The 54,970-nt window shown below is 32.6% G+C and carries 69 protein-coding genes, 9 tRNA genes, 3 rRNA genes and 6 pseudogenes (2 of these 87 cut by a window edge); 63 read left to right on the top strand and 24 right to left on the bottom strand.

The window, feature by feature from the left end; translation table 11 throughout:
• On the top strand, positions 1-1,150 hold the 3' portion of the coding sequence (locus B8869_RS05695) for a recombinase family protein (RefSeq protein ID WP_234989762.1). 476 nt of this gene lie to the left of the window's left edge; 1,150 of the gene's 1,626 nt are visible here — the last part of the coding sequence; its start codon lies off the left edge, out of view; the stop codon is at positions 1,148-1,150.
• A 558-nt stretch (positions 1,151-1,708) separates the two neighbouring features.
• Positions 1,709-2,059 (top strand): hypothetical protein, encoded by a 351-nt coding sequence (locus B8869_RS05685; protein WP_084230705.1) that lies wholly within the window; start codon positions 1,709-1,711, stop codon positions 2,057-2,059.
• A 367-nt stretch (positions 2,060-2,426) separates the two neighbouring features.
• Here B8869_RS05685 and B8869_RS12045 read toward each other — a convergent pair.
• From B8869_RS12045 to B8869_RS05675, 3 genes and pseudogenes are all read right to left on the bottom strand, one after another.
• Positions 2,427-2,483 (bottom strand): annotated as a pseudogene (locus tag B8869_RS12045) (hypothetical protein); the annotation flags it as partial.
• A 139-nt stretch (positions 2,484-2,622) separates the two neighbouring features.
• Positions 2,623-2,757 (bottom strand): hypothetical protein, encoded by a 135-nt coding sequence (locus tag B8869_RS12220; RefSeq protein WP_268802059.1) that lies wholly within the window; start codon positions 2,755-2,757, stop codon positions 2,623-2,625.
• Between the two features lie 306 nt (positions 2,758-3,063).
• Positions 3,064-3,657 (bottom strand): Crp/Fnr family transcriptional regulator, encoded by a 594-nt coding sequence (locus B8869_RS05675; RefSeq protein WP_084230704.1) that lies wholly within the window; start codon positions 3,655-3,657, stop codon positions 3,064-3,066.
• A 96-nt stretch (positions 3,658-3,753) separates the two neighbouring features.
• Between B8869_RS05675 and B8869_RS05670 the strand changes: the two genes are divergently transcribed.
• The 9 genes and pseudogenes from B8869_RS05670 to B8869_RS12465 form a co-directional block, all read left to right on the top strand.
• Positions 3,754-4,512 carry a class I SAM-dependent methyltransferase gene (locus B8869_RS05670; RefSeq protein ID WP_084230703.1) on the top strand — a complete coding sequence of 253 codons (759 nt, stop codon included), beginning with the start codon at positions 3,754-3,756 and terminating at the stop codon, positions 4,510-4,512.
• Positions 4,513-5,682 (top strand): ABC transporter substrate-binding protein, encoded by a 1,170-nt coding sequence (locus B8869_RS05665; protein ID WP_084230702.1) that lies wholly within the window; start codon positions 4,513-4,515, stop codon positions 5,680-5,682.
• Positions 5,679-6,707 (top strand): FecCD family ABC transporter permease, encoded by a 1,029-nt coding sequence (locus B8869_RS05660; RefSeq protein WP_084230701.1) that lies wholly within the window; start codon positions 5,679-5,681, stop codon positions 6,705-6,707. Before B8869_RS05665 ends, B8869_RS05660 begins: the two co-directional genes overlap by 4 nt.
• A complete protein-coding gene (locus tag B8869_RS05655) occupies positions 6,694-7,497 on the top strand; it encodes an ABC transporter ATP-binding protein (protein ID WP_084230700.1) in 804 nt (267 codons plus the stop codon). The genes B8869_RS05660 and B8869_RS05655 overlap by 14 nt, the downstream gene beginning before the upstream one ends.
• 1 nt (position 7,498) lies before the next feature.
• The gene (locus B8869_RS05650) at positions 7,499-8,146 is read left to right on the top strand and encodes a cupin domain-containing protein (protein WP_084230699.1); all 648 of its coding nucleotides are present in this window, start codon (positions 7,499-7,501) and stop codon (positions 8,144-8,146) included.
• Positions 8,147-8,782: 636 nt separating this feature from the next.
• Positions 8,783-8,962, top strand: coding sequence for a hypothetical protein (locus tag B8869_RS05645; protein WP_084230698.1), 180 nt, complete (start codon positions 8,783-8,785; stop codon positions 8,960-8,962).
• A gap of 60 nt (positions 8,963-9,022) precedes the next feature.
• Positions 9,023-9,217 (top strand): hypothetical protein, encoded by a 195-nt coding sequence (locus B8869_RS05640; RefSeq protein WP_084230697.1) that lies wholly within the window; start codon positions 9,023-9,025, stop codon positions 9,215-9,217.
• 495 nt (positions 9,218-9,712) lie between these two features.
• A complete protein-coding gene (locus B8869_RS05635; RefSeq protein ID WP_084230696.1) occupies positions 9,713-9,985 on the top strand; it encodes a type II toxin-antitoxin system RelB/DinJ family antitoxin in 273 nt (90 codons plus the stop codon).
• A 158-nt stretch (positions 9,986-10,143) separates the two neighbouring features.
• A pseudogene (locus B8869_RS12465) lies at positions 10,144-10,254 on the top strand (type II toxin-antitoxin system mRNA interferase toxin, RelE/StbE family); the annotation flags it as partial.
• Between the two features lie 226 nt (positions 10,255-10,480).
• On the opposite strand, the pseudogene B8869_RS05625 reads toward B8869_RS12465, so the two are convergent.
• Together B8869_RS05625 and B8869_RS05620 are read right to left on the bottom strand one after the other, a co-directional pair.
• Positions 10,481-10,633: pseudogene (locus B8869_RS05625) on the bottom strand (relaxase); the annotation flags it as partial.
• A 1-nt stretch (position 10,634) separates the two neighbouring features.
• Positions 10,635-11,006: a plasmid mobilization protein gene (locus B8869_RS05620; RefSeq protein WP_084230694.1), complete on the bottom strand. Its 372-nt coding sequence runs from the start codon at positions 11,004-11,006 to the stop codon at positions 10,635-10,637.
• Positions 11,007-11,380: 374 nt separating this feature from the next.
• Here B8869_RS05620 and B8869_RS05615 point away from each other — a divergent pair, with 374 nt between their 5' ends.
• The 9 genes from B8869_RS05615 to hpt all read left to right on the top strand — a co-directional run bounded on the left by B8869_RS05615 (position 11,381) and on the right by hpt (position 20,093).
• Complete coding sequence (locus tag B8869_RS05615; protein ID WP_084230693.1) at positions 11,381-12,538, top strand: TlpA family protein disulfide reductase; 1,158 nt, start codon at positions 11,381-11,383, stop codon at positions 12,536-12,538.
• A 21-nt stretch (positions 12,539-12,559) separates the two neighbouring features.
• Positions 12,560-12,712 (top strand): CD1871A family CXXC motif-containing protein, encoded by a 153-nt coding sequence (locus B8869_RS12305; protein ID WP_144017945.1) that lies wholly within the window; start codon positions 12,560-12,562, stop codon positions 12,710-12,712.
• Positions 12,705-13,595, top strand: coding sequence for a 4Fe-4S binding protein (locus tag B8869_RS05610; protein WP_084231063.1), 891 nt, complete (start codon positions 12,705-12,707; stop codon positions 13,593-13,595). Before B8869_RS12305 ends, B8869_RS05610 begins: the two co-directional genes overlap by 8 nt.
• A gap of 18 nt (positions 13,596-13,613) precedes the next feature.
• Positions 13,614-14,891: an ABC transporter permease gene (locus tag B8869_RS05605; RefSeq protein ID WP_084230692.1), complete on the top strand. Its 1,278-nt coding sequence runs from the start codon at positions 13,614-13,616 to the stop codon at positions 14,889-14,891.
• A 9-nt stretch (positions 14,892-14,900) separates the two neighbouring features.
• Positions 14,901-15,557: an ABC transporter ATP-binding protein gene (locus tag B8869_RS05600; RefSeq protein ID WP_084230691.1), complete on the top strand. Its 657-nt coding sequence runs from the start codon at positions 14,901-14,903 to the stop codon at positions 15,555-15,557.
• A complete protein-coding gene (locus tag B8869_RS05595; RefSeq protein ID WP_084230690.1) occupies positions 15,557-16,933 on the top strand; it encodes an ABC transporter permease in 1,377 nt (458 codons plus the stop codon). Before B8869_RS05600 ends, B8869_RS05595 begins: the two co-directional genes overlap by 1 nt.
• Positions 16,934-17,029: 96 nt before the next feature.
• Entirely contained in the window at positions 17,030-17,683 is a 654-nt protein-coding gene (locus tag B8869_RS05590; protein WP_084230689.1) for a response regulator transcription factor, read from the top strand.
• Positions 17,680-18,999: a sensor histidine kinase gene (locus tag B8869_RS05585; protein WP_084230688.1), complete on the top strand. Its 1,320-nt coding sequence runs from the start codon at positions 17,680-17,682 to the stop codon at positions 18,997-18,999. Before B8869_RS05590 ends, B8869_RS05585 begins: the two co-directional genes overlap by 4 nt.
• 554 nt (positions 19,000-19,553) lie before the next feature.
• A complete protein-coding gene (hpt, locus tag B8869_RS05580) occupies positions 19,554-20,093 on the top strand; it encodes a hypoxanthine phosphoribosyltransferase (protein WP_084230687.1) in 540 nt (179 codons plus the stop codon).
• Between the two features lie 64 nt (positions 20,094-20,157).
• Here the strand turns inward: hpt and B8869_RS05575 are convergent, their stop codons facing one another.
• The 4 genes and pseudogenes from B8869_RS05575 to B8869_RS05560 form a co-directional block, all read right to left on the bottom strand.
• On the bottom strand, positions 20,158-21,006 hold the full coding sequence (locus B8869_RS05575) for an IS3 family transposase (RefSeq protein WP_234989794.1): 849 nt from the start codon (positions 21,004-21,006) through the stop codon (positions 20,158-20,160).
• 93 nt (positions 21,007-21,099) lie between these two features.
• The gene (locus B8869_RS05570) at positions 21,100-21,540 is read right to left on the bottom strand and encodes a helix-turn-helix domain-containing protein (protein WP_234989760.1); all 441 of its coding nucleotides are present in this window, start codon (positions 21,538-21,540) and stop codon (positions 21,100-21,102) included.
• Between the two features lie 98 nt (positions 21,541-21,638).
• Positions 21,639-22,627: pseudogene (locus B8869_RS05565) on the bottom strand (IS30 family transposase).
• A gap of 122 nt (positions 22,628-22,749) precedes the next feature.
• Positions 22,750-23,517, bottom strand: a complete 768-nt coding sequence (locus B8869_RS05560; protein ID WP_084230686.1) for a DUF134 domain-containing protein — start codon at positions 23,515-23,517, stop codon at positions 22,750-22,752.
• 215 nt (positions 23,518-23,732) lie between these two features.
• Between B8869_RS05560 and B8869_RS05555 the strand changes: the two are divergent.
• The 4 genes and pseudogenes from B8869_RS05555 (at position 23,733) to B8869_RS05540 (ending at position 26,081) form a co-directional block, all read left to right on the top strand.
• Positions 23,733-24,671 (top strand): annotated as a pseudogene (locus B8869_RS05555) (IS30 family transposase).
• 45 nt (positions 24,672-24,716) lie between these two features.
• Positions 24,717-24,965, top strand: coding sequence for a hypothetical protein (locus B8869_RS05550; RefSeq protein ID WP_084230685.1), 249 nt, complete (start codon positions 24,717-24,719; stop codon positions 24,963-24,965).
• A gap of 120 nt (positions 24,966-25,085) precedes the next feature.
• Positions 25,086-25,865, top strand: coding sequence for a ZIP family metal transporter (locus B8869_RS05545; protein ID WP_084230684.1), 780 nt, complete (start codon positions 25,086-25,088; stop codon positions 25,863-25,865).
• A 33-nt stretch (positions 25,866-25,898) separates the two neighbouring features.
• On the top strand, positions 25,899-26,081 hold the full coding sequence (locus B8869_RS05540; protein WP_084230683.1) for a transcriptional regulator: 183 nt from the start codon (positions 25,899-25,901) through the stop codon (positions 26,079-26,081).
• Between the two features lie 43 nt (positions 26,082-26,124).
• On the opposite strand, the gene pepT is transcribed toward B8869_RS05540, so the two are convergent.
• On the bottom strand, positions 26,125-27,348 hold the full coding sequence (gene pepT, locus B8869_RS05535) for a peptidase T (RefSeq protein ID WP_084230682.1): 1,224 nt from the start codon (positions 27,346-27,348) through the stop codon (positions 26,125-26,127).
• An 83-nt stretch (positions 27,349-27,431) separates the two neighbouring features.
• Here pepT and yfcE point away from each other — a divergent pair, with 83 nt between their 5' ends.
• The 3 genes from yfcE (at position 27,432) to B8869_RS05520 (ending at position 28,876) form a co-directional block, all read left to right on the top strand.
• Positions 27,432-27,983, top strand: a complete 552-nt coding sequence (gene yfcE / locus B8869_RS05530; protein WP_084230681.1) for a phosphodiesterase — start codon at positions 27,432-27,434, stop codon at positions 27,981-27,983.
• Positions 27,984-28,111: 128 nt separating this feature from the next.
• On the top strand, positions 28,112-28,378 hold the full coding sequence (locus B8869_RS05525; protein ID WP_084230680.1) for a hypothetical protein: 267 nt from the start codon (positions 28,112-28,114) through the stop codon (positions 28,376-28,378).
• A gap of 75 nt (positions 28,379-28,453) precedes the next feature.
• A complete protein-coding gene (locus B8869_RS05520) occupies positions 28,454-28,876 on the top strand; it encodes a hypothetical protein (protein ID WP_084230679.1) in 423 nt (140 codons plus the stop codon).
• 43 nt (positions 28,877-28,919) lie between these two features.
• On the opposite strand, the gene B8869_RS05515 is transcribed toward B8869_RS05520, so the two are convergent.
• The 4 genes from B8869_RS05515 to B8869_RS05500 are packed head-to-tail and all read right to left on the bottom strand — an operon-like array spanning position 28,920 to position 33,551.
• On the bottom strand, positions 28,920-29,762 hold the full coding sequence (locus B8869_RS05515) for a hypothetical protein (RefSeq protein WP_084230678.1): 843 nt from the start codon (positions 29,760-29,762) through the stop codon (positions 28,920-28,922).
• 1 nt (position 29,763) lies between these two features.
• The gene (locus B8869_RS05510; RefSeq protein ID WP_084230677.1) at positions 29,764-31,101 is read right to left on the bottom strand and encodes a hypothetical protein; all 1,338 of its coding nucleotides are present in this window, start codon (positions 31,099-31,101) and stop codon (positions 29,764-29,766) included.
• Positions 31,094-32,869, bottom strand: coding sequence for a HAMP domain-containing sensor histidine kinase (locus tag B8869_RS05505; RefSeq protein ID WP_084230676.1), 1,776 nt, complete (start codon positions 32,867-32,869; stop codon positions 31,094-31,096). Before B8869_RS05505 ends, B8869_RS05510 begins: the two co-directional genes overlap by 8 nt.
• 1 nt (position 32,870) lies before the next feature.
• Positions 32,871-33,551: a response regulator gene (locus B8869_RS05500; protein WP_084230675.1), complete on the bottom strand. Its 681-nt coding sequence runs from the start codon at positions 33,549-33,551 to the stop codon at positions 32,871-32,873.
• A gap of 65 nt (positions 33,552-33,616) precedes the next feature.
• Between B8869_RS05500 and B8869_RS05495 the strand changes: the two genes are divergently transcribed.
• The 14 genes from B8869_RS05495 to B8869_RS05430 all read left to right on the top strand — a co-directional run bounded on the left by B8869_RS05495 (position 33,617) and on the right by B8869_RS05430 (position 41,296).
• The gene (locus B8869_RS05495; RefSeq protein WP_084230674.1) at positions 33,617-34,450 is read left to right on the top strand and encodes a deoxyribonuclease IV; all 834 of its coding nucleotides are present in this window, start codon (positions 33,617-33,619) and stop codon (positions 34,448-34,450) included.
• Positions 34,447-35,166 carry a heparan-alpha-glucosaminide N-acetyltransferase domain-containing protein gene (locus B8869_RS05490; RefSeq protein WP_084230673.1) on the top strand — a complete coding sequence of 240 codons (720 nt, stop codon included), beginning with the start codon at positions 34,447-34,449 and terminating at the stop codon, positions 35,164-35,166. Before B8869_RS05495 ends, B8869_RS05490 begins: the two co-directional genes overlap by 4 nt.
• A 470-nt stretch (positions 35,167-35,636) precedes the next feature.
• Positions 35,637-37,165: ribosomal RNA gene (locus B8869_RS05485) — 16S ribosomal RNA — on the top strand.
• Between the two features lie 263 nt (positions 37,166-37,428).
• Positions 37,429-40,287: ribosomal RNA gene (locus B8869_RS05480) — 23S ribosomal RNA — on the top strand.
• A gap of 25 nt (positions 40,288-40,312) precedes the next feature.
• Positions 40,313-40,428, top strand: a 5S ribosomal RNA gene (gene rrf / locus B8869_RS05475).
• Together the 16S, 23S and 5S rRNA genes with 9 tRNA genes alongside form the textbook arrangement of a ribosomal RNA operon.
• A 14-nt stretch (positions 40,429-40,442) precedes the next feature.
• A tRNA-Asn gene (locus tag B8869_RS05470) sits at positions 40,443-40,517 on the top strand.
• A 5-nt stretch (positions 40,518-40,522) separates the two neighbouring features.
• Positions 40,523-40,611: transfer RNA gene (locus tag B8869_RS05465), tRNA-Leu, on the top strand.
• Positions 40,612-40,621: 10 nt separating this feature from the next.
• A tRNA-Met gene (locus B8869_RS05460) sits at positions 40,622-40,698 on the top strand.
• 62 nt (positions 40,699-40,760) lie between these two features.
• A tRNA-Glu gene (locus B8869_RS05455) sits at positions 40,761-40,835 on the top strand.
• Between the two features lie 10 nt (positions 40,836-40,845).
• Positions 40,846-40,921: transfer RNA gene (locus tag B8869_RS05450), tRNA-Val, on the top strand.
• Positions 40,922-40,944: 23 nt separating this feature from the next.
• Positions 40,945-41,021, top strand: a tRNA-Asp gene (locus B8869_RS05445).
• A gap of 13 nt (positions 41,022-41,034) precedes the next feature.
• Positions 41,035-41,110, top strand: a tRNA-Thr gene (locus B8869_RS05440).
• 22 nt (positions 41,111-41,132) lie between these two features.
• A tRNA-Gly gene (locus B8869_RS05435) sits at positions 41,133-41,207 on the top strand.
• A gap of 12 nt (positions 41,208-41,219) precedes the next feature.
• Positions 41,220-41,296, top strand: a tRNA-Arg gene (locus B8869_RS05430).
• A 127-nt stretch (positions 41,297-41,423) separates the two neighbouring features.
• Here B8869_RS05430 and B8869_RS05425 read toward each other — a convergent pair.
• The 7 genes and pseudogenes from B8869_RS05425 to B8869_RS05395 all read right to left on the bottom strand — a co-directional run bounded on the left by B8869_RS05425 (position 41,424) and on the right by B8869_RS05395 (position 46,036).
• The gene (locus B8869_RS05425) at positions 41,424-42,158 is read right to left on the bottom strand and encodes a tyrosine-type recombinase/integrase (RefSeq protein WP_144017944.1); all 735 of its coding nucleotides are present in this window, start codon (positions 42,156-42,158) and stop codon (positions 41,424-41,426) included.
• A gap of 14 nt (positions 42,159-42,172) precedes the next feature.
• Positions 42,173-43,158, bottom strand: a pseudogene (locus B8869_RS12640) (IS30 family transposase).
• A 44-nt stretch (positions 43,159-43,202) separates the two neighbouring features.
• The gene (locus tag B8869_RS05415; protein ID WP_084230671.1) at positions 43,203-43,562 is read right to left on the bottom strand and encodes a hypothetical protein; all 360 of its coding nucleotides are present in this window, start codon (positions 43,560-43,562) and stop codon (positions 43,203-43,205) included.
• A 1-nt stretch (position 43,563) separates the two neighbouring features.
• The gene (locus B8869_RS05410) at positions 43,564-44,013 is read right to left on the bottom strand and encodes an ImmA/IrrE family metallo-endopeptidase (protein WP_084230670.1); all 450 of its coding nucleotides are present in this window, start codon (positions 44,011-44,013) and stop codon (positions 43,564-43,566) included.
• Between the two features lie 88 nt (positions 44,014-44,101).
• Positions 44,102-45,088 carry an Abi family protein gene (locus B8869_RS05405; RefSeq protein WP_084230669.1) on the bottom strand — a complete coding sequence of 329 codons (987 nt, stop codon included), beginning with the start codon at positions 45,086-45,088 and terminating at the stop codon, positions 44,102-44,104.
• A 137-nt stretch (positions 45,089-45,225) separates the two neighbouring features.
• A complete protein-coding gene (locus B8869_RS05400; RefSeq protein ID WP_084230668.1) occupies positions 45,226-45,606 on the bottom strand; it encodes a hypothetical protein in 381 nt (126 codons plus the stop codon).
• A 13-nt stretch (positions 45,607-45,619) separates the two neighbouring features.
• Positions 45,620-46,036, bottom strand: coding sequence for a helix-turn-helix domain-containing protein (locus B8869_RS05395; RefSeq protein ID WP_084230667.1), 417 nt, complete (start codon positions 46,034-46,036; stop codon positions 45,620-45,622).
• Positions 46,037-46,196: 160 nt separating this feature from the next.
• On the opposite strand from B8869_RS05395, the gene B8869_RS05390 reads away from it, so the two are divergent.
• Entirely contained in the window at positions 46,197-46,406 is a 210-nt protein-coding gene (locus B8869_RS05390) for a helix-turn-helix domain-containing protein (protein ID WP_084230666.1), read from the top strand.
• A gap of 193 nt (positions 46,407-46,599) precedes the next feature.
• On the opposite strand, the gene B8869_RS05385 is transcribed toward B8869_RS05390, so the two are convergent.
• Positions 46,600-46,947 carry a hypothetical protein gene (locus B8869_RS05385; RefSeq protein ID WP_084230665.1) on the bottom strand — a complete coding sequence of 116 codons (348 nt, stop codon included), beginning with the start codon at positions 46,945-46,947 and terminating at the stop codon, positions 46,600-46,602.
• Positions 46,948-47,073: 126 nt separating this feature from the next.
• Between B8869_RS05385 and B8869_RS05380 the strand changes: the two genes are divergently transcribed.
• Positions 47,074-47,238 carry a toxin-antitoxin system HicB family antitoxin gene (locus tag B8869_RS05380; protein WP_004822557.1) on the top strand — a complete coding sequence of 55 codons (165 nt, stop codon included), beginning with the start codon at positions 47,074-47,076 and terminating at the stop codon, positions 47,236-47,238.
• Here the strand turns inward: B8869_RS05380 and B8869_RS05375 are convergent.
• A complete protein-coding gene (locus B8869_RS05375) occupies positions 47,205-47,369 on the bottom strand; it encodes an Arc family DNA-binding protein (protein WP_004822555.1) in 165 nt (54 codons plus the stop codon). The genes B8869_RS05380 and B8869_RS05375 overlap by 34 nt on opposite strands.
• A 103-nt stretch (positions 47,370-47,472) precedes the next feature.
• Here B8869_RS05375 and B8869_RS11460 point away from each other — a divergent pair, with 103 nt between their 5' ends.
• Both B8869_RS11460 and B8869_RS11595 read left to right on the top strand, forming a co-directional pair.
• On the top strand, positions 47,473-47,616 hold the full coding sequence (locus B8869_RS11460; RefSeq protein WP_004822553.1) for a toxin-antitoxin system HicB family antitoxin: 144 nt from the start codon (positions 47,473-47,475) through the stop codon (positions 47,614-47,616).
• Between the two features lie 11 nt (positions 47,617-47,627).
• Positions 47,628-47,804, top strand: a complete 177-nt coding sequence (locus B8869_RS11595) for a hypothetical protein (protein ID WP_159445246.1) — start codon at positions 47,628-47,630, stop codon at positions 47,802-47,804.
• Here B8869_RS11595 and B8869_RS05370 read toward each other — a convergent pair.
• On the bottom strand, positions 47,794-47,985 hold the full coding sequence (locus tag B8869_RS05370) for a hypothetical protein (RefSeq protein WP_084230664.1): 192 nt from the start codon (positions 47,983-47,985) through the stop codon (positions 47,794-47,796). The genes B8869_RS11595 and B8869_RS05370 overlap by 11 nt on opposite strands.
• A 142-nt stretch (positions 47,986-48,127) precedes the next feature.
• On the opposite strand from B8869_RS05370, the gene B8869_RS05365 reads away from it, so the two are divergent.
• The 18 genes from B8869_RS05365 to B8869_RS05300 form a co-directional block, all read left to right on the top strand.
• Entirely contained in the window at positions 48,128-48,472 is a 345-nt protein-coding gene (locus B8869_RS05365) for a hypothetical protein (protein WP_234989757.1), read from the top strand.
• Positions 48,473-48,574: 102 nt separating this feature from the next.
• On the top strand, positions 48,575-49,063 hold the full coding sequence (locus B8869_RS05360) for a helix-turn-helix domain-containing protein (RefSeq protein WP_084230662.1): 489 nt from the start codon (positions 48,575-48,577) through the stop codon (positions 49,061-49,063).
• Positions 49,064-49,066: 3 nt separating this feature from the next.
• Entirely contained in the window at positions 49,067-49,255 is a 189-nt protein-coding gene (locus tag B8869_RS05355; RefSeq protein WP_084230661.1) for a hypothetical protein, read from the top strand.
• A 39-nt stretch (positions 49,256-49,294) separates the two neighbouring features.
• Positions 49,295-49,456 carry a hypothetical protein gene (locus B8869_RS11590; protein ID WP_159445245.1) on the top strand — a complete coding sequence of 54 codons (162 nt, stop codon included), beginning with the start codon at positions 49,295-49,297 and terminating at the stop codon, positions 49,454-49,456.
• Positions 49,457-49,468: 12 nt separating this feature from the next.
• Positions 49,469-49,705, top strand: a complete 237-nt coding sequence (locus B8869_RS05350; protein WP_084230660.1) for a hypothetical protein — start codon at positions 49,469-49,471, stop codon at positions 49,703-49,705.
• Positions 49,706-49,707: 2 nt separating this feature from the next.
• Positions 49,708-49,860 carry a hypothetical protein gene (locus B8869_RS11585; protein ID WP_159445244.1) on the top strand — a complete coding sequence of 51 codons (153 nt, stop codon included), beginning with the start codon at positions 49,708-49,710 and terminating at the stop codon, positions 49,858-49,860.
• Positions 49,861-50,331, top strand: a complete 471-nt coding sequence (locus B8869_RS05345) for a siphovirus Gp157 family protein (RefSeq protein ID WP_084230659.1) — start codon at positions 49,861-49,863, stop codon at positions 50,329-50,331.
• A gap of 11 nt (positions 50,332-50,342) precedes the next feature.
• A complete protein-coding gene (locus B8869_RS05340) occupies positions 50,343-51,179 on the top strand; it encodes an exodeoxyribonuclease X C-terminal domain-containing protein (protein ID WP_084230658.1) in 837 nt (278 codons plus the stop codon).
• Positions 51,180-51,189: 10 nt separating this feature from the next.
• The gene (locus B8869_RS05335; RefSeq protein WP_084230657.1) at positions 51,190-51,606 is read left to right on the top strand and encodes a single-stranded DNA-binding protein; all 417 of its coding nucleotides are present in this window, start codon (positions 51,190-51,192) and stop codon (positions 51,604-51,606) included.
• Positions 51,607-51,655: 49 nt separating this feature from the next.
• Positions 51,656-52,516 carry a Lin1244/Lin1753 domain-containing protein gene (locus B8869_RS05330; protein ID WP_084230656.1) on the top strand — a complete coding sequence of 287 codons (861 nt, stop codon included), beginning with the start codon at positions 51,656-51,658 and terminating at the stop codon, positions 52,514-52,516.
• The gene (locus B8869_RS05325; protein WP_234989756.1) at positions 52,513-52,791 is read left to right on the top strand and encodes a hypothetical protein; all 279 of its coding nucleotides are present in this window, start codon (positions 52,513-52,515) and stop codon (positions 52,789-52,791) included. Before B8869_RS05330 ends, B8869_RS05325 begins: the two co-directional genes overlap by 4 nt.
• A gap of 192 nt (positions 52,792-52,983) precedes the next feature.
• Entirely contained in the window at positions 52,984-53,226 is a 243-nt protein-coding gene (locus tag B8869_RS05320; protein WP_084230655.1) for a hypothetical protein, read from the top strand.
• Complete coding sequence (locus B8869_RS05315) at positions 53,223-53,414, top strand: hypothetical protein (protein ID WP_084230654.1); 192 nt, start codon at positions 53,223-53,225, stop codon at positions 53,412-53,414. Before B8869_RS05320 ends, B8869_RS05315 begins: the two co-directional genes overlap by 4 nt.
• Positions 53,415-53,591: a hypothetical protein gene (locus B8869_RS11580; RefSeq protein WP_159445243.1), complete on the top strand. Its 177-nt coding sequence runs from the start codon at positions 53,415-53,417 to the stop codon at positions 53,589-53,591.
• Positions 53,592-53,714: 123 nt separating this feature from the next.
• The gene (locus B8869_RS11575) at positions 53,715-53,858 is read left to right on the top strand and encodes a hypothetical protein (RefSeq protein ID WP_159445242.1); all 144 of its coding nucleotides are present in this window, start codon (positions 53,715-53,717) and stop codon (positions 53,856-53,858) included.
• Positions 53,859-54,074: 216 nt separating this feature from the next.
• On the top strand, positions 54,075-54,479 hold the full coding sequence (locus B8869_RS05310; protein WP_084230653.1) for a hypothetical protein: 405 nt from the start codon (positions 54,075-54,077) through the stop codon (positions 54,477-54,479).
• A gap of 60 nt (positions 54,480-54,539) precedes the next feature.
• Positions 54,540-54,725: a type II toxin-antitoxin system HicA family toxin gene (locus tag B8869_RS05305; RefSeq protein ID WP_084230652.1), complete on the top strand. Its 186-nt coding sequence runs from the start codon at positions 54,540-54,542 to the stop codon at positions 54,723-54,725.
• Positions 54,726-54,760: 35 nt separating this feature from the next.
• Positions 54,761-54,970: the 5' end (the start) of a type II toxin-antitoxin system HicB family antitoxin gene (locus tag B8869_RS05300; RefSeq protein ID WP_084230651.1), read on the top strand. It continues 234 nt past the right edge of the window; 210 of the gene's 444 nt are visible here — the first part of the coding sequence; the start codon lies at positions 54,761-54,763; the stop codon falls past the right edge of the window.

Below are 54,970 nucleotides of genomic sequence, written 5' to 3'. Positions count from 1 at the left end.
AACATATATAGGATCTAAAGCTCCATTTGGTTATCTAAAAGACCCTAATAATAAACGCAGATTAATCATAGATGAGAAAACTAAACCTATAATAGAACTCATTTATAAATTGTGTTTAGAGGGTAAGGGTACTCAACTTATTAGCCAGGAGTTGATGAATAGAAAAATTCCAAGACCAAGTGCTTTTGTTGAAAATGCTGAAAAGCTTTATGGACTAACAGAAGAAAATAAATATCAATGGTCACATAGAATGGTGTTAAATGTTTTGCGAGATCCAGTCTATTGTGGGAATATGGCAAGAAACAAAAGACCTACTCTATCATTTAAAACTTCCAAAAGGTTATATATTCCAAAGGACGAATATATCCTTGTAAGAGATACCCATGAGGGAATTATCAGTGAGGAAGTATGGAAACAGGTACAGGATATGATTGATAAGAGAAAGTGTAATAATAAAAGCGGTATTACCTATGATAATATCTTCAAAGGTTTAGTGAAATGCCCTACTTGTGGCTATGCACTCACACCAAAGGCAGATTATAGGCTAAATAAAAAAGAAACAATGGATTTTGTTCATTTCTCTTGTTCAAGCTATAAAAAGCATGGAATAAATGCTTGTTCATCACATAGAATAAATGCAAGAGATTTGTACAACATTGTTCTTGAAGATATTGGGTATCATGGAAATATGGCACTATCTGCTAAAGAAGACTTTGTAGAAAAGATAATAGAAAAGATTGAAGTAGAAAAAATTGACGAGGGAAAGGAAATATCTAATAAGCTGGAGATTAAAAAGAACCAGTTAGCAGAATTAGATAGAAGCTACGAACAGTTATATGAAGATAGGTTAGAGGGAAATATAACCGAAAGAAACTTCAATTTGATGAATGTGAGCATATCTAAAAAACAAGACAAGTTAATCGAGGAAATCAAGGTCTTAGAGGGCGATATAGAAGTATCTTTAGAAACTGAAGATAACTACAAAAAATTCATGGATAATATTAGCAAGTACGCTAAGATAAAATCGCTAAACAGATATATTCTAAATCAAGTTATAGATAAAATATATGTCTATGACAAGGAAGAAATAGACGGACAAATCAGTCAAAAGGTTGAAATTCACTACAAGTTTATAGGTAAATTAAATTGACCACTTCGGACTACTCACCAGACTTAGAGCAAAGAGCAGGTAGAATTGTAAGACAGGGAAACGAAAATGAGAAAGTAAATATTTATCGTTATGTTACGGAAAATACATTTGATGCCTACCTTTGGGTGCGACATGAAGTCGCTTAATTTAACTGTTTGGCATAATGACCAAACCAACTATTCCGTTAGTTGAGAAGGTAGCTCTATTGTCCAAACTAAACACAGAACATCACTTAGATATAGAAATCGGAGAAAATGAATTGTCAGAAATTGACTTTTCAAAAGATGCAACTTATTGAGAAATTAAAAAGTTTGTAATAGATAAATATGGCCTAATAGAAAGAAAAAATTACAATATTAGCAAGAAAGAAAATCAAAGAGTGCCAAATTGTCCAGAAGAAAAAGAAAAGGCAATAGAAAATGCTTTAGAGTATTTTGGAATGATTTAAATAATATCTAAAATTGAGAATTTTAAAATTAAGACATTAGAAGATTTAAGATTTAAAATATACGTACTTCTTATACCACCTAAGAAGATTAATTTAAAAGTAGGAGAAGTATGATAGTAAAATGTAAAATTTTAACAACTAAAGAAGAATTGGGTATTATCGCCAAAGAAGTTTTTTATGAAGTTAAAGATGAGGATTGCTATAAGCCTGTAGTGATTAAGGTAGATGAAGGATTAAAGAACTTCTTAGAAGAAATCGAAATGAGGGATGAAATTGACAAACAATTTATAATCCCAGGCAGTTCAATCTTAAACAATCTTTTAGTAGTAAGAGTTGAGGATATAAAAGACAAAGAAGGTTACTATGAATATGAGTTCTTAGTTCAGCTTTTTGCCGAAAAATATCTTGTTAAAGATTTAATGGACCTAAAAGAAAAGGCAAAAAACAAACCAAAGGCTTAACCGAATCAGAAAAAGGGTCTGTAAATAATTTTGTGTATTAACCTAAATCCTGATATAAGGGTAAGGGTTAATACATTTTTTATGTATCAATTCCTATCCATTCCTATAATAATGGAGCTTGTCTTGCTTTTACACAACTTTAATAAACTGTCAATTTTTAATGAAAATTTACAGCAGATTTCATACTCTATTTTTAACTTAGCTAAAACCTCTCCTCAAAAAATATTGATAATTGTGATAAGATTTGATCCCAACTACGTATTTTACTTGTCAACTTGCTTGAAGCATCTACCATTGATAGATACAGGCTTTTTTGTAGAGCATAGTCATTTGGAAAGATGGTTTTGTTTTTAGTTACTTTTCTTAGTTACCTATTGAAATTTTCCATGGCGTTTGTTGTATATATTAGTTTTCTTATTCCTTCTGGGTATTTGAAATATGTAGATAATTCAGCCCAGGTTTTTTCAAGAGCTTACATACATTAGATATTTTTCATCCCATTTTTCTTAAAAGATGCATAGAATTGTTAAAGCTAAATCTTCTGTTGAGGCTTTGGTTACAGCTTATTTAATTTGTTGGTTTAATTTTCTTATTACAAATAAAAATTTATACCTTTTATCTTTTTCTGTTGTGTAAGATTTATATTCAGTTTTACATCTTTTAAGCTTTTTGGTTACTGTAGAATAGTGGTAGCTCATATTTAATTCCGTGTATATTTTTGTATTTATTAAATTTTACACGAAGTTAGAATGAGTTTTTATTTATTACTTGTGCTGCATTTAATTTTACATACTATAGAATATAAAACATTAGTACAAATATATAATCTTTAACATTACCAAAAAGAAATCTTTGAAAGGTAGGATAAAAGAAATTAATGCAATATGGAGATTTGTTTATTGAAGAGCTAAAGATAGCATGTGGGTTTAAAATAAGACAATAGCTTCTTAGAACTGATCTTTTATGAATTTTGTTTATATTAGCCAATCCTAAGAATGATGATTTTATATTAATCCCTCTTTTTTCATAAGAGATAACTCTCTCGAAAGGGCAGATCTATTACAAGCTAAAAATTTTGCCAAATCCTCTCTGGATAATTTATTAGAAAACAAGGAGTCTTTACCATACTTATCTATATATTTATTAATTTTTTCCCTAATCTTAGGCTTAGAATATATATCTAATTTGTAGGTTAAGTATGCAAATTGCTCATTATACAATTTTATAATATTTTCCATGAAAATCGGTCTGCTTGAACAAGCCCTTTTATTTTTTTCAAAGATTTCGTTAACATCAAGTGTCAAAACTTTAGAATCTTTTTTTGCAACCATAAATCTATCAGTTAGGGAGGAAAAATTTAAAGAAAAAGAATCTGAAGCCTCATAAATTCTATCTATAATTTCCTTATCATCATCGATTGTAGATAAATCAATTCTTCCATTTAAAAGTATACCTGCTTTAAAGCCCTTAGAAAAATCATATAGATATTCGCCTTTATTAAAAATTAAAGTTTTATAATCAATACAAGAAAGTATGTGGTGTATAGTACTTTCGTCTAAACCATAAAATAATTTACTTTTGACAATAATTTTTTCCATAAAATCCCCCTCTTTGTTGTTTTTGCAACTGCAATAAAAATCATCTATGATATTATTATAAACGCAGTGATAATTATTATCAAGAAGGAGGGAAAAATGGATAAAAGTAAAATTATTTTTGGACATGATTTTTTAAAGATGCTTGGAAGAACAAGACTCAGACCAGGTGGAGGTCTTATGACCGATTGGTTACTTGATCAGGTACAGATTGATAAAGATATGCAAGTTTTAGAAGTTGCTTGCAATAGAGGAGATAACCTAATAAGAGTTTATACTAAGTATAAATGCAAAATAATAGGCATAGACAATGACCAAATTGTCATAGACCAAGCCTTAGAGAATATAAAGCTTCTAGGCTTAGACAAAGAAATTGAAGTTATAAATATGGATGCCTTAAAGTTGGATTTTGAGGATGAAACATTTGATTTAATAATTAATGAGGCAATGCTTACCATGCTTCCAAATGAAGAAAAAGCAAAGGCTCTTAAAAATTATCACAAGGTTTTAAAAAAAGGTGGCTATTTATTAACTCATGATGTGGCAGTGGAAAATGAAAGTGAAGATATAAGAAGGCAACTTTCAAAATTTACAAACATGGATGTGTATCCTCTAACCGTAGAAAATTGGAATAAATTGCTTATAGAAAACTCTTTTAGACCTTTTTCACAAAGGACCGGTAGGATGATTCTCTTAGACAGGGATACAATCATAAAAGATGAGGGACCAGTTAGGGCTGCAAATTTTTATAAAAGAGCCTATGCAGAAGAAAATAGGGATAGATTTACAAAAATGTTAGAGAGGTCTAAAAGCACAAAAAATTCTTATATAGTTTTAGCAAGTAAAAAGGAGGATTAGATGAAAGCTATTAAAAAAATATCATTAATTTTATGTCTGACAGTGTTTGCCTTAACAGGCATTACTGCTTGTGGCAATACAAAAACTGAACAAAAATCAGAAAGCAAGGAAGTGACTCAAACTGAGAAAAAGGAAGAAAAGACAGAAGAAACTAAGGATGAAAATAAAAAAACAAGGACAATCACAGACCACGCAGGTAATAAGGTAGAAGTTCCAGAGAAAGTTGAAAGAATAGTAATAGATCAGATTCCTATTTTATCTACTTATATGGCTTATCATCATGGAAAGGCTCCATATATAGTAGGATATGCTGGTTCACTTAAGCAAGTAATTTCAAATACAGTATTAAAGGATATAGCTCCAGAACTTCTTGATAGTCAAAATACTGTTCAAGCTCAATCTGACATAAATATTGAGGAAATAATGAAGCTTAAACCAGATGTTATTTTTTATAATGCTTCAAATAAAGAACATTATGAAGCCTTATCTAAAACGGGCATACCATGTGTAGGCTTTGCTACTGTTGGTACAAATGGACCAGCTGACCCAATAGATAGATACACACAATGGTTAAAACTTCTAGAAGATGTATTTGGTGAAAGTGGAAAAACAGATGACTTTATAAAAGCAGGTCAAGAAATTGTAAAAGATGTTGAAGACAGGATAGGAAAAATAGATGATAATAAAAAACCAACCGGCATGATTTTATGGAAATATACTCAAGGTGTACCAATGGTTGCCGGTAAGGGAGTGTTTGGGGATTTTTGGCTAAAGAGAATTGGTGTCAAAAATTTGGCTGATGAAGCAAAAGGTTTTGCTAAAGTTTCTGTAGAACAAATTTATCAATGGAATCCAGATATACTGTATCTTGACGGTCCTGGTCTTCTTGATATTACAACAAAAGATGTATTTGCAAATTCAGTAGAAGGTATAGATTTTTCAAATATGAAAGCAGTTAAGGATAAGAAAGTTTATAACACAAAACTTGGAATGTGGAATTGGTTTACACCAAATCCAGATGGACCACTTGTCCTAGCTTGGCTTGCAAAATCAACCTATCCTGAAGAATTTAAAGACTATGACCTTAAGTCTATGATTAAAGAATATTATCAAAAATGGTATGGATATGAATTAACAGATGAACAAATTGAGGATATGTTTTCTATATGATAAAAAAAATCTTTATTAAAGATAAAAAAATAAAAGCAAACTCATATATAATTCTCATAAGTCTACCCATATTAATCAGCATTTTGGCGCTTGCTATTGGTAGGATGCCACTTAGTCTAGGGCAGATCATTGATTTTTTCAATGCTTATCTAGGAGGAAAAGATTATGATCCTATGCTTAAATCAGTAATAATAAATGTAAGATTACCAAGAATTATTACAGGTTTAGTAGTCGGAGCTGGTCTTTCCACTGCTGGTCTTGCCTTTCAAGGGGTTTTTTCAAACCCCTTGGCAACTCCAGATATTTTAGGTGTTAGTTCAGCTTCAAGCCTAGGAGCTGTAATCGGCATACTTCTATCACTTTCAACACTATCCATCCAAGCCTTAGCTTTAGTATTTGGATTAATTGGAGTTGTATTAACCCTATATATAGGCAAGACTAGGACTAGGTCATCGACAATAATGCTTATCTTAGCAGGTCTGGTAGTTTCTTCCTTAACAAACGCCTTAGCATCCTTATTAAAATATACAGCTGACCCTACAGACAAATTGCCAGCAATTAGCTATTGGCTTATGGGTTCTTTTGCAAGATCATCTTACAAAAACTTGGTGCTTTCAGCTCCCCTAATAATTTTTGGTATAATTTTGATTAGACTTTTGATTTTTAGATTAAATATTATGAGCCTTTCAGAAGACGAAGCAAAGAGTCTTGGTGTAAATGTCAAAAGAACTAGGCTTCTTTTCATATTTGCATCCACTCTTATTACAGCTTCATCCATATCAATGTGTGGTCAAGTTGGTTGGATTGGCTTGATAATTCCCCACATGGCAAGGATGATGGTGGGCGCAAACAACACCCATACCCTCCCCTTTAGTATATCTTTAGGAGCAAGCCTAATGGTATTAATAGAAGCCTTATCAAGGACGGTTTCTGTAATAGAATTACCTATTTCAGTCCTTACAGCAATTATAGGTGCTCCAATTTTTATAAGCCTAATTAGAAAAACAGGGGGTGGTTTCAATTAAATTAGAAGTCAAAGATGCAGGATTTTATTATGATAAAAATCATGTATTATTTAATAATTTATCTTTTTGTTTGGATCAAGGTCAGGTTTTATCTATTTTAGGCCCCAATGGAGTTGGCAAGACTAGCCTTATAAGATGTATATGTGATTTTGAAAAATGGAAACTAGGAAAGAGTTTTATGGATGGAAAAGATATTTCAAATATTAGTAGAAGAGACTTATGGTCTAAGATATCTTATGTTCCTCAAAAAAGGTCATTTTCTTTTGAATATTCTGGAATAGACATGGTGGTTTTAGGTCTTGCAAGTAAACTTGGGCCTTTTGCAAAACCTTGTGTAAAAGAATATGAAAAGGCAGAATATTTAATGGATAGCCTGACTATAGAAGATCTTAAAGACAAGTCATGTTCTGTGATGAGCGGAGGTGAACTTCAAATGGTTCTAATAGCTAGAGCCTTAATTTCAGATCCAAGTTTAATCATATTAGATGAGCCAGAAAGTGGGCTTGATTTTAAAAATCAGCTTAAGATAATTTCATTAATCAAAAAACTATCCAAGGTAGACAAGATTAGTATTATTATAAATACTCATTACCCAGCCCACGCTCTTGAAATAGCAGATAAGTGTTTGATTTTAATGAAAGATGCTAGGTATAAAATTGGCAAAACATCTGATATTATTTGCAAGGAAAATATAAGGGAAGCATTTGGGGTAGAAGTTATACTTGAAAAAATAAAAAAAGATGAAAAATATTATAATACAATTATTCCACTTAGTATAGTAGGAGATTAAAATGAAAAATATTAGTAAGGGAATAATCTTAAAGGCAGAAGGGATGATTCCCATAAGAGAAAACCAAACTATAAGCAAGAAACTTATAGATTTGAAGGATTTTCACATTTTACTTATGAGTCTTGACCAAAACACGGACATTTCCCCTGAATTTTATGCTGAGGAAAGATTATATACTGTTTTAAAAGGTGAGATTAACTTTAATAATGAAAAACTCATAAAAAACGAATTAATACTTTTTGAAAAAAATAAACTATTTGGAATAGAGACAAATAAAAAAAGTATACTTTTAGAAATCGCTATTAACTTAAAGGAGGATCAAATGAAAAATATTGAAAAAGGAAAGAAAATCAAATTAATTAATTACTTAGATTATGTAGAGGGAGCAATAGCAAATATTGATCTTGTATCTAAAGACGAGTTTAAGGTATTTCTAATGGCTTTTGATGCAGGAGAAGGCCTAAAACCACATAAGGCTCCTGGGGATGCTCTTGTCATAGCACTTGAGGGCAAGGCAAAGCTTCTTGTTGGAGATAAAGAAATCGAGATTGAATCTGGAGAACAAATAGTATTTCCGGCAAATGTAACCCATAATGTAACTGCAATTACAAGATTTAAAATGCTATTAATCTTATCTATAGATAAGTAAAAAACTTGAATGATTTTTTATCGTAAATCTAAAACTTAAAATTGGGTCTATTGGGCTGTTGCAAAAGTCCTAGCGTAGAAAAAAAGACAAGGAAACTAAAATCCTCGTCTTTTTTTGAAACAATGTATTTATGAAAATCATTACAAATGCATCATCTTTTAGAAAAAGATTTTTCCTTAAACTGTGCAAGAAATGATGCATAGATTCCTTTATTTTATCAGTTGGTTTTTTATATAACTAATTTAAATACTAAGAGAGAGAAAGAATCCAATAAAAAAATTTTATCAAAGAGTGGACACTAAATACTTTGGAAAAGAAGAGAGTTATTAATAACGGTATTACACCAAAATATTATGTGGAAGGTAGTCATGATGCAATTATTGATAGGGATGTATTATTAAGAGTCTAGGCGGAGATTAGCAGAAGAGCAAATATATTAAACGGTCATAAAAAGAGAGTTTATAGTTCAAAATATGCTTTATCCAGTATAGTTTTTTGTGGCCACTGCGGAGATATATTTCGTAGAATAAAATGGAATAACAGAGGGTGCAAATCAACGGTGCGGAGGTGTGTGAGTAGGGTTTTGAAAAAACGAGTGGAATTGATTGCCCTGCTAAAACAATCAGAGAGGAAGATTTGCAGGCGACAGTGCTTACTGCTGTAAATGATACATTTAATAAAAAAGAAGAAATTATTTCTATATTAATGAAGATTATTCAGGAAGTTATAAATGAGGATTCACAGGAAAGTTTGGAAAAGTTAGATATAAAGATAAAGGATCTACAGGTAAAACTTCTTGAAGCAGGGAAGGAATAAAAAATAATCGATGAAATTGGAGATAAAAGCATTACTCTTAGAAAAGAAAAACACGATATTATGACTAAGGTCGCTAAAAATATAGAACTTCAGGAAAGAATAAATGATATGTTTTCTTTTTTGGAAGAACAGACACAGGTCATTGCAGAGTATTCAGATACGCTGGTTAGAAGACTTATTGAAAAAATAACCGTATTTGATAATAAAGTAGTTGTTGAATTCAAATCCAGAATTCAATCTGAAGTTGAGTTATAGAGGAAATATTTATTAGTCCGTAGGATAAAAACTACGGGCTCTTTGTATTTCTATGATAGAATGTAAATAATGATATTTTCCCTATTACTATAATAACTTTAGATTTATTTCCTTTTACTGTTGACATTCATAATGGCGTCTCAAGGCATATGGAAGCTATAGCGTTGATACAAAAGATGTAAATTTAGAAATTTTGCATTTTAAGCAGTTTTATAAGCATTTTGTATTTTAAAAAGATGAAGAAGGATACGTCAAAAAGACTCAAAAAAACTATATGGACATAAGAATTGTTTTGCAACTGGTATGAGGAAACACAAAAAATATAATTAACTCATTTTGTACTTTCTACAAGAGTAGCTTAAAATACTGCTCTTTTTTATTAAAGGGAGAAGGTATCGTTATATATGTTATATAAAATGTAAAACCATTGGATAATGACAATGTATTGACGTTGCACGAATAAACCTATATGTTTATCCTAAAGGAGATGATGAAATGGCTACAACAAATTTGAATATAAGGACAGATAAAGAAATAAAAGAAGCAGCAGAAAAAATCTACTCCAGTTTAGGTTTAAATATGACTACTGCAATCAATATGTTTTTAAGGGCAAGCATTAGAGAAAGCGGTATTCCTTTTGATTTAAAACTTGATATTCCAAATGATGAAACTATAAAAGCTATAGAAGAAGGAAGAATAATAGCTAAAGATACGAATGTGAAATCCTATGATAATATGGATGACTTGAGTAAAGCCCTTGAAGTATAAGATAAAGTTTACAAGTAGATTTAAAAAAGACCTAAAGCAGGCTAAAAAGCAAGGAAAAGATATTGAAAAGCTCTTTGATATTATTGAGAAGATAGCAAAAAGATGAAACTCTTGATGAAAGATATAGAGATCATTCATTAACCGGAAATTACAAAGGAACTCGAGAATGTCATATAGAGCCAGATTTTTTGTTGATATATGAAAAAATAGAAGAAGTTTTAGTATTATCTCTAGTAAGAATTGGCTCACACTCAGATTTATTTAAGTAAAATAATACGAATGAGAGACTTCTATGACCTATACCTTGAAAATAAGTATATTGAAGATTTGAAGTTTTATAAGCTTGTTGATGCAGCGATAATTATTTCAAATAGAATTAATGAGATGTAATTTAACATACACTGTTTGGTAAATCATAGACAAGAGAATTTAAGTAAAAGAGAAGTGGAATTATTCTACTTCTTTTTTGTTTCAAACTATGCTATAGAATATGATCTTTCGTGTTTTCATAAATTGAATATGGGCAGTAGATGGATGACATTTGAATGAAGATACCAAGATTTTTTCATCAGTTTTTTCACTCTTGGTAATGTAATCTATTGCCAAATTTAGAGTTGATTTTATAGGATGTATTTTTGTAATTGCCATACTAATCACCAGAACTTTCTTTTGATTTATTAAGAAGTAGGGTATGGATCTGCCATATTTCTCTTGATAATTTTTCTATCTGCTTATTCATAGATTCAAGTTCATTTTTGTATATAACACCAGTTGTATTAGTAGCTTTTGCAATCTGGTTTATATTATTTGTTGCATTCGAAAGTAGCCATTGTAGGTTTCTAAATGGTTCTAAATCTACTACATAAATTTCTTTTTCCAATACACATTTTCTAAGAAAGTGGGACATAGTTTTGCAGTTTGCAAGTTTTATTTTCTTTTCAAAAACTTCCTTTTCTTCCTTAGTTACTTTTATTTCTATTCTTTTATTTCTAAATCTATTTGCCGTTTTATTCTCCTTTATAAAATATATTTCGGGGTCTTAGGGTTCTCCCTAAAAGTTTGCCCCAGCCAATAGTTTCAAATGAGAGCTTGCTCGAATTGTCGAAACTATTAGGCGAGGGTACAAAGTAAAAATTAAAAAAATGGAGCATACCGTAAAGGTCTGCTCCATTAATTTTTTCGTAAGTGTCCGTACACTTACTGTGCTTGCTCATATACTAATCGATCATATACTAATCGTGTAAGAACAACTTTAAGCATAATATTTATATTGTTATACCATAGTTTGGAAAAATAAAAAATTATATTTCATCAACGTTTCATAAAAGGCGTGTAGAATGTTATTAAAAGTAGCTATAAAATGCTATTGTGTAAAAAATAAAGGAGGAATAATTTATGAAAAAAATAGTATCAAAAGGAGCATGTCTATTACTTACATTATGTTTGAGCTTAAGCGCAGTTGGGTGTCAAAAAAGTAATGAAAACAATAAAATTAAAGAAGGACAATCCATAAGTTCCGAACAAGCAGGTATGTCAACTAATGCAAATGGAAAAACAGAAACTTTTAAACCGTCAGATTATACATTGGAAGCAAAGGAAGAATATGTTTATGAATATTTAGGACTTAAATTTAAACTTTCAGATGAAACCAGAAAATATATTTCTGACAAAAAAATTGCAATGTTGGATGATCAAAGTCCTATAGACAAAGAATTGAAGTATGCTATTTTGACATTTAATAAAATGACAGAAGAACAAAAAAATGCAGTTATAGAAAAGATGGGCGACGGATATGAAAAATGGCAAAACGAACTTGAAAGAGTTGGAACTATTGGTATATTCGAAAAAAATACATCAGAAGAAGAAATATCTAAGATTACAAAATGTGATACTCATACTAAAATAGGAGTTTCAAGTGATGGAAATTATGATTGCTATCTAAGCACAAATAGCGGAGCTGAAAGCAATCTTTTAGATGAATTTAACAAAACTGAGATTGAGATTATAGATAAAAAAGAACGTCCGGAAAATGGTTTTGTTTTATCAGAAAAAACTGATTTAAAAAATACAGAAGCATTCAATAAAGAGACATCCGGTAATTTAAGCAATGTGGTAACAAAAGATATTAACGGAAAAGAATTTTCAAGTAAAGATTTTGCAGACTATGATATTACTATGGTTAACGTATTTGCAACTTGGTGTACAGCGTGTGTTAAGGAAATTCCTGATTTAGTTGAAGTTTATAAAGAAATGAAAGATAAAGGTGTAAATATAGTTGGAGTTGTTACAGATACCGTTGACGATAATGGTGAAAACAAAGATGCGCTTGAAAAAGCAAAAATAATACAAGAAAAAACTAAAGCGCCATATTCTTTCTTAATGCCGGATAAAACTAATTTTAATGGCAGATTAAATGGAATACAAGCTTTACCGGAAACATTCTTTGTTAATAAGAATGGTGAAATTGTAGGTGAAACTTATTCAGGAGCAAAAAGTGCAAAAGAATGGAAAGAAGTAATTGAAAAAGAACTTGCAAATATAAAAAATAAATAAAAGTAAAGCGGTGATTGGTAGATGGTTAATAAGTTTTTAAAAAGCCGTGCCTTATCTTTATTAATTATCTTTATTGGTATGGCGATGATGTACTATGGTCATAGTAATGGAGAAACTAAAGTCGTCTTGGAAAAGGCGATAAGAATTTGTATGGAGTGTATTGGAATTGGATAGAATTAAAAATATTATAAATGGTAGTACAAAAAAAGATAAATATAAAATAAGAGATCGTTTTAGGCATTTATTTCAATCCGTTTGGTTTTTAATTACTAATTCTTACTTTGAAGGGTTTAAGACAGGTAAAATTTATGGTGGAGAATTGAAAAAAATTTGTGTTCCGGGTATGAATTGTTATTCATGCCCGGGGGCAAAAGGTGCTTGCCCTATAGGCTCGCTACAGGCAGTGATTGGAAAGTCGGAATATAAATTCAGCTATTATATAGTAGGTTTTTTATTTTTTATAGGAGCGCTGGTAGGAAGATTTGTTTGCGGATGGTTATGTCCATTCGGATTAATTCAAGATCTATTGCATAAGATTCCATTTTATAAAAAAATAGAAACATTTAAGTTTGATAAGCATTTGAGAAAATTGAAATATGTAATTTTACTTGTGTTTGTAATAATATTACCTTTATTTTTAGTTGATATTTTGGGTCAGGGTTCTCCATATTTTTGTAAACTTATATGTCCGGTTGGTATGTTAGAAGGTGGACTACCACTTGTATTACTGAATAAAACTATGAGAGGTGCTATAGGATTTTTATATTTTTGGAAAGGAACAATTTTAATAGCAACTGTGATACTTTCAATAATCCTATATAGACCTTTCTGTAAGTATATATGCCCACTTGGTGCTATCTACTCATTCTTCAACTCAATTTCAGTATTTAGGTATAAATTGGACAAAGATAAGTGCATTAGTTGCGGTAGATGTAAAAAAGTTTGCCAAATGAATATAGATCCGGTTCAAAATTGTAATCATATGGAGTGTATTAGATGCGCAAGATGTAAAAATGCTTGTCCTGTAGATGCAATTAGTTTTGGAGCAAGAAAATAGAGAGGAGTAGTTAGGAAAGTGATAAAAAATGCTATAGCATATATTACAAGAAAGAGAAATAGAACTTTCATAATTTTTATCATATTAACTATAGTTCTTTCTTGCGTGTATTCTTGTTTAACAATAATGAAATCAAGCAACGAAATAGAAAAGGCTTTATATGAAAGTTCTAATTCTTCAATATCAATAACAAAAAAAGATGGCGGATATTTTAACATCAATCAATTTGAAGATATTGAAAAAATAAAAGAAATTGAAGAAAAAATAATTCAATATGATGGATTAGCAAAACTAAAAGATGCTAAAGTAGTTAGCGGAGAACAAAGAATAAATAGAGAAGACTTATCTGACGAATTTAAGAATGTTGTTTCACTCGAAGCTACAAATAATACTAAAAGAAATATTTTTTTTAGTAGTGGAGTATTTACAATTAAAGAAGGTAAAAATATAGGAGAAAATGATAAGAATTCAATTATTGTTCATGAAGAACTTGCTAAACAAAACAATCTAAAATTAGGTGATGAAGTTAATCTTGAATTACTAGATATTGAAAAAAGTGGAAAAATAAAAAGTCATAAATTTAAAATTATAGGGATCTTTTCTGGTAAAAAACAGGAAACATATACAGGATTATCTTCTGATTTTAGTGAAAATATGGCGTTTGTAGATTATTCAACAAGCCAAGAGATATTAAATAAATCAGAAAATAATAAAATCGCAAATAAAATTTTAATGTATTCTGGTAGTGCAGAATCTACAGACTTAGCCTTAAACAAATTGAAAGAGCTTAAAATTGATGAGTCAAAGTATTTTGTTGAAAAAGATTCTAATGCGTTTGAAGAGTCTTTAGAGTCAGTGAGTGGAATAAAACATATAATAAAAATAATGACTTATTCTATTATGTTAGGTGGGATGGTTGTTCTTTCATTAATCTTGATTCTATGGTTAAGAGAAAGAATTTATGAAATAGGTATATTTTTATCTATTGGAACATCTAAGATACAAATTATAATGCAATTTATATTAGAGTTAATATTCATATCGATACCAAGTATAATATCTTCATTATTTTTAGGAAATGTATTGCTAAAAGTAATTGTAGATGGATTCATTAACTCAGAGGACTCAATGATTTCCGGTGGAAGTTTAATAAATAATAGTAGTTTTATGTTAAATATAACAACACTTGGACAAAGTTATTTAATATTAATAAGTATTATTGTTTTATCAGTTGTATTTGCTTCTGCATTAATATTAATCAAGAAGCCTAAAGAAATATTATCAAAAATAAGTTAGGAGAAAATAATGGATACATTAGAAATAAAGAATGTAGCATATAGTTATGCAAATTCTAAAGAAAAAGTTTTGTCAGGAGTAAATCAAAAATTTGAACTTGGGAAGTTTTATGCGATAGTAGGAAAGTCAGGAACAGGAAAATCTACACTTCTTTCCTTACTTGCTGGACTTGATAAACCTCAAACAGGAGAAATATTGTTTAATAATGAAGATATAGAAAAGAAAGGATATAGTAATCACAGAAAAAATAATATATCTTTAGTATTTCAAAACTATAATTTAATAGACTATTTATCACCAATTGAAAATATTAGATTAGTAAATAAATCAGCAGATGAAAGTATCTTGTTTGAACTAGGTTTAGATAAAAACCAAATAAAAAGAAATGTTATGAAATTATCTGGTGGACAGCAACAAAGAGTAGCTATTGCTAGAGCATTGGTATCAGATGCTCCAATAATACTAGCTGATGAGCCTACTGGTAATCTAGACAGTGTTACCGCTGGAGAAATAATTAATAAATTAAAGACATTAGCTAAAGATAGAAATAAATGTGTAATAGTTGTAACACATAGTAAGGAAGTAGCAGATTCTGCGGATATCATTTTAGAACTAAGTGATAAAAAGTTGAAAAAAGTAAATAAAATGAATTTGGAGGTTAAATAATGATAAAAAATGCATTTGCTTATGTAACTAGAAAAAGTTTAAAATCATTAATTATTATATTAGTTATTTTATCTATGTCAACTTTAAGTATCATTAGTTTATCTATTAAAGATGCTACGAACAAAGCTTCAAAAGAAACATTTGCTAATATAACAAATAGTTTTTCTATGGAAATAAATAGACAAGTAAATCCAGGAACACCTAGAGGTGGGGGAAATGTAAAAGGTGAAGATATTAAAAAGATATCTCAAACAGATAGTATAGACTCCTATGTAAAAAGAATAAACAGTGTTGCAGATTTAGTTGATTATGATATTATTGAAACTCAAGAGACTCTTGCGAATCAATCACCTGAAAGAGCGAAGAATTTTAAAAGAACAGTTATGTTAACTGGGGTTAACGACTCATCAAAAGAAACAAAATTTGTATCAGAAGCATATAAATTAGTAGAAGGAAATCATTTAGAAAATGAAGATAAAAATAAAATCTTAATGCATAAAGATTTAGCTGAAAAAAATAATCTTAAAGTTGGAGATAAGATAAAAATAAAATCTAATTTATTTGATGCTGATAATGAGAAAGGTGCAGATGAAACAGTAGAAGTAGAAATTAAAGGTCTATTCGACGGGCATAATAGCGGTGGAGTAAGTGCAGCACAAGAACTATACGAAAATACATTAATCACTGATGTTCATACAGCTGCTAAAGTTTATGGTAATACAGAAGATACAGCTGTATACCAAGATGCAACATTCTTTGTAAAAGGTGATAAGAATCTTGATAGTGTAATAAAAGATCTTGGGAAATTAGATATAAATTGGAGAGAATATAATTTGATTAAAAGTTCATCGAATTACCCTGCATTACAACAATCTATATCAGGTATCTACTCAATTTCAAATAAATTATTTGTTGGCTCATTAATATTTGCAGGAGTTGTAGTTTCATTATTATTATTCTTATGGATGAATGCTAGAAAGAAAGAAATAGCAGTATTACTATCATTAGGTATATCAAAATTAGAAATTTTTGGTCAATTCCTAATTGAGATGGTATTTATATCAATCCCCGCATTCGTTGGTTCTTATTTCTTAGCTCAATATACAGCTGATAAGCTTGGGAATAATATATTGAATAAGGTTACTGGTGATATAGCTAAACAAATAGCCAGACAATCTGCATCTAGCCAATTAGGTGGTGGGGCAGAAGCTGAAGGATTTAACAAGACATTATCAAGTTTAGATATAAATGTATTACCTAAATTCATAATTTATGTAGTTATATTTATGAGTTTAGTACTTCTTGTATCATTGATTATTTCTTCATTCAATATATTAAGAAGGAATCCAAAAGAATTATTAATTGACAATAATTAAAATTTTCGGTGCTTTTTAGCACCGAAAATTTTTTGGATTTTAAATATCAAATAATATGCTGTATAATATAAGTGCATGGCTTAAGTGGAGGTACATATGAAGATATTAACTGTTGAAGATGATAATATGATAAGAGAGGGAATAAGTGAATATCTTTCAGAATTTGGATATACTGTTATTCAAGCTAAAGATGGAAGAGAAGCCTTGTCAAAATTTAATAGCGATATAAATTTGGTTATCTTAGACATTCAGATACCTTTTATGAATGGTTTAGAAGTGTTGAAAGAAATTAGAAAGAAAAGCAATTTACCAATTCTAATCTTGACTGCATTTAGTGATGAAGAATATAAAATTGATGCATTTACTAATTTAGTAGACGGATATGTAGAAAAGCCATTTTCATTGCCGGTCTTAAAGGCTAGAATAGATTCTTTAATTAAGAAGAACTATGGACATTTAGAGAAGTTTGAATATAAGGATCTATCGGTTAATTTTAATAGCTATACAGCTAAAATAAATGGTGAAGAAATAGATGTAAATGCAAAAGAACTAGAAGTATTAAAATGTTTATTGGATAATAATGGACGAGTGTTAACAAGAATGCAAATTATTGATTATGTATGGAAAGATAGCGAAGAAACTCCTTATGATCGAGTAATAGATGTATATATAAAAGAACTTAGAAAAAAATTACAATTAGACTGTATAACTACTATAAGAAATGTAGGATATAAATTGGAGAGAAAATGAAAAAATTAAAGATATTTCCAAAAATGTTCATACAAATATTTTCTGTTCTTGGAATAATAATTATATTAGTTCATGCATTAGTTTTTTTTATCTTTCCTAAAACATATTTGGAGACGAGAAAAGAAAAGATTCATAATATTGCAAATGAAATTTCTAGTAATATGAATGGAAAAGAAATAAAATATATAGAACAAACTTTGGAGCTTTATTCTGAGAGTAGTGAAATAAAAGCATTTATAAAAGAAAAAAATAATAAGAATGAAATACAAATCAAAGATAATATAAATGTTAATTTAGAAAGTGATAGTAATTCTTTGATAATTGAAGAAAGAGAAATAAAGCTTAATGATGGTAAAAAAACAAATCTACAATTTGTTTCTACAGCTGATATGCAAAAAGATGCGAAAGATTTAAGCCTTAAATTTTTACCATATTCTTTATTAATATCAATTTTATTTTCTGCTATTATTTCTTTAATTTATGCAAAATCAATAAAAAATAATATACAAGAAATAAAAATTGTTACTGATAAAATGATGAAACTTGATAAAAAAACGCGTTTAAAAGTTAGCTCTAATGATGAAGTTGGAGAATTAAAACAACAAATTAATGATTTGTATTCTACTTTATTAAGAACAATTGACGATTTGGAATTTAAAAATAAAGAAATTTTAAAATTAGAAAAGTTAAAATATGACTTTTTTAAAGGTGCATCCCATGAACTTAAAACTCCGCTTGCTAGTCTTAAAATAATACTGGAAAACATGAAATACAATATTGGAAAATATAAAGAAAGAGATGTTTATATTAATGAATGTATTGGAATCGTTGATAGTTTAACAAAAAATATTTCTCAAATATTATCAGTTCATTCTATAGAAAATTTGAATAATGATGAAGAATATTTGAAAATAAATGATACATTAGAAGACATATTAAAAAAGTATGAAATATTAGCAAATCAAAAGAAAATAACTGTTAATAATTATATATTAGATGAGAATATTTATATAGGAAAAACAGCTTTAAAGATGATTCTATCTAATTTGATTAGTAATGCGGTAAAATATACTGATGTAAATGGGGTAATTAATATTGGGATAGTTAATGATTGGTTATATATAGAGAATTCATACGGTAACAATAAAATTTCGAATATGGATAAAATATTTGATGTTAAATTTGATTTAAATAAGGAAAATAGTAATGGATTAGGTTTATATATTGTAAGTAATATTCTGAATAATTACAATATAGAATATAAAGCATTGCAGGATGAAGAATTTTTTATCTTTAAAATTAAAATATTTTCTTAAACAAGATATAATTTTGCAATAGTTATTGAAAAATAGAGACTTATTATTAGCCATGGAAGTAAAGACTTTTTTATTATTGAAAGTGAACAGAAAATAATTGATATAAGAAATAAGGATTTGAACATGCTAATAAAAATATTGTTAGTAAAACTATATGAGTTAGTCTTTTCGGAGGCAGAGATTGTTTAAATATTTGATAGAATAGAAACTTAAAAAGTTTAATAAAACTCAATTCTGAAATTCAAATTTATGAAGAGAAGCAGCCTAATGGACAATGGCTAAAATCCATTACTTTTAAGCCACCTATCATTGATGAAGATCTTAATATAAGTTTGGAAAATGATGAGCAAGTTGAAACTGAGGCTCTCTTGTCCAAAATTTAATAGATAATTTAAAGACGTGATTTAAAAGTCACGTCTTTTTGAGCGATTTAGCAGTGCTTTAAAAGTAATCAAAGAGAGGGTTGAGTATAGAATAACGGCTAATAAAAAGGTATAATATAAAGACAGTACATATAACGTATATAATTTATTTTAATTAGCAAGGAGAAAGTTATGGATATAGAAAAGAAAAAATGGGAAGTTTTATGTAGTGAAGAAAAATTGGAAGACATATCCAAAGAAGTAGGAGCGAAAATTTCTGAAGATTATAAAGATAAAAATTTATTGGTTATCTCAATTTTAAAAGGAGCTCTTTTCTTTACAGCAGAACTTACAAAACATATAACACCAGTTACAAAAATAGATTTTATGATGACTTCAAGCTATGGAGATGGTGAAATCAACATTGGTAAAGTTAAAGTCATAAAGGATATAGATTATGATTTAGATGGATATGATGTTTTAATCGTAGATGATATTTTGGATACTGGTATAACTATGGAATTTTTAGTTGACCATTTGAAAAAGAAAAACCCAACATCAATTAAAACTTGTGTAATGTTTAATAAACAAGAGAGAAGAGCAGCGGACATATCTGCTGATTATATTGGAATGGAAATAGAAGATAAATTTTTAGTTGGCTATGGCTTGGACTTCAAAGATAGATATAGAAATATACCTTATGTATTTTGTGTTTTAGACGAAGATAGATAAATAAATAAAAAAAACCTGTCCTTCATTAGTGATGTGTACCCATAAAACTGGACACAATATTTAATTAATTATTAGTGGATGCTAACCTATATTTTGTAGGTGGCATCCATTTTGTTTTTGATTGAATCCTTTCGTTGTTGTAATAGTAAATATATTCCTCTATTGCTTTTGAAAATTCTTCAAAAGAGCTATAACTCTTTTCATAACCATAATAAATTTCATTTTTTAATCTTCCAAAGAATGTCTCCATTATGGAGTTATCATAGCAATTACCTTTTCTTGACATTGATTGTCTTATGCCATGTTTTTTAAGCTCATTTACATAATATTCATGTTGGTATTGCCAACCTTGATCTGAATGTAGTATTAAGTTATCTAGTTTTGGAAATTTGTTAAATGCTTTTTTCAACATATTTGATATCTGATTTAAGTTAGGACTTAAGGATAGGTCGTAAGAGATTATCTCATTGGTATACATATCAAGTATTGGAGATATGTAGCATTTACCCCAAGAGAATTTAAATTCTGACACATCTGTGGTCCATTTTTGTAGAGGTTTATCTGCCTTGAAATATCTATTTATTATATTATTAGCTACTTTACCTACCTTCCCCTTATATGAGTGATATTTTTCCTTAGATCTTTTTCCAAATAGTTTTAGCTCATGCATTATTCTTTGAACTCTTTTATGATTTATGATATAACCTTGATTTATCAACTCCATATATACTCTTCTTACTCCATATCTTCCTTTGTGGAAGTTAAATATTTGAGTTATTTTATCTGCAATGTGACTATTCTTAATCTTTATCTTATCAACTTTATTTATTTCAAAATAGTATGTTGATCTTGGCATATCAATAGCTTTTAAAAGATATTTTAGTCTGTATCCTTCTTCTTTGAGTTCTTTGATAATCGCTGCTTTTTCGCCTTGAGTTGCGCAGCGTAACGTTCTTCTCTCAAGGCGATCTCTTTTTTTATTATTTCGTTTTCTGCTTTTATATATTCATTTTTCTGCTCTAAGTTTTATTAGTTCTTCTCTTTCAGATTCATTAAGTTCTTTTGCTTTATGGATATTTTTATTTTTCATACTTGTATTTTTAGATTTACGACCTCTCTTTTTATTTACAAGACCATTATATCCATAATTTTTATACTTGTTAACCCATGAATAAAGCTGTCCATGATTAATTCCATATTCAACTGCTATAGATGTTATGGAATTTCCAGCTAACACTTTAGATACCATTTCTAATTTCTCATCAGGTGTCCAATTGATATTATTTCCATGTTTTAAAATTTCTGGTCCATGAAGTTCTTCTAACCTAACCCATATTCTAATTGAATCATGAAAGTTTTTTTCGTTAGTCCTTTCAGGTGTATCAGGCCATTTACCATCTCTATACAATTGCACGCTTTCTTTTTTTATTTCATAACTATATTTCATAAAAATACCCTCCTTACTGGTTTGTCCAGTAAAGAGGGTACATATCATTAGAAAGACAGGTTTTTCTATTAGACGAATTGTCAAATCAAATGCAACACCTATGGTAAGAGACCAAAAAGTTCTTCTTTAGGTGTTTTATATTTTATACATTTTCTAGGTCTATTATTCATTAAACTTAAGTTATAATTTAATTCATCAATATTCACTTCTGATAAATCCATACCCTTAGGATAAAACTCCCTCAAAAGTCCGTTACTATTTTCATTTGTACCTTTTTGCCATGCACAATAGGGATCAACAAAAATTAAGTTTTGCATCCTAATTCTTTTTCTATTTTCTCAAATTCTGAAAATTCTTTACCTCTATCAAAGGTTATTGTTTTTACTAATTCTTTTGGATAATCTTTTAATGCATTTATTATTGCTGGTGTTACGCTTTCCGACTTTCTATTTTCAACTAGGATTGCTATATAATATCTAGATTTTCTTTCTGCTAAGGTTACGAAACAACATCTACTTTTCCTTTTATGATCTAATCTGCCTGATTCCACTGTATCTGCTTCCCAGTGGCCTAATTCTTGCCTTCTGTATATCTCTTTAGGTCTTTTCTTAATTGTTCTACCTTTATCATTGAATTTTCCTCTTTTTTCTGCTGGCCTTTTAAATTTAGCTTTTCTTCTCAAATTTTTCATACTAGTTTTTGGCAGCTTTTTGGCGTGTATCATTCTATATATCGTTGATGTAGATGGTAATTCATGAATCTCATTTGTGTTTCTATTTGATATTTGTTCAGGGGACCAATGTTCGTTAATCTTTACAGTTAAATAATCAATAACATCTTTAGAAAATTTACTTTTTCTATGGCAGTCTTTTCTTCTATCAATATATTTATCATTTGCCTTTATCGGAAAGTACTTAGTGTAACTTCCCCTACTAACTTTTATCTTAGATGAATTTCTTTTAATTTCTCTAGATATTGTACTAGGTGGCCTTTTGAGTGCTTGTGCAATTTTCCTTATACTCATTCCTAAATTTAAAAATTGGTAAATACAAGATCTTTCTTCTATGGTAAGATGGTTATAGCTCATAGTTAATCACTCCTTTTAATATGTTTTGTTTGGTCACTTACATATTAACACAGCTGATTAGCTATGAGTTTATTTATGTTGCACTTGTTATGATAAATTATCATTAGAAAAAAGATTCTTAATTAGTGACAACATCCTCCATCGTCTCCGTGGCAACCACATCCGTGTGAGTGACCATGGTCGTGTCCACAGCTTCCTTCGTGGCTGTGTCCGTGGTCGTGGTGTCCTCCACAGTTGCAAGTTGGCTCAGATGCAGAAACTAGTCTACCTTCTGCAAATGCTTTTGCAAAATCATCAGCTAAGCCCATTGCTCCGGCGTAGATATCGATATCAGCTGTTAGTAGTGCTCTCACCGCACCATCGCCAATTCCACCACAAATTAAAACGTCAACTTCATTTGTTTGAAGAAAACCAGCTATGGCTCCATGTCCTTCGCCTTGAGTTTCGATTATAGTTGAATTATTTATTGCTCCATTTCCGATATCGTATACTTTGAATTGTTCAGCATGTTCAAAATGTTGGAAAATTTCGCCGTTTTCGTAAGGTATTGCTATTCTCATAATATTTTTTCCTTTCTTATTGCATAATTTATATACGGAGGATTCCTTTATTTCACAGTTTCCACCTTTGACTTCTAATCTCTTGCCACCAATAATTGAGTCGGCAATTTTTTTTCTTGCTCTATCGTACATAGCAGTAACGGTAGTTCTTGAAACACCCATCTGCTCTGCGCAGTCTACTTGACTCAGCGAACCATAATCTATCAAACGGATGGTTTCAAGTTCGTCTAAAGTTAACTCAACTACTTCTTCTTTTGCGTCACTTAAAGGAGCAAAACTCCAATAGTCTGGATATTGACAGATTTGCCTACTTCGTTTAGGCCTTGGCATTTCAAACACCTCGTTTCTGACATATGTCAAATAAAATGTATAATGATTAGATTTATTTGTCAATAAAAATTTTTTTAGGTTAATTGTAAAATGAAATTGAACTAAAGATAGATTGTAAAATTAAATGCGACACTAGTATAAAATAAAAACCCATAACAAAATCAATTCATGTAAAATGTAATTACCACAAAAACATAGACATGAAGGAGATTGTTATGAGTCATAAATATATTACCATGGATTGTAGAAATAAAATATAAGTTTTAAATAATGAAGGTTACTCAGCAAGAAAAATAGCAAAAATATTAGGTTATCATCATTCATCAATTAGTAGAGAGCTAAAAAGATGTAAAGACAAATACGATGCAAAAAAGGCTGATCTTGATTATTCTATTAATTCTAAAAACAAAGGTAGAAAGTCAAAACTTACTGAAGAGTTAAAACAATTTATCAAAGAAAAGCTAAAAGCCACCTGGTCTCCCAAACAAATAGTAGGCAGATGTTTTAAAGATGAATTAAGCTTTAAAACAATCTATAATTGGCTATATAAAGGGCTTTTAGATATATCAGTTAAAGTTTTAAGAAGAAAAGTAAAATCTTTAAACTCTAGAGAAACAAGAGGTAAATTTAATATAGGAACATCTATTTCTAAAAGACCCAAAGTTGTAAAAAAACGCGTAGAATTTGGTCATTGGGAGCTTGATACAGTAGTATCATCTAGAGGTAAAAGTAAAGGATGCTTAGCGACATTTGCAGAAATGAAGACTCGTGCATATTTTGCAATAAAAATGCCTGATCGCAGTAAAAAATCTATGTTAGATGCTATACACACTTTAACAAAAGAATTACCACAAGGAGCATTCAAGACATTTACTTCAGATAGAGGTAAAGAATTTGCTTGTTATGAAGATATAGAAAGTGAATTAAATATAGACTTTTATTTCGCAGATCCATATAGTGCTTGGCAAATGGAAACTAACGAAAATAGCAATGGTTTACTTAGAGAGTTTTTTCCTAAGAAAACTGACTTAGCTAAAATTGAAGAGGGAGATTTAATAGATGCTATTTATAAAATAAACTCTAGACCGAGAAAATGCCTAGAGTTTGATACACCATTTGAATGTTTTATACATGAATTAAATTTATTAAGCTAAGTGTCGCAATAATTATTGCAAATCAACATAATAAGTGACTTAAATATGTACAACGGAAATATTATAAAGGCTAAGTTAGAAAATTTATTAGGTTATATTGTAGAATTCCGAGTATATAAAGGTCATAAAATAGATGCTGATACATTGAGAGGGTTGGAAGGGGAATTTATAATTTCTACCTGTCTTTTACCTAAAGTTGAGGGGAAGAAGATAATAAGTGTAGATAGATGTCTAAATGAAAGAAATTTATTAGAAATTTTTCATGCTATAAGCAATTCGGAATTATATAATTAATGATTAAGTTAAGTCAGTTTTTAAACTGGCTTTTTCTTTTGTAATATAAGATATAGATAGTTAAATTTTAAACAAAAGGGTATAAGATAAAAAAATTAAGTTTATTAAATTGGAGTAGATATGGACATACAAGTTATTCAAGGGATTTTAATACCATTTTTAGGCACGAGTTTAGGTGCTGCGATGGTATTTTTTATGAGAGATAGAATATCTGCGGGATTGCAGAAAATATTGACAGGATTTGCAGCTGGGGTAATGGTGGCGGCATCTTTTTGGAGTTTGCTTCTTCCAGCAATAGAGTCTTCGGAGAATTTAGGGGAATTCGCTTTTTTGCCTGCGGCTATAGGCTTTGCTGTAGGAGTAGGATTTTTGTTAGTGCTTGATGAGATTACTCCTCACATGCATTTTAACAATTATGAAGAGGGAATGGAAAGCAAATTAAAGCGAACTACAAAATTGATTTTGGCAGTGACTTTACACAATATACCTGAGGGGATGGCTGTCGGGGTTGTCTATGCGGGCTGGATGGCTGGAAGTTCTGGAGTTAGTAAAGCGGCGGCGCTCACTTTGGCTCTTGGAATAGCCATTCAAAATTTCCCGGAGGGAGCGGTGGTATCAATGCCGTTAAGAGCCGAGGGGATGAATAAGTGGAAGACTTTTATATATGGAGTTTTATCTGGGGTTGTTGAACCAATAGCTTCAATATTAACTATATTGGCAGCGAGTATGGTTGTGCCAGTGCTACCTTATTTTTTAGCTTTTGCAGCTGGTGCGATGATGTATGTTGTGGTTGAAGAATTGATACCAGAGATGTCGGATGGAGAGCATTCTAACAATGGAACTATAGCTTTTTCTGTAGGATTTATTCTAATGATGATTTTAGATGTGGCGCTTGGGTAAATATAAATATCTAAATTAAAAGGAGAGATTTACATGGAAATAAAAGAACAAATTTTACAAGCTATGAGAGAAGCTGGAAAACCTATGAATGCAACAGAAGTTTCTAAGGCGACAGGACTTGAAAAGGCAGAAGTGGACAAAGCTTTTAAAGCTCTTAAGAAGGAAGAGGCAATAGTTTCTCCTGTGCGTTGCAAATGGGAACCTGCTGAAAAATAAAGTTAAGGTAGTATTTCAAATGAAGTACTACCTTTTTTAGTTGCTATTTAGTTTGTGTTAGATTTTCTATGAATTTGGTTAAGAACTCTTGTGATTTCTCCATGTGTTGAATTGGAATGTATTCGTATTTGCCGTGGAAGTTCATTCCGCCTGTGAATATATTTGGAGTAGGTAGCCCCATCCATGAAAGTCTACTTCCATCTGTGCCGCCACGAATTGGTTCTATAACAGGTTCTACACCGATGGATGATAGTGTATCTATTGCAAGATTTACTATATCCATGTGAGGTTCTATTTTTTCTCTCATGTTTCTATATGACTCTTTAAAAGTTATTTCAATTCTATCGCCATATTTTTTATTTAAGAATTCAACTGCTGAAGTAAAAACAGATTTCATATTTTGTATTTCATCATAGTCGAAGCTTCTAAGTATATAATCCATTTCGGCTTTTTCTACATTACCAACTATTTCGTCTAAGTGGTAGAAAGCTTCGTAACCTTCTGTGAATTGAGGTCTCATATTTGTTGGAAGCATATTATCCAATTCAAAAGCAAGGCTGATGGCATTTACCATTTTATTTTTGGCTGTGCCAGGGTGTACACTTTCTCCATTGATTAAAACTTTAGCGCCTATAGCATTGAAGCATTCATATTGTATTTCGCCAAGCTTTGAGCCGTCTATAGTAAGTGCAAAGTCAGCGCCGAATGATTCGACATTAAAATTATCTACACCTTTTCCGATTTCTTCGTCAGGAGTGAAAGCTATTCTAATTTTTCCGTGAGGTATTTCAGGATGATTTTTAAAATACTCCATAGTTTGCATAATGATTGCCACGCCGGCTTTGTCATCTGCGCCAAGAAGGGTAGCTCCATCTGTTACGATTAAGTCCAAACCCACCACGTCATTAAGTGCTGGGAACTTTTCCGGGCTCAAAATAATATTTTCTTTTTCATTTAGGACTATGTCTTTGCCGTCATAATCTTTTATAATTTGTGGATTTACATTTGTGCCTGTCATGGCCGGTGCTGTGTCCATGTGAGCTAAAAGACCGAGTACGGGTGTGTTTTTGTCTGTGTTTGATTCCAAAGTAGCTGTAACATATCCAAATTCATCTAGGTTGACAGCTGAAAGTCCCATTTCAGTACATTGTTTCACTAGCAAGTTTGCAAGATCAAATTGTTTTTTAGAGCTTGGAAATGTATTTGATTCGGGTTCTGATTTAGTATCAATTTTTACATATTCTATAAGTCGTTCGCTGATATTCATAATAGCCTCCTTTAGTTGTTTATTTTAAGAATACTCTTGGGGTATACTAAAGTCAAACGAGTATTTAATTTAGAGGGGATTTTATGAAGATAGGTTTTATTTCAGATACACATGGATATTTAGACGACACTAAGAAAGCTCTTGGCGTTTTGGATGGCTGTGATAGGATTTTGCACTTGGGAGATGTACTCGCTCCGGGACCGAGAAATGGAATTCATCCGGGGTATGACGCTAAAGAATTGGCTGAAGTATTTGCAAAACGAGATGATATTTTTATGGTGAAGGGCAATTGTGATGCAGATGTAGATGAGCAAGTAATGGATAGGAAGTTTTTAGACAATATTGAAGTCTTTTTAGAGTGGGGAGATTTAAAGATATTTGCACTACATGGCTATAGGGAAAGTCTTGAAGAGAGAGTGCAAAAGGCTAAAAAGTTAGGTGCTGATATTGTAGTCGTTGGGCATACACATATAAAGAGGTTTGAAAAGATTGACGGAATAATATATATGTGTCCGGGCAGTCCGACTCTTCCAAAAGATGGAAGTAAGTCTGTGGTTATATATGAAGATGGAGTTTTTAAATTTTATAATGTAGATACATCGGAGGTTATTAGTTCATATAAAATTGGACATTAAATTTCATTGGCATTCTGAAATGATAGGTAAAAGGGGGATAAAATTTTTATTGGGCATAGATTTATCAACGAAGGAAATTTTAATGGATAGGAGTTTTGGAGTTTATTCCTGAGCTTAAGAGGTGTGTTATGAATAATTTAAAGAGGAAGTCGTTGATAAATTTACTATTTTATATAGTCATGGTTATTGTAAACTATATGGGTATTATTAATGGATTAGCTCAAAAAGATGTATCTGAGATATACACCACAATTGTAACTCCGGCTGGATATGCTTTTAGTATTTGGGGTCTAATATACACTCTTTTACTTGTGAGTATGGTAGCTTTGCTTATAAATGCTGAAAAATCAGGATATAGAGAAGTAGTTGAAAAGATAAGTCCTATTTTTGGTTGAGTTGTATTTTTAATATACTATGTGTATTTTCATTTTCAATGGTTTGGATAGAAGTTTCAATGGTTATGATTGGTTATGATTTTTGGACTTGCTGTTGCATTGATTAAGATTTTATTCGAGCTTAAAAAGATTAATTTAAAAGGATTCAAACTATTGTATCCTATAACTTTTGGAATCTATGGTGGATGGCTTAGTATAGCAAATGCACCAAACTTAGTTGCTGTAATGATGAGAGTTATGGGTAGAATGGATGTAGATGATGTAGTTGGTGGTTTAGTATTAGTATTGATTTTTATTTTATTAATTTTAGCGATTGGATTTAAGCTAAAAAATTCAGTATATATGCTACCAGTAGCGTGGGCTCTTATTGCGATAAGAGTTAAGTTGGTAAGTTTGGGTTCTGATTTTCCAACTTATATATTGCTTATAATAGCGCTGATATTTATAGCGGCGAGTGGTTATATATTTGTAAATAAAAGAAGAACATTAATAAATTAAATAGTGCATATAAAAAGTGTTGCCGTTTATTTTCGACAACACTTTATTTTGATTCAACTTCTATACTTTCTCCATCGGAGAATTGAATTCTCCAAGCGGCTCTTGCCTTTCCTTCTGTGGCTTTGGTGATATCTTCGACATAACCTTGTTCCTCAGGGTCAAAGTAGTAACATTCTTCTATTCGAGTTATTGTTTTAGAAGTTAAGTCTGGCTCGGATAGAAGAGTAAGTAGAGCTCTTGGAGCTGAATGTAGACGTACAAAGTTAGGTGATTTATCTATTACATTTAGCCAAAGACGATCCATGGAGATGACTGTGTCTCCTCGTATAATAAGATCTATGAAAGACCTCTCCAATATTACTCCATCAAACTCCTTGGCGAAATGCAATTTGGTTTCGTCGTCAGAAGAGCTTGAGTAGACCAATATCATATTTGAAATGTCAAAGTTCCTATCGAGTAGAAATTTTCTGGCAACTTCTTCAGCTTTCATTTTTGACTTAGAAGATATTTTTGGATTTACATTTTCATAAATCAAACGTCTTGTGTTTACAACAGTTAGAATTTCATCAGCGAATGTGATTTGAGTGAAACTGTTGTTTGGCTCTTGGAATTTACCTCTACTTGCAAAGAATCTTTCGTTTAAATCTAATTTTGAGTAAGAGTCGAATTCAACTCTTAGAGAGGGCAAGCTGATTTTTGATTTCGGAACCTTTGCATCAACTTTGATTCCTTTCTCCAAGAGACGGGATTTCACTTGTTTTATAAAAATTGATGAAGTAGTTCTATCTTGGCTTATAAGTGAGCGGTGGATAATCATACCGAACAGTATTATGTTTGTGATTATCAGCGCTATTATTAATATTTTTTTTGCTTTATACCAATCCATACTATTTCTCCATTAAAAGACGGCCTGTTTCCATAGAAAAGAATAAGTGTCTATTGTTGTACTTGATAAATATGGATGGCTTTAATTCGGTTTGACCGTGAGATGTATTATCTATATAGACCACGCATATATCAGATATATTATTTAAAACTTCATCAAATGGAACTGTAAATACCGTAGGTGACAATTCAACTATCCTTTCCAAGCTCACAGCCCTAACTTTTTCTAAGGCGGGGGATTCACTAATTGATTTTCTATAGTTTTGTCTGAAATGAGTTACACGCTCTCCATAAGCTTCAACTTCGATATAGTAAGGGTTTTGAGAGTCATTTATTAAAACAGGTATGGAATCTTCATAGAGATTAAATGAAAATCTATAACCTAAGTTGTCCTCTTTTTCTATTGGTGTTATTGCAGAGAGATATATGTTTGCATTTCCAACCTTATTTGAAATAAATGAGATAGAGCTTTTTAAAGAGGCATATAAATTTCTTACCGTTGTATCTAAAGGATTTAAATCTTCGTATTCAATTACCCCTGTGCTATATAGCGTAAGATATTCATTTCCGTAAATTAAACTATGGCTATCGTCTTGGACTATATCTCTTATGTGAGCATCATTTTGATTTAAAAATCGAGAGGAGAGATTGCTTACATAGGACTCTTGTAACATCAAGCTCTTTAAATCATTTGAATAATTTACGGATTTTAGTAGGTAATAGTTTTGAGACGGAAAATATAAATTCTTATTCACTTGATATATTTCGTTTAGGTTTTTATAGTCAGGAAGATTTTCCTCTGCGAGCGAGGATAGAGTGAAGTCTACATTCACACCTCGTTCGAACTTGTAGTGGTTTGTTCCGTCTCCTACAACTATAAATTCTCGAGATAGATAAATTTCCTTGATCGGAATCGGTGAGTCGTTTGACTCCGATTGACCTATTAAATTTACTATTATAGATAAGTCTACAGATGAAGAATATAAAAGGACTAACGAAGGAATATTTTGCAGTTTAATGTATTCTTCTTTTGAAATAAGCTGTCCATTTTTTGCGGTTGAATTAGAAAACACATCGTATACAGTTTGCTGATATGAATTGTAGATATCGTTAAAATTATATATCACATGGTGTTTTCCGTTGTAGTTTGCAACCATGCTCTGAGGTTTTAAAAGTTCTCTAAAAAGATTTTCTGTAGCATATTCTGATTCATCTATACGCTGGTTAGATTTAATATGAGAGCTCTTTACATCAATCCAAAGAATATTAGATAGGAAGAGTGTAAGAGCGACTAGACCAACTAAGATTATATTTAAAATATATTCGTGTGCTCTATTCATGGCTCACACCCTTGAAAGTTAAAATAACTTCTGTTCCATGATTGTATTTTGAATTTACTCTTATGCTGCCGCCCATATTTTCAGTTAGTTCCTTGGCTATTGAAAGGCCAAGACCGGTTCCGCCCATGGCTCTGCTTCTGCCTTTTTCAACTCTGTAAAATCTTTCGAAAATTCTCTTTAAATCTGCTTCTGGAATACCGATTCCATTATCTTTAACCTTTAATTCAACGTACTCACCGATATTTCTGCAATGAATTTCAATTTTACCCTTAGGAGCAGTGTACTTGATTGCATTTGAAATTATATTCATAATTATCTGCTCGGTTGAGTGCATGTCAGCGTACAAATCTTTTATATCCATTGGAATGTCTAAAAGTATATTATGAGATTTTTCTTTAATCATAATATTTAAGCTTTCCAAAGTTTGGCTGATGATATCATACGTATCAATAGGTTCAAATACAAAGTTGTTTGTGCCGTAATCTATATTTGAAAGCTGTAGCAAATCTGATACCAATCTGCCCATACGATTGCTTTCGCGGTTTATAGTTCCTACGAAGTGCTTTATATCTTCGTAGGTCATTTCTGAGTCCAAGATTGTTTCGGAATAACTCTTGATTGTGGTTATAGGTGTCTTTAATTCGTGGCTCACATTTGCTACGAACTCTTTACGCATAATATCCAAGTTGTGCTCTTTGGTCATATCTTGGAAAACGACTATGATACCTTGGTTGATTTTTTCTCTTCTAAATGGAGCGTATTTTAATTTATAAAATCTATCTTCAATTTCTATTTCGCCATCGCCGACCAAAGAAGAATAGTCGTTATAATCGAGGTTGGATATATTAAAACTTTCTAAATCTAAATTCTCTCCGGTGTTGGTCTTTAAGTTCAATATTCTTTTAGCAGTAGGGTTTGCGTGTATTAGAAAACCATTTTTGTCCACTGCGATAACGCCCTCTTGCATATACGTGAAGATAGTGTTTAGCTTGCCCTTTTCTATCTCCATCTGCTCCATAGTTGCGTTTAGTTCTTCTGTTAGATAGTTAAACATTGAACCCAGATTACCTATTTCGTCATTAGACTTTATCTCTACTTTTTGATTAAAATCTCCTCTTGCCATCAATTTAGCTTTTTTAGTCAAATCTCTGATAGGACCTGTGATAGAATTTGCCAAAAAATAACCAAGAGTCAGAGTGATTATAAGTCCAATGCCGGTTGCATAAGTCAATATGCTCCTTGCATTGTCGATTACATCATAGATACCATTTAAGTTTTCTGTCATATATAAAACACCCATAACTTTTCCCTGTGAAGAAAAGATGGGTTTTGAAATATGTTTTTCATGAAGATTTGAGTTTTCATCAAATATAACTCTTTGGCTTTCTGAACCTGAAATTGAATTTAAAACCAAATCAGGTTCGATTGTGTCATTAGCTATTGCAAGAGGTATTAGATTAACATTTTTTGAAGCTGCTATTATAAGAGGATTTTCATCTGCTGTCAGAGCATACATAGATTGATTAGATGGAAATCTCCAACTTATAAATGTATTTATTATTTGATCTTGGTTAGAAAGCCAGTCTTCTGAGGTCAAGTAACTTGAAGTTGTGACTATTGAGTTCATGGTTGAATTCATGTTTTCGGTCACGTTCTGTAGCTGAGCACTTTCGAGCCTATTTATGATAAAGGCTCCGACAATTGACATACACACCAACACCAAGAGAAAGTATATAGTCATAAATCTATATTTTATACTACTTAGCATTTTATCCTCCGAAGTAGTATCCTACTCCACGTTTAGTAAGAATATATTTATAATCTTTGCCATCTTCTATCTTTTCTCTAAGACGTCTAACTGTTACGTCCACAGTCCTTATATCGCCATAGTATTCATAGTCCCAAACCTTATCGAGCAGTTCTTCTCTTGAAAAAACTTGTCCGGGATTCTTAGCTAAGAATTTAAGAAGTTCAAACTCTCTTAAGGTCAAATCAACAATATCTCCGTCTTTTTTTATTTCATACTTATCAATATCAATTTCTAATCCTTCTGAATTGATGTGTTCAGATTCGCTTTTTACTTCTATATTACGTCTTCTTAGTATGGCCTTTACACGAGCGGTCAACTCTCTCATAGAAAATGGTTTTACAACATAGTCATCTGCACCAAGTTCTAAGCCCAAAATTTTATCGACTTCTTCCTCTTTAGCCGTAAGAATAATTACGGGTATGTTAGATGTTTTTCTAAGTTCAGTTAAAACCGAAAAACCATCCATAATCGGCATCATTATATCGAGGATTATAAGGTCAAAATGTTCTTCGGAAACTCTATCTAAACATTGCTTGCCGTCGTATGCAGTCTGAGTTTCATAGCCATCTTTTTTTAAATTATATTCTATTATATCTGCGATTGATCGTTCATCGTCTACTATTAAAATTTTTCCAAACATAGGCGCCTCCTAATTTGCATTATAACAGATAAATAAAAACTTTTAAAATTGTGTATAATACTAATATGGATAAATTTATTATAGGTTCGCACCAATCTTTTACAAAAGGATTTAATGGACTGTACGAAAGCATGAAAGAACAAGGTGGAAATACATTTCAATTTTTTATGAGAAACCCTCGTGGCTCAAAGAGAAAGGAGTTTGACAAAGAGGATGCAGATGCTTTGATAGAAAATATGAAAGGTGAAGTGCCGATAATGTTAGTGCACGCACCCTATACGCTTAACCCTTGTTCAGACAAAGAATATGTAAAAGAATTTGCAAGAGATGTTCTAAAAGAAGATATAGAAAGACTTGAGTACTTTGGAAATCATCTATATAATTTTCATCCCGGTTCACACCTTAAACAGGGAGCAGAAGTCGGAATAGAAATTATATCTGATTTGTTAAATGAAATATTATATGAAGATATGAAGACAACTGTGTTACTTGAAACAATGGCGGGGAAGGGAACCGAAGTTGGTAGAAACTTTGAAGAACTTGCCATGATTATCGAAAAAGTAAAACTTAAAGATAAACTTGGAATATGTATGGACACTTGCCATATACATGAAGGCGGATATGATATAGTGAACAACTTGGATGGAGTGCTTAAAGAGTTTGACGATATTATAGGAATTGAAAAACTAAGAGCCATTCATCTAAATGATTCGAAAAATCCAATAGGAGCTCATAAAGATAGACATGAGGAAATAGGCAAAGGGCAAATAGGATTAGAAGCTATAAAAAGAATAATAAATCACGAAAAGCTTAGAGCCTTACCTTTCTATTTAGAAACTCCGCTGGATAATATAGGTCATGCAAAAGAAATTGGATTGCTTAGGAGTTTAAGAGATTGAGAAGAAATCATATATTGGACTCGTACAGAGGTCTTACTATTATTTCGATGGTGTTGTTTCATCTAATGTATGACATAACATTGTACCGTTCTGTTGATTGGTATGAAGATCCGATAGTAAATCAAGTTTGGCAACTTTCAATAGCCTGTTCATTTTTTATGATTTCAGGAATAGCTTCGAATTTTTTGAGTAGAGAAAAAAATATAAAACGAGGTTTGATATTAAACTTAATAGGATTTGTCATAACTCTTATAACATATATATTTGCAAGAGATATAATGATTGTGTTTGGAGTTATGAATGGGCTAGGATGTTCTATGATTATAACCGGACTTATACAAAACAGAGTTGAAAAGGGAAATAACTTAATGTTACTTTCAATTATGCTCTTATTGTTTATAGGAACTTATAAGATAAGTAGTGGAAAAGCATTTGGATTAAACATTCCGAGTGAAATATATAATTTCAATTTATTTCCAATCGGATTTCCAAAACCTGAATTTGAATCTAGCGACTATTTTGGAATGATACCGTGGGTATTCATGTACTTGGCTGGTTTTTTTAAAGGGAGATATCTAAAAGAAAGAGATTTTTATGGAGTATATGGAACTGAAAATATACTTTCTAAAATAGGAAAGCATAGCCTTTTAATATATCTCACTCATCAACTTATAATATTTTTGATTGTAGAAATGAGCTTTAAAATGTGGGGTTGATACTTTAGAAGATATTAATTTGAGTTAATGAAAAATAAGGTTAGATGAGTATAAATCAGCAGAAATAAGAGCGGTTGACTGGTTTATTAGAATTTTATAAAAAAAACTAAAAAACAGATTGACAAGAAAAGAAAGCTGTTGTAAGCTATATAAGCTGTCTAAAAAACAGAAGCTTTTAGAAAAACTTAAAAAAAGAATTTGAAAAAAGTTCTTGACAAGAAATTTTGAAGGATATATAATATACAAGTTGTCTCGTGAGAGCAACGTTCCTTAAGAAAAAACTTAAAAAGAATGAAAAAAGTTCTTGACAAAGAAATCTTAAAGAGGCATAATAAATAAGCTGTTTCGCAAGAGATAGCCAAGAACAATGATAATTAAATAGTGTAGAAAAGAATAAAACTATAAGCAAAGCAAAAAGCTTAGCGGAAAAGTCAGTGAATAAAAACTGAGTGCTAAGGAACCAAACAATTTTAATCGAGAGTTTGATCCTGGCTCAGGACGAACGCTGGCGGCGCGCCTAACACATGCAAGTCGAGCGATGAAAATCAAACAGAACCCTTCGGGGTGAAGTTTGGAAGGATTAGCGGCGGACGGGTGAGTAACACGTGAGTAACCTGCCTTTGACACGGGGATAGCCACCGGAAACGGTGATTAATACCCGATGAAATCGTAGTGACACATGTCATAACGATCAAAGTGAATTAGCGGTCAAAGATGGACTCGCGTCTGATTAATTAGTTGGTGAGGTAACGGCTCACCAAGATAGCGATCAGTAGCCGGCCTGAGAGGGTGAACGGCCACATTGGAACTGAGAAACGGTCCAAACTCCTACGGGAGGCAGCAGTGGGGAATATTGCACAATGGGGGAAACCCTGATGCAGCGACGCCGCGTGAGCGAAGAAGGCTTTCGAGTCGTAAAGCTCTGTCCTATGGGAAGATAATGACGGTACCATAGGAGGAAGCCCCGGCTAACTACGTGCCAGCAGCCGCGGTAATACGTAGGGGGCGAGCGTTGTCCGGAATCACTGGGCGTAAAGGGTTCGCAGGCGGTTTAGAAAGTCAGATGTGAAAGGCAAGGGCTCAACCCTTGTAAGCATTTGAAACTAATAAACTTGAGTAGTGAAGAGGTAAGTGGAATTCCTAGTGTAGCGGTGAAATGCGTAGATATTAGGAGGAATACCGGTGGCGAAGGCGACTTACTGGTCACAAACTGACGCTGAGGAACGAAAGCGTGGGTAGCAAACAGGATTAGATACCCTGGTAGTCCACGCCGTAAACGATGAGTGCTAGGTGTCGGAGAATTTCGGTGCCGCAGTTAACACAATAAGCACTCCGCCTGGGGAGTACGTGCGCAAGCATGAAACTCAAAGGAATTGACGGGGACCCGCACAAGCAGCGGAGCATGTGGTTTAATTCGAAGCAACGCGAAGAACCTTACCAGGGCTTGACATAATATTGACCGCTCTAGAGATAGAGCTTTCCCTTCGGGGACAGTATTACAGGTGGTGCATGGTTGTCGTCAGCTCGTGTCGTGAGATGTTGGGTTAAGTCCCGCAACGAGCGCAACCCTTACCTTTAGTTGCCAGCATGTAAAGATGGGAACTCTAAAGGGACTGCCGATGATAAATCGGAGGAAGGTGGGGATGACGTCAAATCATCATGCCCTTTATGTCCTGGGCTACACACGTGCTACAATGGTCGGAACAAAGAGCGGGCGAGCTAGTGATAGTAAGCGAATCTCAAAAAGCCGATCTCAGTTCGGATTGTTCTCTGCAACTCGAGAACATGAAGTCGGAGTTGCTAGTAATCGCAGATCAGAATGCTGCGGTGAATGCGTTCCCGGGTCTTGTACACACCGCCCGTCACACCATGGGAGTTGGCAATACCCGAAGTCGTCGAGCTAACCGCAAGGAAGCAGACGCCGAAGGTAGGGTTAATGACTGGGGTGAAGTCGTAACAAGGTAGCCGTATCGGAAGGTGCGGCTGGATCACCTCCTTTCTAAGGAAAAAGATTCACGGACTGTAACAGGAAAGTGAATCAATAAAAAAAGTCTTATAGACTTTTCTACACTGTTTTAATTATATATGGACCTCTCAAGTGAGTTAGTTTAGGTGCAATTCCTAAAAGGTCATTAATGAACCATGAAAACTTAACAATCATATCAAAAAAGAAGAAGAGTCAAATTTTTTACGAAGTAACAAAAGAAGACACTTTTTCACTGGAAAACAAAACAAAGCAGTCAATAAGAATTGATTAGCAAAGGTCAAGTAAAAAAGAGCATTAGGTGAATGCCTAGGCACCAAGAGGCGAAGAAGGACGCGACAAGCTGCGAAAAGCTGTGGGTAGGAGCAAATATCCACTAAACCACAGATCTCCGAATGGGGCAACCCACCTCAAAAGAGGTATCTATAAGTGAATACATAGCTTATAGAAGCGAACCGGGTGAACTGAAACATCTAAGTAACCCGAGGAAAAGAAAGAAAACTCGATATCCAAAGTAGCGGCGAGCGAAATGGATAGAGCCCGACCGTGCATAAGACGAAAATAGTTAGCAGAAACTTCTGGGAAGGAGTACCAAAGAGAGTAAAAGTCTCGTAAGCGAAAACGAAAATAGTTGGCACAAGAGAGTACCACCGGACACGTGAAACCTGGTGGGAACACAGGGGGACCACCCCCTAAGGCTAAATACTACTTGGTGACCGATAGTGAACAAGTACCGTGAGGGAAAGGTGAAAAGAACCCCGAGAGGGGAGTGAAATAGAAACTGAAACCTAATGTTTACAAGCAGCGAAACTGGTTACGAACCAGGATCGTGTACTTTTTGTAGAACGGGCCAGCGAGTTATGGTAATAAGCAAGGTTAAGAAGTTAAGCTTCGGAGCCGTAGGGAAACCGAGTCTTAAAAGGGCGAAAGTTTGTTGCCATAGACCCGAAACCGTGTGATCTATCCATGGGCAGAGTGAAGTCGGAGTAAAATCTGATGGAGGCTCGAACCGGGTAGCGTTTAAAAGCTATCGGATGACCTGTGGATAGGGGTGAAAAGCCAAACGAACACGGAGATAGCTGGTTCTCCTCGAAATAGCTTTAGGGCTAGCCTTTAGTGAACAATGATGAGGGGGTAGAGCACTGAATAGTTAAGGGGGCATTGAGCTTACCGAGACCTATCAAACTCCGAATACCAAATCAAGCACTAAGGAGTCAGACTATGTGGGATGAGCTTCATAGTCGAAAGGGAAACAGCCCAGACCACCAGCTAAGGTCCCAAAATAATAGTTAAGTGGGAAAGGATGTGGAATTACTCAGACAACCAGGATGTTGGCTTAGAAGCAGCCATACATTTAAAGAGTGCGTAATAGCTCACTGGTCAAGTGATTCTGCGCCGAAGATAACCGGGGCTAAACTATATACCGAAGCTGTGGACTAATGAAAATTAGTGGTAGAGGAGCAATGTCTAAGAGGCGAAGCATAAGGCGTAAGCCAATGTGGATTTTAGAGAAGAGAGAATGCTGGCATGAGTAGCGAGAGGTGAGTGAGAATCTCACCCGTCGAAAACCCAAGGTTTCCTGAGCAAGGCTCGTCCACTCAGGGTAAGTCGGGACCTAAGGCGAGGCTGAAAAGCGTAGTCGATGGAAAACAGGTGGAAATTCCTGTACCGATATCAAGCGTAAAAAAGTAAGTGGGGACGCAGGAGGATAGCAGTAGCGCCCAGTTGGTGAGGCGTGCAAGCACAAAGGCTAAGAGTGAGGCAAATCCCGCTCTTATTAAGGCTGAAGTGTGAAGCGGATCGAAAAACAAGTAGAGAAGGATGTAACTCCACACTGCCAAGAAAAGCCACTATCAAGTAAGATATCGCCCGTACCGTAAACCGACACAGGTAGGTGAGGAGAGAATCCTAAGACGAGCGGAAGAACCTTTGTTAAGGAACTCGGCAAAATGACCCCGTAAGTTAGCGAGAAGGGGAGCCCCTGAATAGGGGGCCGCAGTGAAAAGGCCCAAGCGACTGTTTACCAAAAACACAAGTTTCTGCAAAGTCGAAAGACGAAGTATAGGAGCTGACACCTGCCCGGTGCTGGAAGGTTAAGGGGAAGAGTTAGTCAAAAGGCGAAGCTTAGAACCGAAGCCCCAGTAAACGGCGGCCGTAACTATAACGGTCCTAAGGTAGCGAAATTCCTTGTCGGGTAAGTTCCGACCCGCACGAAAGGTGTAACGATTTGGGCACTGTCTCAACAAAGGATCCGGTGAAATTGTAGTAGCGGTAAAGATGCCGCTTACCCACGACAGGACGGAAAGACCCCGTGGAGCTTTACTGTAGGTTGACATTGGATTTTGAGTTTGAATGTACAGGATAGGTGGGAGACTAAGAAGCAAGTGCGCCAGCATTTGTGGAGTCAACCTTTGGATACCACCCTTTCAAGCTTAGGATTCTAACCTAACCCCTTGAATCAGGGGAAGGGACACTGTCAGTCGGGCAGTTTGACTGGGGCGGTCGCCTCCGAAAGAGTAACGGAGGCGTTCAAAGGTTCCCTCAGCACGGACGGAAATCGTGCGAAGAGTGCAAAGGCAAAAGGGAGCTTAACTGCGAGACCAACAAGTCGAGCAGATAGGAAACTAGGACTTAGTGATCCGGTGGTACCGAGTGGAAGGGCCATCGCTCAACGGATAAAAGCTACCCCGGGGATAACAGGCTTATCTCCCCCAAGAGTCCACATCGACGGGGAGGTTTGGCACCTCGATGTCGGCTCGTCTCATCCTGGGGCTGAAGTAGGTCCCAAGGGTTGGGCTGTTCGCCCATTAAAGAGGCACGCGAGCTGGGTTCAGAACGTCGTGAGACAGTTCGGTCCCTATCCGTCGTGGGCGTAGGAAATTTGAGAGGAGCTATCCTTAGTACGAGAGGACCGGGATGGACGAACCTCTGGTGCATCAGTTGTCTTGCCAAAGGCACAGCTGAGTAGCTAAGTTCGGACGGGATAAGAGCTGAAGGCATCTAAGCACGAAGCCCCCCTCAAGATGAGATTTCCCCGTAGATAAGACCCCTTGAAGAAAACGAGGTAGATAGGCTCAAGGTGTAAGAGTAGTAATACTTTAAGCTAACGAGTACTAATAGGTCGAAGACTTGATCAAAAAAAAGATATGATTGTAAGTTTTATCCGGTATCAATAGTATGAAGGACACACCTGTACCCATACCGAACACAGAAGTTAAGCTTTAATACGCCGATGGTACTTGGCTGGAGACGGCCTGGGAGAGTAGGTCTTGCCGGATTTAGAAATAAATAATCTTAGGTAGCTCAAAGGTGGAGCAACCGGCTGTTAACCGGTAGGTTGTGGGTTCGAGTCCCACCCTGAGAGCCAGACATGCCGGGGTGGCGGAACTGGCAGACGCACAGGACTTAAAATCCTGCGGTGGTAAAACACCGTACCGGTTCGATTCCGGTCCTCGGCACCAACAAAAATGACGCGGGATGGAGCAGTCCGGTAGCTCGTCGGGCTCATAACCCGAAGGTCGTAGGTTCAAATCCTGCTCCCGCTACCATTACATAGAGGAATCAACTAAGGACTGTGTGGACTTTGTTTTAAAATTACTATTATTAATAAGGCCCTGTGGTCAAGCGGTTAAGACACCACCCTTTCACGGTGGTATCCCGGGTTCGATTCCCGGCAGGGTCACCAAACAAGATATGGGCGCATAGCTCAGTTGGGAGAGCATCTGCCTTACAAGCAGGGGGTCATAGGTTCGAGCCCTATTGTGCCCACCATATTAAAAAGGCTAAATAAAATTGGCCTGGTAGTTCAGTTGGTTAGAATGCCAGCCTGTCACGCTGGAGGTCGTCGGTTCGAGCCCGATCCAGGTCGCCAAAAATTGTGTTATGCTGGTGTAGCTCAATTGGTAGAGCAACTGACTTGTAATCAGTAGGTTGGGGGTTCAAGTCCTCTCACCAGCTCCAATTAAATAAAATAATAAGTTATGCGGATGTGGCTCAGTGGTAGAGCATCGCCTTGCCAAGGCGAGGGTCGCGAGTTCGAATCTCGTCATCCGCTCCATTTTTATATTGTGCGTCTTTAGCTCAGCTGGATAGAGCGTCTGGCTACGGACCAGAAGGTCAGGGGTTCGAATCCTCTAAGGCGCACCAACAAAAAACCTTGTAAAATCAACGTTTACAAGGTTTTTTACTTTTTATTTTGTTTTTTGTAAATCCTCATAAAAACTACTAAAATTTAGTACGTAGATTACAAGTAGAATATTTATAGCATACAAATTTATAGTTTATTTACTGAATCTATAAGTTCTGTAATTTCATCATGAGTATACCATTTAGCTGTTATTGAATAATCTGTATGGCCCATAAGTCTACTTATTGTGTTTTTATTCTTTTCAGATTTATTTAGCAGCGATGCAAAAGTGTGTCTGCAAGAGTGTGGTGTAAGTTTTCTTATTCCTATTTTTTTAAGAAGAGGATAATATATACGCTTCCTATAATAGTCAGTGGTTATACTTTTTCCTCTCTCATTAGCAAATAAAAACTTAGAATCAGTTATCATTCTTTTTTGAATCAAAGGAAGTAAATCCTTGTGTATTGGAGTTATTTTTTGTTTACCAGTTTCTGTTTTATTTCCATGTTGGATATACCCATACTCTAAATTAACCTTAGATTTGGGAATGGATAACATCTCTCCAACTCTGTCACCGGTGTAGATCATGAAAAGTATTGAATCTATCCATTCATTGTCTTTATATTTCCATAAAGTTTCTATTTCATTAGTATTAAATATTTCTTTTTCTTTCTTATCCTTTTGAGCAGGTAATGTTACAAACTGCGTATAATCTTTTTCCGCTAAGTCATTTTGCATTGCAAATTTAAACAGTTGTGTTGATAAGCTCTTTATATCCTTTAGTGTGCTTCTAGACATAGTAGAGTAGTCATTGATTACATCTTGTAAATGCTTAGTCTTAATATCTCTTATATGCATGTTTTTTAATAGACGAATTGTCAAATCAAATGCAACACCTATGGTAAGAGACCAAAAAGTTCTTCTTTAGGTGTTTTATATTTTATACATTTTCTAGGTCTATTATTCATTAAACTTAAGTTATAATTTAATTCATCAATATTCACTTCTGATAAATCCATACCCTTAGGATAAAACTCCCTCAAAAGTCCGTTACTATTTTCATTTGTACCTTTTTGCCATGCACAATAGGGATCACAAAAATAAGTTTTGCATCCTAATTCTTTTTCTATTTTCTCAAATTCTGAAAATTCTTTACCTCTATCAAAGGTTATTGTTTTTACTAATTCTTTTGGATAATCTTTTAATGCATTTATTATTGCTGGTGTTACGCTTTCCGACTTTCTATTTTCCACTAGGATTGCTATATAATATCTAGATTTTCTTTCTGCTAAAGTTACGAAACAACATCTACTTTTCCTTTTATGATCTAATCTGCCTGATTCCACTGTATCTGCTTCCCAGTGGCCTAATTCTTGCCTTCTGTATATCTCTTTAGGTCTTTCTTAATTGTTCTACCTTTATCATTGAATTTCCTCTTTTTTCTGCTGGCCTTTTAAATTTAGCTTTTCTTCTCAAATTTTTCATACTAGTTTTTGGCAGCTTTTTTGGCGTGTATCATTCTATATATCGTTGATGTAGATGGTAATTCATGAATCTCATTTGTGTTTCTATTTGATATTTGTTCAGGGGACCAATGTTCGTTAATCTTTACAGTTAAATAATCAATAACATCTTTAGAAAATTTACTTTTTCTATGGCAGTCTTTTCTTCTATCAATATATTTATCATTTGCCTTTATCGGAAAGTACTTAGTGTAACTTCCCCTACTAACTTTTATCTTAGATGAATTTCTTTTAATTTCTCTAGATATTGTACTAGGTGACCTTTTAAGTGCTTGTGCAATTTTCCTTATACTCATTCCTAAATTTAAAAATTGGTAAATACAAGATCTTTCTTCTATGGTAAGATGGTTATAGCTCATAGTTAATCACTCCTTTTAATATGTTTTGTTTGGTCACTTACATATTAACACAGCTGATTAGCTATGAGTTTATTTATGTTGCACTTGTTATGATAAATTATCAATACAGAAAGTTTTTTCCAAGCGCCTTTATAACCGGAGATTGTTTTTTCTCCTATAGTTAAAAAGTGTTGTTTAGACCATAGATCATATATGTTTTCTAAAGTTGCCTTATTTAAGACAGCCGGGTTTTTATAGTATTCTAAAAGAAGCATTTCAGCATCTTTTTTAGTTTTTGAGTATCCAATATATTTTCTTATCTGCTTTCCATTTTCATCCCAGCCTGTAGTTACTAATGTAGCATAAGGTCTTCTTCTATTTTTCCCTAAATTTATAATACTTCCCATACCATTTGCTCGTTTCATTTTAACCTCCTAAATTATTGTTTTTAAAGTAATGGTTTAAGTTATATTCTTCAATGCCAGTCAAAAAAGATATTTGTTTTATACTTAAGCCAGCGAAAGAGGATATATCATATTTTTTTAATATCATTGAAGTGGCAAAGAAATTAGCTTCAGTTTCTTCTTTGATATTGTTGTGTAAAGTACAGGTTTGATTAAAAAGTATATTATCGTGATGCTTTAAAAATATATGGCCTAATTCATGTAAGCAGGTAAACTCATTTTCAAATTCTGTATTTTTACTATTTAAAAATATGATTTTTGTTCTGTATTTAGTTGTTGTATATCCCTTTAAGGTAAATGGCATATCTATAAACTGTAATAGAATATCTTTTTCTTTACATATTTCAAATGGATTAGTGCCATATTTTTTATATATTGTTTTAATAATTCTATTTATTTTTATATTTTCCATAGTATTCTCTCTTATTAAGTATATTTATGAACCTATGTTCTATGTGAATTTAAAAATAATAAGGCAGTATAGATCACTACCTTAAATATTAAATTTTGCTTTGTATTTTGGTTAAATAATTTTTAAGACGTTTTTCTAAATCATTAGGCAAATGACAATGCTTAAAATAATCTTGAATTAAAGTTTTTCCGAAGCTATCTTCTAAAACATATAATAATCGTCCAAAGTCATTTATGAAATTTTGGATTAAAAAATTTTCATTTAGTAAAGTTATTAACGCTATTATCATTGAGTAAGGGTCATTTTTACCAATGTTATTGTTGTTATCAGACCTTAATATAAGATTGCCACTATACTCTTTGGATAAATGTTTTAATATCAAGAAGTCTTTAGAACGAGTAGATACAAATTTTAAATTATGAGCTATTACATTTCTAAACTTTTTAACAATCTTTAATGAAGAAGTTATGAAATTTAACATTTCTTCATCACTACAATCGTAACTTCTAGTATATAAATCTTGTGAAATTTGGTTTCGTAAATTAAGACTAAGTAGCATAAAATAATTTATTGTTGTGCTAAAAGTTGCGTTTTTGAACAATATCCAAGCGGGTATATGATTTTTAAAATCGCGATAGTGCTTTGTAGGTTGTTGACAATATGTAGAAGTAGTAATTTTATTTAAATCATCAATAACTTTCTTAGATTCATAAGCTTTTTTATGATTTAAAACGTTTAAAGACACATAATTAGAAATATCAACTCCAAATTGTTTACTTACATGATATGCAAGAATAGTTTTAAATCTATTTTCAACTATAACACTGTATTTAAACAAAAGATTTTGAATATCCTTGTCAATTTGATTGAAAACGTATAAATCTTCAATTGTAGTTCCGGTTATATATTTATTGTTAACCATAAAACAATCTTTGTAGCCATTTATTAAATCATAATATGAGAAAGTAGAGAGTAGAGCAGTAGCAAGTTCAATATCATCTATTGTTAAGTTGTATTCTATATTTAAATGTTCTATTTGTTCACTATAAGTTTTAAATGGTTTATCGTATTGCATTTTTCACCAAAACAAAAGACCTGACAAAATACATAAGTATAATGTCAGGTCTCTGCAGATGGTAAGGCTATACCCTACCCCGTATATTAATCATTATACTTAATAAGTTTTGAAAAATCAACAAAAAATAATGTAATTTATAAAATATTTACTACATCTCCAACTTCAACAGGAGGAATAGTCGTAGGCCATCTATTGGTAGCATCATCTTTTTTTATGTTTAGGGGATGGGTTATTTCTACCGTTTTAGTTTTAACTCCGAAAGGTTTTGAATAATCTCTTTGTTCATATGTTATATGACGACAAATAGAAAAATTAGAATAAACTTTATATACTTCTAATTCTTGTTTGATAATATCAAGAGTTCCTAAAATTTTATTTGTTTCAGGATCTATTACATTTTCTCCAGTAACAGTAATATTTAGCTTTCTACCTTCTTTTGCACCATCAGATTGTCCATAATTTACAATTAATTCATTTGAATTTAAGATTTCTATCACTTTATATACTTTTTCCATAGTATCACCTTAATCACTTTTTGTTTTTGTTTGGATTGAATTTTTCTTTGGCTTTTATCTTGGCTAGGATTAGTGTATTTTCCATATTATCTAGGATAAATTGTTTGATTTCGTCATCAACTATTTCTCCGTCTAGGGATAGCCTTAGAGTTCCTTTGGTCATGTCTTTTTTCATTTCTTCTAGGTCTTTTTGTATGTCTATTTCATCTTTTCTGCTTAGTTGTTTGACGTTTGAATTTCCTAAAAGATAGTCTGTTGTGACGTTGAAGTATCGGGCTATTTTTATTTTAATGTCATCACTAGGAACTCGAACTCCACTTTCATATTGAGATAAAGTAGAGTTGCTTATATTAAGATAATTAGCCAACTCTTTTTGAGATAGACCTTTTTCTTCTCTTAAATTTTTAATTCTTTTAGCTAAAGTATCCATAAATTCACCTCAATATGTTCACGATTTGAGAACATTATACAACAAAAGTTAACGAAATATAAAATATTTCACAAATAGTAAAATAAACTGTTGACATTTGCTAAATGTGAATATATAATCTAAATATAGTTCACAGATAGCAAATAAAGGGGGGTGCTACATGAGTTTACAATCAATTAGAGAAAGTCATAAATTATCACAGCAAGATATGGCAAAAAACCTTAATATAGCAGTATCTACTTATTGCCAGTATGAGACTGGGAAAAGAAATATTCCTAAAAATACGGCTGAAAAGATAGCTAATATACTCAATGTAAATATTAATGATATTTTTTTACCTATTAAATTTGCTATCAGCAAATCAAAGTAAAGGAGATTGTAATACGACTATCAAAACAATAATTAATTGTTAAATCGAAGTAAGGAGATGCATATGAGTAATGATCAATTTAATATACAAGTCGAAAGACTAGAAAGTTTTATAAACAATTTAGGTGAAAATGATAAAAAAATGATTCACCTGCTCCAACAGGTGAATCAAAATTTAGAAGAATTAATGAATATTAATCAATTTCTCCTAAAAACCCTATTGGTCTTTTTGATTTCTCGAAATCCTGTTCTTTGTAAACAGTTAAATCCATATTTAACGAGTTTATATGAATCAATTTTCGAACCTGATTTCCTTGAGAATCTATGCAATAAAAGATAAGTATGTGAGGATTGTGATATCCAATATCTGTTATTGCTAGGTTATCGATAGTGGCTAGCATGTGTTCGTCTGAATTAATTTCAGATAATAAATCGTTAATTTGAGATTGAATTCTTTTATACATTCCACTAGCCATATCAGCAGTTGTTAAGTCAGACAAGCTGGATAAGTCAGGGAAATTAAGCGTATCGATTCTGTCCATTTATAATCACCTCCTCTCGAGATGATTATATCAAATTGTTAACTTGTTTTTAGTATAGCTTTTTAAAGGGTGTTAAAAAATAGGGACTGAATAAACAAATAGCTATTTAATGTAGGGGGTGAAGGTGTGAAAAAGAAAGAAAAAAGAAAAGTCTTTACCCTTAGATGTGATAAAGACTTTAAAGAAGATTTAAAAATCAAAGCAAAGAAAGAAAATAAGACAGTGAATCAATTTATAATTTCTGAATTGATTAAAGATTATTCTGAAATTTCTCCATTTTCTTTTTCATAAGTTTTAATGGCTTGAATAACTAGTTGCTCAATTTCTTTGTTAGCAGAACGCCCATTACTTTCTGCAATGTATTTGATTTTATTTATGACTTCTCTTGTTGTTCTAAAAGTGAATGTAATATTTTCGTCCATTTTATCAACTCCTTATGATGTCATTATACTATCAAAAATAATTCGGGAAATATATTGACTTCAAAATGAATTCGTGATATAACTTATTTGAGGTGAATTCAAAATGAAGTCAAAAGAAGTGGTGACTACAACTTTAAGACTGCCTAAATGGTTAGATGAAAAGTTAAAGGAAGAGAGTAAATATAAAGCTATTAGTAAAAATGCTTTAATTTTAGAAAAGTTGAGAGATAAGGTTAAATCGAAGTAAGGGGGTGGCTTATGGATGAAGAAATACTAAATGAACTAAAAGAAATAAAGGAATTGCTCCGTATTATTGTGAGTAATACAGAGCAAAGGGAAATAACTTTGAACCCTTTAGTGCGTTTTGAGGGAATGAAATTATATGAAATTCAAAGCCATTTTAAACAATCAGGGGAGAAATATTTTAATCAATAGTTTTTACTATTTCTCTATGTTCCTTTAGTGAAGGATATTGTTCTTCAATAGTTTTTAGTAGAGGCTCATATAGTTTATATCCTTTATCTTTATTCTTTTTAAGAGTTTCATAAGTATTTAGTATAAGGTCATAAACCATAAAAGCTTCAGTTGTATTAAATTCAAAGTTGACTTTTCTCATTTATAATCACCTCCTTTAGGTGATTATATCAAATTGTTAACTTGTGGTAAGTGGAGAGCTTGTATTTAGTATAGCTTTTTAAATGATGTTAAAAAATAGGGATTGGCTAGATGAATATACATTAGATATAGGGGGTGAGGATGTGAAAGGTAGAAAAATTGATGGAGAAATGTTGCAAGAGTTTATAAATAAACATTTCAAAAGTAATTTAGATTTTTCTAAGAGTGTAGGGATATCGTACTCACATTTATACTATATTCTCAAAGAATGGGTTGAAATTAGTTGTAAAACTATGGAAAAGTTCGAAAAGGTTTTTAGTGAGTGTGGGGAGAATATAAATTCATTTATGTATCCTGAACCTTTGGTAATGAATGGATTGAAAATAAAGCAGATTGATGTTTTTAAGGAAGATGAATTAGTTTGTTCTATAACATCAAAGGACATTATCTATAGAGATGATATAAAAGTAGAGTGTAGACCTTACTAAGATTAACCTAGGTTGTTATTTGAACTGTTATCAGGATTAGAAACTGGAGTATCTAAACCGTTGATGTTTTTTACTATATAGTAGAAATAAGGGGGTGGATGAATGGGAAGAGATGCGAGGTCTGCAAAGAATAATATTTATTACAAGGCTCGTATTGAGGCTAGTGGATATAATGAAAAGCTTAAGAGTAGAGAGAGTGCTGCTGAGATGTTAGGTGTTCATGCTTCGACTTTGGCTGATTATGAGCTTGGTATTGTGAAGTGTCCTCAGCCGGACAAGGTGGTTTTAATGGCGGACCTTTACAATGCTCCGGAGCTGCTTAATAGGTATTGTACTGATGAATGTCCTATTGGGTGTAGTTGTGTTGATAGATTAGAGATAGAGAATTTAGACAGAATAACTATAAAAACTTTGTCTGCTATTAAAAATTTAGATGAAGCAAAGTATGAACTTCTAGATATAACCAGTGATGGGATTATAGATGATTCAGAAAAGGAAAGGTTTGATAGTTTCATAGACACTTTAGACAAGATTGTTATAGCAGCAGGGGAAATGAAGTTGTGGGTTCAGAAGAATATTGATAGGAGGTAGAAGATGACTGTAACAGATGTAGCAAGAATGTTAAATAAAACTCCACAGACTATTAGAGTGGGGTTACAGAGAGGGATATTACCTTTTGGTAGTGCATTTAAAACAAATGAAACTAATAAGAAGTACAGCTATATTATTTATCCGGAGAAGGTAAAGGAGTATTTGGGGGAGATAGAAGATGCAATTAGTTGACAGAAAAGGAAGAAACATTATAAATTTTAGGGCTCCTTTTTGGCAAAATCTAAAAGTGATAGTTGGGTTTTTAATGTTTATCTATCTGTGCGGAGTGATGGAGAGTATATAGAAATGGAAGTTATAACTAAAAAAAGTCCTAATAAAGCCGGCAAGCATTTAAAGGACTTAGTAAATATATCTATGCTAATTATAGCATAAAAGGGAGAAATAATGAAACTAGGATATAGCAAGCATCAACAAGATGTTTTCTTTAAACCACTTAGAGTAGGAGAAAAGTTTAAATTTACAGAGTACAATCCAGGACCCGGAAAGAATCGTTTTAGAAAGTTTATGGGAAATGTTGTTGAAGAGTATGAAGAGTTTTATTTACTCAAAGTCAACGGACATAAAGAGTGCATATTGAAGAACGATTTATACACAGATAGATATTCTTTTGAAAGGGTGTAGTTATGGAAATTTACGAAAGACTAGGACAATTATTAAGGAACATTCAAGACGTTGAAAGGCTACTATACAGCCGTGAAGAGCTTGAAGCCAAGCTTAAGGAATATAAGAGAGAGTACGCAGAACTTAGTAAAGAATTGATTGAGAGGGAAATATAAATGAAGTTATACGAGTTAACAAATATCTACAACAGTCTTTTAGACATGGATTTAGAAGGAGACGAACTAAAAGCACATCTTACAAATATTGAAGATGCAATTGAAGAGAAAGCGGACGGCATTGCAAAGGTGCTAAAGACTATGGATGCAGAAGCTATAGCGCTTAAAGATGAAGAGACCAGATTAGCTGAAAAAAGGAAAGCATTAGAGAACAGAAGTAAGAATCTAAAAGCTTACCTTCAAGAGCAGATGTTGTTAGTGGATAAGAAGAAGATAAAAACCACTTTATTCTCCTTCAACATTCAAAAAAATGCTCCGTCGCTAAAGATAATTGATGAATCTAAAGTGCCAGAGGAATTCTTTATTATTGAACGAAAACTAAACAAGACAGAACTAAAGAATGCAGTTAAAGACGGTCTTTATGCTGATGCAGCTACTTTAGAGAGTAGCGAAAGCTTGAGAATTAGATAAGAGGTGCGAATATGAATAACGAATTAATGAACTTAATAGATGCAGTGGAACTTGATGCAGTATCAGCTAGCTTAAATAAAGTAGCAAGTGTACAAGCAGTTATCCAAAGAACTTTAAAAGGTGGCCATGATTATGACACGATACCAGGAACACAAAAACCTACACTTTTAAAACCTGGAGCAGAAAAAATATTAATGATGTTCGGTTTAACAAGTGAATATGAAATTGTAGACAGTATAGAAGATTGGAAAAATGGAGTATTCGCTTATACAGTCAGATGTATTCTATCTAAGAATGGAGCAAAGATAACAGAAGGCTTGGGCAATTGCAACAGCAAGGAAGATAAGTATAGATACAGATGGGTACGTCCGGAAGATGTTCCAATAGGAATAGATCCAAACACTTTAAAGGCAAACAATTGGGGCAAAGTTAGAGTTGAAAATGATGAAATATACAGCCAGGTAAACACTATATTAAAGATGGCTAAGAAAAGAGCGCAAGTAGATGCAACTTTAACTGTAGCAAGTCTAAGCGAAGTCTTTACTCAAGACATAGAAGACATGAAGCAATTTGCACAAGCTGAAAAAATTGACAACATGAATAGTGAAGATGCAAAGAGATTTAAAGTGAATTTTGGAAAACACAAAGGAATGACACTAGGAGAAATAATAAACTCTGACAAAGGCTATATTAAGTGGATTTCAGAAAATGCAAAAGATTTAACGCTTAGAGAAGGTGCTGCAATGTTATTAGAAGCGAACAAAGAAGCACCAAAAAAAGAAGAAGTGCATGAAGCGGAGCAAGAAGAAACATTCTTTGATCTAAAGAATGAAGACCTACCATTTTAAGGAGTAATTAATGAATAATGTGACGTTAATGGGAAGACTTACAAGGGAGCCGGAACTAAGATATACATCAAAAAATGCAACGGCGGTAGTTAGATTTACTCTTGCTGTAAACAGGAAGTTATCTAAGGATAAAAGAGCTGATGCAGAGCGTAATAACCAACCTACGGCTGATTTTATCTCATGTATAGCTTGGGGCAAAATTGCTGAGACAATTGCCAACTATTTTAAAAAGGGCGAGAGAATCGCTCTTGCAGGACATATTCAAACCGGAAGATACGATGATAAAGATGGAAAAACAGTTTATACAACTGATGTAGTTGTAGAGAGTATTAATTTTGTTGAAGTTAAGAGCGATAGAGATAATGAAAAAATCGAATCTGAGAACGAGGGTTTTTACAAAATAAATAATGAGGATATTCCATTTTAAATAAGGGGGAGTTAAGCTCCCCTACAAGATATAGAAGGAGAGTGATAGCGTGGCAAGACCTCCTAAAGATGGTTTGGATTATTTTCCTTTAGACGTAGATATTTTTGAAGATGAAAAGATAGAAGCTATTTCAGGTGAGTTTGGAATTAAGGGTGAAATCACAGTAGTAAAACTGTTATGTGCGATATACAAGAATGGATATTTCATTGTATGGAATGAACTTGTGAAAGCCCAACTCCTAAAAAGACTACCTGGAGTAAGTAAAGAATTAATAGAGCGAGTTGTAGACCGCTTGGTGTTATGGGAGTTTTTTGATAAAGCCCTGTTTCATTCGGCTGAGGTTCTAACTAGCAAAAAAATTCAAGAGAACTATTTTGAAGCTACAAAAAGAAGAAAAACGTCAAAACCTACTTTATATATTATAAAAAATAATAAATGTGAACATAATGTAGACATTAATGCACAAGCAAAGGGAGTTAATGTAGACATTAATGCACAAAGTAAAGTAAAGGAAAGTAAAGTAAAGGAAATAAAACAACAACAAGAAAAAGATGTTGTTGTAGTTCAAGATACAAAAATGCAAGATTTAGCAAAGTTGTACGAGAATAGTGGCTTTGGACAAATTAATTTAACTGTATCTGAAAAGCTAAGGGTTATGCTTGAAGACTTTGAATATAGCTGGATTGAAGAAGCTTTTGTAATTGCTGCAAACATGAATAAGCATAACGTTGCTTATGTGAATGGTATTCTTGAAAATTGGCGAAAGAATGGCAAAGACAACATAAAAGCCAAGCCTAAGCGCACTAAATTCCACAACTTTGAACAGCAAACAGACAGTATGAGTGAACAAGCGCTTGAAGATATTGCTAAAAAGAAGAGAGCGCAGGCATTAAAGGAGTTGGGGATATGAATTTAATTTTATATGGCAGGCCAATAACTAAAAAGAATAGCAGTAGAATCATTAAACATGGAAATAGTTACAAACTCATCCCCTCGAAGCAGTTTATTGCTTATGAAAGAGACTGTATAAGGCAAATAACAGGTAAACACAAGAAAGGTTTTAATGGCCACTACAACCTTAAATGTGTTTACTATATGCCTACCAAAGGCAAGGTGGATTTAGTTAATTTACTGGCAGTAGAGTTTTATATGACAAGTCCAATCCAAGGGTTGAGATTGAATTAACGGAGCTCGATTTATGAGAAATAGAGTTTGTTACGAGTGCAAGAGCAGGCATCTAAATTGTCATAGTGATTGCAAGGAATATCAAGAGTTTTTAGCCGAAAATGAGCGGATAAAAGAGCGCCGGAGAAGATACAGAGAGTTGGATAGTAGTTTGGCATATCAGTTTAAAAATTATTTGAAAGGAATTAAAAAATGGGGAAAGTAAAGGAGTACGTTACTAACAGAACTCTATACAAGAAAATAAAAACGTTTGACCATAAAGAGATGGATGATTTTCTTACAAAAGTCTACATAGAGGGATGGAATTCAGCTTTAAAAGAAGCGGAGTACCTGGGAGATAGTCCAAAGGCGAAATTAGAAAAGGTATTGAACGAGACAAAGGGAGTAGGGCCTAAGCTAAAATCGGCAATACTAAGAATGTGGAGCGAAGAATGAAAGAGTATGAAGCTTTTATAAAGATTGAAGGCATAGAAACCAATGTTTCAATTGGAACGTATAATTCTGAATTTGAAGCAGAGAGAGCAATTGCAATTCAGAGGAGTAAAAATAAATTATTCAAATGGGGTTGGATAGAGAGTTTGGATAGTGGATATTTCTATGATGTAAACGGACAGGGGGATTAGATGATGATAAGTGAGTCAAAACTATTAAATTATGCATCTAATTTTTTAGAGAGTGAGATAGAGCAAATTAATAAATTACTTTCTGAAGAAAATAGAAGTCAAGAAGATAGATATATACTAACTAGATTAAAAAGAGAGTACGAAAGAGATTTAGAAGAAATAGGAAATGCTAACTAATGCTAACTATTTTACGCATATAAATCAAAAAAAGTCGAAAAAATGAATTTATTAAAGAAAAATAGCGAATATAAATTGAATAATCACAAAAGAGTTGAGTAGAACGGAGTAGGAGTTGAGTAAATGAAAGTAAAAGAACTAATAGAAATATTAAATCAATATGATGATGATTGTGAAATATATGGTGACGATTATAGAGATGTTTTAGAAATTTATGACGTAGAGGAAGGCATAGACAAAATTTATATAATGATGCAAGACATGTGATAAGACATGATTAAAGTATTAGTTATTCCATATTCAACTTTTAAGGAAAGAGTAAGGTTAATAAGTCAACTTGAACGAGCGGGATACAAGGTTGAGTATGATGATGAATTTATTTATGCAGAAAAACATTACAAGTTTTTAAAAATAGAATATTAAAATTTGCCTCTTTGTATATCAAAGGGGTTTTAAGCTGTAAATACATATGGGAGGGAATTGATGGATAAGGATTTGCTTTCACGTTATAGAGATTTGAAAAGAGAACTTAGAATTTTAGAGTTAGAAAATAAAAAACTAAATAAGACAGAGATTGTAGTAGATAAGGTGCAGGCATCTAACACGGAGTTCCCTTACCAAGCAATGAACTTACCGATTGTTGGCATGAGAGAGCTTACTGAAAGAGAAAAGTTAATTAGAGAGTGTTTAAATACACAGTGGCAGAGAGCTTTTGATTTGCGTTTAGAGATAGAGGATTTTATAAATAATATTGAAGATAGTAGGGTTAGGATAGTATTTAGATTGAGATACGTGGAAGGCTGGAGTTGGTTAAGGATAAGCAGCTATTTAGGTAGTACATCTGAGAGCTACTCTAGAATGGTACATGATAGATATTTAAACAAATAACAAAATACTTGACATACGCATAGATACGTAGTAATATACGTTTGTCAGGAGGTAGTGCGCATGCCAATGACACAACAAGAAATGGTCAAGTTATTAAAAAAACATGGATTTGTTGAATCTGATGGGGGTAAAGGCTCTCATGTGAAGATGACAAAACAAGGTTTAACAAGACCAATTATTATTCCTAAAGGTGAACTTAAAAAAGGAACTGAAAAAGGAATACTTAAAGAGGCAGGGCTTAGATAGCCCTATGCTCTTTAGGGTAGAAAGAGAGGTATTTTATGTTAGTTAGTTATCCGGCACTATTTTATTATAGTCCTAGTGAAGATAATTCTTATTTTGTATATTTCCCAGATTTGGGTGGCACTGGCACGCAAGGGGAGACTATTGAAGATGCTTTATTTATGGCGAGCGATTATCTTGGTATAGTTATAGCAGATATTGTTGAGAGTGGTGAAAAACTTCCGAAAAGGACTGATATGAATAAACTA

This window comes from Peptoniphilus asaccharolyticus DSM 20463 (assembly GCF_900176115.1).
Lineage (GTDB): Bacteria > Bacillota > Clostridia > Tissierellales > Peptoniphilaceae > Peptoniphilus > Peptoniphilus asaccharolyticus.
This window is presented reverse-complemented; position numbering and strand designations above follow the sequence as displayed.

Coding starts and splice junctions, on each gene's coding strand:
- B8869_RS05510 (WP_084230677.1), bottom strand. CDS start 31,101: ATGAATAGAGCACACGAATATATTTTAAATATAATCTTAGTTGGTCTA.
- B8869_RS05505 (WP_084230676.1), bottom strand. CDS start 32,869: ATGCTAAGTAGTATAAAATATAGATTTATGACTATATACTTTCTCTTG.
- B8869_RS05340 (WP_084230658.1), top strand. CDS start 50,343: ATGAATAACGAATTAATGAACTTAATAGATGCAGTGGAACTTGATGCA.
- B8869_RS05585 (WP_084230688.1), top strand. CDS start 17,680: ATGAAAAAATTAAAGATATTTCCAAAAATGTTCATACAAATATTTTCT.
- B8869_RS05405 (WP_084230669.1), bottom strand. CDS start 45,088: ATGCAATACGATAAACCATTTAAAACTTATAGTGAACAAATAGAACAT.
- B8869_RS05595 (WP_084230690.1), top strand. CDS start 15,557: ATGATAAAAAATGCATTTGCTTATGTAACTAGAAAAAGTTTAAAATCA.
- B8869_RS11575 (WP_159445242.1), top strand. CDS start 53,715: ATGAAAGTAAAAGAACTAATAGAAATATTAAATCAATATGATGATGAT.
- B8869_RS05665 (WP_084230702.1), top strand. CDS start 4,513: ATGAAAGCTATTAAAAAAATATCATTAATTTTATGTCTGACAGTGTTT.
- B8869_RS05635 (WP_084230696.1), top strand. CDS start 9,713: ATGGCTACAACAAATTTGAATATAAGGACAGATAAAGAAATAAAAGAA.
- B8869_RS11460 (WP_004822553.1), top strand. CDS start 47,473: ATGAAGTCAAAAGAAGTGGTGACTACAACTTTAAGACTGCCTAAATGG.
- B8869_RS05390 (WP_084230666.1), top strand. CDS start 46,197: ATGAGTTTACAATCAATTAGAGAAAGTCATAAATTATCACAGCAAGAT.
- B8869_RS05305 (WP_084230652.1), top strand. CDS start 54,540: ATGCCAATGACACAACAAGAAATGGTCAAGTTATTAAAAAAACATGGA.
- B8869_RS05355 (WP_084230661.1), top strand. CDS start 49,067: ATGACTGTAACAGATGTAGCAAGAATGTTAAATAAAACTCCACAGACT.
- B8869_RS05640 (WP_084230697.1), top strand. CDS start 9,023: ATGACTAAGGTCGCTAAAAATATAGAACTTCAGGAAAGAATAAATGAT.
- B8869_RS05560 (WP_084230686.1), bottom strand. CDS start 23,517: ATGCCAAGGCCTAAACGAAGTAGGCAAATCTGTCAATATCCAGACTAT.
- pepT (WP_084230682.1), bottom strand. CDS start 27,348: ATGAATATCAGCGAACGACTTATAGAATATGTAAAAATTGATACTAAA.
- B8869_RS05325 (WP_234989756.1), top strand. CDS start 52,513: ATGAATTTAATTTTATATGGCAGGCCAATAACTAAAAAGAATAGCAGT.
- B8869_RS05495 (WP_084230674.1), top strand. CDS start 33,617: ATGGATAAATTTATTATAGGTTCGCACCAATCTTTTACAAAAGGATTT.
- B8869_RS05525 (WP_084230680.1), top strand. CDS start 28,112: ATGAATAATTTAAAGAGGAAGTCGTTGATAAATTTACTATTTTATATA.
- B8869_RS05550 (WP_084230685.1), top strand. CDS start 24,717: ATGTACAACGGAAATATTATAAAGGCTAAGTTAGAAAATTTATTAGGT.
- B8869_RS05660 (WP_084230701.1), top strand. CDS start 5,679: ATGATAAAAAAAATCTTTATTAAAGATAAAAAAATAAAAGCAAACTCA.
- B8869_RS05315 (WP_084230654.1), top strand. CDS start 53,223: ATGAAAGAGTATGAAGCTTTTATAAAGATTGAAGGCATAGAAACCAAT.
- B8869_RS05590 (WP_084230689.1), top strand. CDS start 17,030: ATGAAGATATTAACTGTTGAAGATGATAATATGATAAGAGAGGGAATA.
- B8869_RS05650 (WP_084230699.1), top strand. CDS start 7,499: ATGAAAAATATTAGTAAGGGAATAATCTTAAAGGCAGAAGGGATGATT.
- B8869_RS05600 (WP_084230691.1), top strand. CDS start 14,901: ATGGATACATTAGAAATAAAGAATGTAGCATATAGTTATGCAAATTCT.
- B8869_RS05615 (WP_084230693.1), top strand. CDS start 11,381: ATGAAAAAAATAGTATCAAAAGGAGCATGTCTATTACTTACATTATGT.
- B8869_RS11585 (WP_159445244.1), top strand. CDS start 49,708: ATGGAAATTTACGAAAGACTAGGACAATTATTAAGGAACATTCAAGAC.
- B8869_RS05385 (WP_084230665.1), bottom strand. CDS start 46,947: ATGGACAGAATCGATACGCTTAATTTCCCTGACTTATCCAGCTTGTCT.
- B8869_RS05360 (WP_084230662.1), top strand. CDS start 48,575: ATGGGAAGAGATGCGAGGTCTGCAAAGAATAATATTTATTACAAGGCT.
- B8869_RS05320 (WP_084230655.1), top strand. CDS start 52,984: ATGGGGAAAGTAAAGGAGTACGTTACTAACAGAACTCTATACAAGAAA.
- B8869_RS05395 (WP_084230667.1), bottom strand. CDS start 46,036: ATGGATACTTTAGCTAAAAGAATTAAAAATTTAAGAGAAGAAAAAGGT.
- B8869_RS05570 (WP_234989760.1), bottom strand. CDS start 21,540: ATGAAATATAGTTATGAAATAAAAAAAGAAAGCGTGCAATTGTATAGA.
- B8869_RS05520 (WP_084230679.1), top strand. CDS start 28,454: ATGATTTTTGGACTTGCTGTTGCATTGATTAAGATTTTATTCGAGCTT.
- B8869_RS11595 (WP_159445246.1), top strand. CDS start 47,628: ATGGATGAAGAAATACTAAATGAACTAAAAGAAATAAAGGAATTGCTC.
- B8869_RS11580 (WP_159445243.1), top strand. CDS start 53,415: ATGATGATAAGTGAGTCAAAACTATTAAATTATGCATCTAATTTTTTA.
- B8869_RS05675 (WP_084230704.1), bottom strand. CDS start 3,657: ATGGAAAAAATTATTGTCAAAAGTAAATTATTTTATGGTTTAGACGAA.
- B8869_RS12220 (WP_268802059.1), bottom strand. CDS start 2,757: ATGAGCTACCACTATTCTACAGTAACCAAAAAGCTTAAAAGATGTAAA.
- B8869_RS05375 (WP_004822555.1), bottom strand. CDS start 47,369: ATGGACGAAAATATTACATTCACTTTTAGAACAACAAGAGAAGTCATA.
- B8869_RS05410 (WP_084230670.1), bottom strand. CDS start 44,013: ATGGAAAATATAAAAATAAATAGAATTATTAAAACAATATATAAAAAA.
- B8869_RS05415 (WP_084230671.1), bottom strand. CDS start 43,562: ATGAAACGAGCAAATGGTATGGGAAGTATTATAAATTTAGGGAAAAAT.
- hpt (WP_084230687.1), top strand. CDS start 19,554: ATGGATATAGAAAAGAAAAAATGGGAAGTTTTATGTAGTGAAGAAAAA.
- B8869_RS05670 (WP_084230703.1), top strand. CDS start 3,754: ATGGATAAAAGTAAAATTATTTTTGGACATGATTTTTTAAAGATGCTT.
- yfcE (WP_084230681.1), top strand. CDS start 27,432: ATGAAGATAGGTTTTATTTCAGATACACATGGATATTTAGACGACACT.
- B8869_RS05370 (WP_084230664.1), bottom strand. CDS start 47,985: ATGAGAAAAGTCAACTTTGAATTTAATACAACTGAAGCTTTTATGGTT.
- B8869_RS05335 (WP_084230657.1), top strand. CDS start 51,190: ATGAATAATGTGACGTTAATGGGAAGACTTACAAGGGAGCCGGAACTA.
- B8869_RS05685 (WP_084230705.1), top strand. CDS start 1,709: ATGATAGTAAAATGTAAAATTTTAACAACTAAAGAAGAATTGGGTATT.
- B8869_RS05540 (WP_084230683.1), top strand. CDS start 25,899: ATGGAAATAAAAGAACAAATTTTACAAGCTATGAGAGAAGCTGGAAAA.
- B8869_RS05515 (WP_084230678.1), bottom strand. CDS start 29,762: ATGGATTGGTATAAAGCAAAAAAAATATTAATAATAGCGCTGATAATC.
- B8869_RS05345 (WP_084230659.1), top strand. CDS start 49,861: ATGAAGTTATACGAGTTAACAAATATCTACAACAGTCTTTTAGACATG.
- B8869_RS05400 (WP_084230668.1), bottom strand. CDS start 45,606: ATGGAAAAAGTATATAAAGTGATAGAAATCTTAAATTCAAATGAATTA.
- B8869_RS12305 (WP_144017945.1), top strand. CDS start 12,560: ATGGTTAATAAGTTTTTAAAAAGCCGTGCCTTATCTTTATTAATTATC.
- B8869_RS05500 (WP_084230675.1), bottom strand. CDS start 33,551: ATGTTTGGAAAAATTTTAATAGTAGACGATGAACGATCAATCGCAGAT.
- B8869_RS05310 (WP_084230653.1), top strand. CDS start 54,075: ATGGATAAGGATTTGCTTTCACGTTATAGAGATTTGAAAAGAGAACTT.
- B8869_RS05350 (WP_084230660.1), top strand. CDS start 49,469: ATGAAACTAGGATATAGCAAGCATCAACAAGATGTTTTCTTTAAACCA.
- B8869_RS05545 (WP_084230684.1), top strand. CDS start 25,086: ATGGACATACAAGTTATTCAAGGGATTTTAATACCATTTTTAGGCACG.